46 protein-coding genes, 5 tRNA genes and 1 other RNA gene are annotated in these 47,058 nt (G+C 51.6%); 15 read left to right on the top strand and 37 right to left on the bottom strand.

The features are described 5' to 3' along the window. Positions 1–327: 327 nt before the first annotated feature. Positions 328–690 (bottom strand): helix-turn-helix domain-containing protein, encoded by a 363-nt coding sequence (locus ACFSO0_RS13325; protein ID WP_376881087.1) that lies wholly within the window; start codon positions 688–690, stop codon positions 328–330. Positions 691–859: 169 nt separating this feature from the next. Here ACFSO0_RS13325 and ACFSO0_RS13330 point away from each other — a divergent pair, with 169 nt between their 5' ends. From ACFSO0_RS13330 to ACFSO0_RS13345, 4 genes are all read left to right on the top strand, one after another. After that, on the top strand, positions 860–2,149 hold the full coding sequence (locus ACFSO0_RS13330; RefSeq protein WP_376881089.1) for a flagellin N-terminal helical domain-containing protein: 1,290 nt from the start codon (positions 860–862) through the stop codon (positions 2,147–2,149). Between the two features lie 27 nt (positions 2,150–2,176). Further along, complete coding sequence (locus ACFSO0_RS13335; RefSeq protein WP_376881092.1) at positions 2,177–2,836, top strand: zinc ribbon domain-containing protein; 660 nt, start codon at positions 2,177–2,179, stop codon at positions 2,834–2,836. Positions 2,837–2,904: 68 nt separating this feature from the next. Then, the gene (locus ACFSO0_RS13340; RefSeq protein ID WP_376881094.1) at positions 2,905–4,227 is read left to right on the top strand and encodes a hypothetical protein; all 1,323 of its coding nucleotides are present in this window, start codon (positions 2,905–2,907) and stop codon (positions 4,225–4,227) included. Continuing rightward, positions 4,224–5,075: a hypothetical protein gene (locus ACFSO0_RS13345; protein ID WP_376881096.1), complete on the top strand. Its 852-nt coding sequence runs from the start codon at positions 4,224–4,226 to the stop codon at positions 5,073–5,075. The genes ACFSO0_RS13340 and ACFSO0_RS13345 overlap by 4 nt, the downstream gene beginning before the upstream one ends. 272 nt (positions 5,076–5,347) lie before the next feature. Here ACFSO0_RS13345 and ACFSO0_RS13350 read toward each other — a convergent pair whose 3' ends face one another. The 5 genes from ACFSO0_RS13350 to secG form a co-directional block, all read right to left on the bottom strand. Next, complete coding sequence (locus ACFSO0_RS13350; protein ID WP_376881098.1) at positions 5,348–8,143, bottom strand: TrlF family AAA-like ATPase; 2,796 nt, start codon at positions 8,141–8,143, stop codon at positions 5,348–5,350. A 296-nt stretch (positions 8,144–8,439) separates the two neighbouring features. Continuing rightward, positions 8,440–8,795, bottom strand: a transfer-messenger RNA (tmRNA) gene (gene ssrA / locus ACFSO0_RS13355). A 302-nt stretch (positions 8,796–9,097) separates the two neighbouring features. Beyond that, the gene (smpB, locus tag ACFSO0_RS13360; RefSeq protein WP_376881100.1) at positions 9,098–9,571 is read right to left on the bottom strand and encodes an SsrA-binding protein SmpB; all 474 of its coding nucleotides are present in this window, start codon (positions 9,569–9,571) and stop codon (positions 9,098–9,100) included. A gap of 111 nt (positions 9,572–9,682) precedes the next feature. Continuing rightward, on the bottom strand, positions 9,683–12,190 hold the full coding sequence (gene rnr, locus ACFSO0_RS13365) for a ribonuclease R (RefSeq protein ID WP_376881103.1): 2,508 nt from the start codon (positions 12,188–12,190) through the stop codon (positions 9,683–9,685). Between the two features lie 141 nt (positions 12,191–12,331). Further along, positions 12,332–12,574: a preprotein translocase subunit SecG gene (gene secG / locus ACFSO0_RS13370; RefSeq protein WP_376881105.1), complete on the bottom strand. Its 243-nt coding sequence runs from the start codon at positions 12,572–12,574 to the stop codon at positions 12,332–12,334. A 291-nt stretch (positions 12,575–12,865) separates the two neighbouring features. Between secG and ACFSO0_RS13375 the strand changes: the two genes are divergently transcribed. From ACFSO0_RS13375 to ACFSO0_RS13390, 4 genes are all read left to right on the top strand, one after another. Further along, entirely contained in the window at positions 12,866–13,264 is a 399-nt protein-coding gene (locus ACFSO0_RS13375; protein WP_376881108.1) for a YqzM family protein, read from the top strand. Positions 13,265–13,350: 86 nt separating this feature from the next. Further along, positions 13,351–13,956: an ABC transporter permease gene (locus tag ACFSO0_RS13380; protein WP_376881110.1), complete on the top strand. Its 606-nt coding sequence runs from the start codon at positions 13,351–13,353 to the stop codon at positions 13,954–13,956. 109 nt (positions 13,957–14,065) lie between these two features. Continuing rightward, positions 14,066–14,590, top strand: a complete 525-nt coding sequence (locus tag ACFSO0_RS13385; protein WP_376881118.1) for an RNA polymerase sigma factor — start codon at positions 14,066–14,068, stop codon at positions 14,588–14,590. Then, positions 14,580–15,836, top strand: a complete 1,257-nt coding sequence (locus ACFSO0_RS13390) for a YjgB family protein (protein WP_376881120.1) — start codon at positions 14,580–14,582, stop codon at positions 15,834–15,836. The genes ACFSO0_RS13385 and ACFSO0_RS13390 overlap by 11 nt, the downstream gene beginning before the upstream one ends. A gap of 123 nt (positions 15,837–15,959) precedes the next feature. Here the strand turns inward: ACFSO0_RS13390 and ACFSO0_RS13395 are convergent, their stop codons facing one another. Next, positions 15,960–16,979, bottom strand: a complete 1,020-nt coding sequence (locus ACFSO0_RS13395; RefSeq protein ID WP_376881122.1) for an ABC transporter substrate-binding protein — start codon at positions 16,977–16,979, stop codon at positions 15,960–15,962. 216 nt (positions 16,980–17,195) lie between these two features. On the opposite strand from ACFSO0_RS13395, the gene ACFSO0_RS13400 reads away from it, so the two are divergent. Genes ACFSO0_RS13400 through ACFSO0_RS13410 form a run of 3 tightly spaced genes read left to right on the top strand, consistent with a single transcriptional unit; the run spans position 17,196 to position 20,088 of the window. Continuing rightward, positions 17,196–18,206, top strand: a complete 1,011-nt coding sequence (locus ACFSO0_RS13400; protein ID WP_376881125.1) for a FecCD family ABC transporter permease — start codon at positions 17,196–17,198, stop codon at positions 18,204–18,206. Continuing rightward, on the top strand, positions 18,203–19,240 hold the full coding sequence (locus ACFSO0_RS13405) for a FecCD family ABC transporter permease (RefSeq protein WP_376881128.1): 1,038 nt from the start codon (positions 18,203–18,205) through the stop codon (positions 19,238–19,240). Before ACFSO0_RS13400 ends, ACFSO0_RS13405 begins: the two co-directional genes overlap by 4 nt. A gap of 20 nt (positions 19,241–19,260) precedes the next feature. Then, on the top strand, positions 19,261–20,088 hold the full coding sequence (locus ACFSO0_RS13410; RefSeq protein WP_376881130.1) for an ABC transporter ATP-binding protein: 828 nt from the start codon (positions 19,261–19,263) through the stop codon (positions 20,086–20,088). Positions 20,089–20,222: 134 nt separating this feature from the next. Here ACFSO0_RS13410 and eno read toward each other — a convergent pair whose 3' ends face one another. From eno to rpoN, 9 genes are all read right to left on the bottom strand, one after another. Further along, positions 20,223–21,509 carry a phosphopyruvate hydratase gene (gene eno, locus ACFSO0_RS13415; RefSeq protein ID WP_376881132.1) on the bottom strand — a complete coding sequence of 429 codons (1,287 nt, stop codon included), beginning with the start codon at positions 21,507–21,509 and terminating at the stop codon, positions 20,223–20,225. Positions 21,510–21,607: 98 nt separating this feature from the next. Further along, positions 21,608–23,149 (bottom strand): 2,3-bisphosphoglycerate-independent phosphoglycerate mutase, encoded by a 1,542-nt coding sequence (gene gpmI, locus ACFSO0_RS13420; RefSeq protein ID WP_376881135.1) that lies wholly within the window; start codon positions 23,147–23,149, stop codon positions 21,608–21,610. A gap of 12 nt (positions 23,150–23,161) precedes the next feature. Beyond that, entirely contained in the window at positions 23,162–23,920 is a 759-nt protein-coding gene (tpiA, locus tag ACFSO0_RS13425) for a triose-phosphate isomerase (RefSeq protein ID WP_376881137.1), read from the bottom strand. A 12-nt stretch (positions 23,921–23,932) separates the two neighbouring features. Continuing rightward, complete coding sequence (locus ACFSO0_RS13430) at positions 23,933–25,117, bottom strand: phosphoglycerate kinase (protein WP_376881140.1); 1,185 nt, start codon at positions 25,115–25,117, stop codon at positions 23,933–23,935. A gap of 96 nt (positions 25,118–25,213) precedes the next feature. After that, positions 25,214–26,218: a type I glyceraldehyde-3-phosphate dehydrogenase gene (gene gap / locus ACFSO0_RS13435; protein WP_376881142.1), complete on the bottom strand. Its 1,005-nt coding sequence runs from the start codon at positions 26,216–26,218 to the stop codon at positions 25,214–25,216. Positions 26,219–26,233: 15 nt separating this feature from the next. Continuing rightward, on the bottom strand, positions 26,234–27,601 hold the full coding sequence (locus tag ACFSO0_RS13440; RefSeq protein ID WP_376881145.1) for a Na+/H+ antiporter NhaC family protein: 1,368 nt from the start codon (positions 27,599–27,601) through the stop codon (positions 26,234–26,236). Between the two features lie 21 nt (positions 27,602–27,622). Further along, positions 27,623–28,642 (bottom strand): sugar-binding transcriptional regulator, encoded by a 1,020-nt coding sequence (locus ACFSO0_RS13445; protein ID WP_376881147.1) that lies wholly within the window; start codon positions 28,640–28,642, stop codon positions 27,623–27,625. Positions 28,643–28,824: 182 nt separating this feature from the next. Next, entirely contained in the window at positions 28,825–29,097 is a 273-nt protein-coding gene (locus ACFSO0_RS13450; RefSeq protein ID WP_376881149.1) for a glutaredoxin family protein, read from the bottom strand. A gap of 3 nt (positions 29,098–29,100) precedes the next feature. Beyond that, positions 29,101–30,474, bottom strand: a complete 1,374-nt coding sequence (rpoN, locus tag ACFSO0_RS13455) for an RNA polymerase factor sigma-54 (RefSeq protein WP_376881151.1) — start codon at positions 30,472–30,474, stop codon at positions 29,101–29,103. A gap of 196 nt (positions 30,475–30,670) precedes the next feature. On the opposite strand from rpoN, the gene ACFSO0_RS13460 reads away from it, so the two are divergent. Then, a tRNA-Arg gene (locus tag ACFSO0_RS13460) sits at positions 30,671–30,745 on the top strand. A 91-nt stretch (positions 30,746–30,836) separates the two neighbouring features. Here ACFSO0_RS13460 and ACFSO0_RS13465 read toward each other — a convergent pair. The 7 genes from ACFSO0_RS13465 to ACFSO0_RS13495 form a co-directional block, all read right to left on the bottom strand. Beyond that, on the bottom strand, positions 30,837–31,502 hold the full coding sequence (locus ACFSO0_RS13465; protein WP_376881154.1) for a DUF2642 domain-containing protein: 666 nt from the start codon (positions 31,500–31,502) through the stop codon (positions 30,837–30,839). A 29-nt stretch (positions 31,503–31,531) separates the two neighbouring features. Beyond that, positions 31,532–32,902 carry an arsenic transporter gene (locus ACFSO0_RS13470; RefSeq protein ID WP_376881190.1) on the bottom strand — a complete coding sequence of 457 codons (1,371 nt, stop codon included), beginning with the start codon at positions 32,900–32,902 and terminating at the stop codon, positions 31,532–31,534. Further along, positions 32,898–33,137 carry a hypothetical protein gene (locus tag ACFSO0_RS13475; protein ID WP_376881157.1) on the bottom strand — a complete coding sequence of 80 codons (240 nt, stop codon included), beginning with the start codon at positions 33,135–33,137 and terminating at the stop codon, positions 32,898–32,900. The genes ACFSO0_RS13470 and ACFSO0_RS13475 overlap by 5 nt, the downstream gene beginning before the upstream one ends. Beyond that, positions 33,134–34,276 (bottom strand): hypothetical protein, encoded by a 1,143-nt coding sequence (locus tag ACFSO0_RS13480; RefSeq protein WP_376881159.1) that lies wholly within the window; start codon positions 34,274–34,276, stop codon positions 33,134–33,136. Before ACFSO0_RS13480 ends, ACFSO0_RS13475 begins: the two co-directional genes overlap by 4 nt. A gap of 167 nt (positions 34,277–34,443) precedes the next feature. Further along, positions 34,444–34,947, bottom strand: a complete 504-nt coding sequence (locus ACFSO0_RS13485; RefSeq protein ID WP_376881161.1) for a hypothetical protein — start codon at positions 34,945–34,947, stop codon at positions 34,444–34,446. A 44-nt stretch (positions 34,948–34,991) separates the two neighbouring features. Continuing rightward, positions 34,992–35,330 (bottom strand): hypothetical protein, encoded by a 339-nt coding sequence (locus tag ACFSO0_RS13490; RefSeq protein ID WP_376881162.1) that lies wholly within the window; start codon positions 35,328–35,330, stop codon positions 34,992–34,994. Positions 35,331–35,539: 209 nt separating this feature from the next. Further along, the gene (locus ACFSO0_RS13495) at positions 35,540–35,692 is read right to left on the bottom strand and encodes a hypothetical protein (protein ID WP_376881163.1); all 153 of its coding nucleotides are present in this window, start codon (positions 35,690–35,692) and stop codon (positions 35,540–35,542) included. A 221-nt stretch (positions 35,693–35,913) separates the two neighbouring features. On the opposite strand from ACFSO0_RS13495, the gene ACFSO0_RS13500 reads away from it, so the two are divergent. Then, the gene (locus ACFSO0_RS13500; protein ID WP_376881165.1) at positions 35,914–36,051 is read left to right on the top strand and encodes a DUF4023 domain-containing protein; all 138 of its coding nucleotides are present in this window, start codon (positions 35,914–35,916) and stop codon (positions 36,049–36,051) included. Between the two features lie 252 nt (positions 36,052–36,303). On the opposite strand, the gene ACFSO0_RS13505 is transcribed toward ACFSO0_RS13500, so the two are convergent. Both ACFSO0_RS13505 and ACFSO0_RS13510 read right to left on the bottom strand, forming a co-directional pair. After that, the gene (locus tag ACFSO0_RS13505; RefSeq protein ID WP_376881167.1) at positions 36,304–37,533 is read right to left on the bottom strand and encodes a branched-chain amino acid ABC transporter substrate-binding protein; all 1,230 of its coding nucleotides are present in this window, start codon (positions 37,531–37,533) and stop codon (positions 36,304–36,306) included. 365 nt (positions 37,534–37,898) lie between these two features. Next, complete coding sequence (locus tag ACFSO0_RS13510) at positions 37,899–38,360, bottom strand: copper amine oxidase N-terminal domain-containing protein (RefSeq protein ID WP_376881169.1); 462 nt, start codon at positions 38,358–38,360, stop codon at positions 37,899–37,901. A gap of 243 nt (positions 38,361–38,603) precedes the next feature. Here ACFSO0_RS13510 and ACFSO0_RS13515 point away from each other — a divergent pair, with 243 nt between their 5' ends. Both ACFSO0_RS13515 and clpP read left to right on the top strand, forming a co-directional pair. Beyond that, entirely contained in the window at positions 38,604–38,819 is a 216-nt protein-coding gene (locus ACFSO0_RS13515; RefSeq protein WP_376881172.1) for a hypothetical protein, read from the top strand. 131 nt (positions 38,820–38,950) lie between these two features. Continuing rightward, complete coding sequence (gene clpP, locus ACFSO0_RS13520; protein ID WP_376881175.1) at positions 38,951–39,553, top strand: ATP-dependent Clp endopeptidase proteolytic subunit ClpP; 603 nt, start codon at positions 38,951–38,953, stop codon at positions 39,551–39,553. Positions 39,554–39,608: 55 nt separating this feature from the next. On the opposite strand, the gene ACFSO0_RS13525 is transcribed toward clpP, so the two are convergent. From ACFSO0_RS13525 to ACFSO0_RS13580, 12 genes are all read right to left on the bottom strand, one after another. Next, complete coding sequence (locus ACFSO0_RS13525) at positions 39,609–39,797, bottom strand: H-type small acid-soluble spore protein (RefSeq protein ID WP_376881177.1); 189 nt, start codon at positions 39,795–39,797, stop codon at positions 39,609–39,611. Between the two features lie 14 nt (positions 39,798–39,811). Beyond that, a complete protein-coding gene (locus ACFSO0_RS13530) occupies positions 39,812–40,030 on the bottom strand; it encodes a hypothetical protein (RefSeq protein WP_376881178.1) in 219 nt (72 codons plus the stop codon). Between the two features lie 133 nt (positions 40,031–40,163). Beyond that, entirely contained in the window at positions 40,164–40,421 is a 258-nt protein-coding gene (locus ACFSO0_RS13535) for an HPr family phosphocarrier protein (RefSeq protein ID WP_376881180.1), read from the bottom strand. Positions 40,422–40,471: 50 nt separating this feature from the next. Continuing rightward, positions 40,472–41,419 carry a DNA-binding protein WhiA gene (whiA, locus tag ACFSO0_RS13540; RefSeq protein ID WP_376881181.1) on the bottom strand — a complete coding sequence of 316 codons (948 nt, stop codon included), beginning with the start codon at positions 41,417–41,419 and terminating at the stop codon, positions 40,472–40,474. 6 nt (positions 41,420–41,425) lie between these two features. Next, positions 41,426–42,436, bottom strand: a complete 1,011-nt coding sequence (locus ACFSO0_RS13545) for a gluconeogenesis factor YvcK family protein (RefSeq protein ID WP_376881183.1) — start codon at positions 42,434–42,436, stop codon at positions 41,426–41,428. 90 nt (positions 42,437–42,526) lie between these two features. Then, positions 42,527–43,408 carry an RNase adapter RapZ gene (gene rapZ / locus ACFSO0_RS13550; RefSeq protein ID WP_376881185.1) on the bottom strand — a complete coding sequence of 294 codons (882 nt, stop codon included), beginning with the start codon at positions 43,406–43,408 and terminating at the stop codon, positions 42,527–42,529. Between the two features lie 222 nt (positions 43,409–43,630). Continuing rightward, the gene (gene trxB / locus ACFSO0_RS13555; RefSeq protein WP_376881186.1) at positions 43,631–44,590 is read right to left on the bottom strand and encodes a thioredoxin-disulfide reductase; all 960 of its coding nucleotides are present in this window, start codon (positions 44,588–44,590) and stop codon (positions 43,631–43,633) included. Between the two features lie 113 nt (positions 44,591–44,703). Continuing rightward, positions 44,704–46,347, bottom strand: coding sequence for a tetratricopeptide repeat protein (locus ACFSO0_RS13560; protein ID WP_376881188.1), 1,644 nt, complete (start codon positions 46,345–46,347; stop codon positions 44,704–44,706). A 147-nt stretch (positions 46,348–46,494) separates the two neighbouring features. Beyond that, positions 46,495–46,570: transfer RNA gene (locus tag ACFSO0_RS13565), tRNA-Gly, on the bottom strand. Positions 46,571–46,611: 41 nt separating this feature from the next. Next, a tRNA-Lys gene (locus tag ACFSO0_RS13570) sits at positions 46,612–46,687 on the bottom strand. A 5-nt stretch (positions 46,688–46,692) separates the two neighbouring features. Next, a tRNA-Phe gene (locus ACFSO0_RS13575) sits at positions 46,693–46,768 on the bottom strand. Positions 46,769–46,851: 83 nt separating this feature from the next. Then, positions 46,852–46,928: transfer RNA gene (locus ACFSO0_RS13580), tRNA-Asp, on the bottom strand. Positions 46,929–47,058: the final 130 nt, after the last annotated feature.

A 47,058-nucleotide genomic window follows, 5' to 3' on the forward strand; every position in this document is an offset into this window, starting at 1 on the left:
GGGCGAAAGCTTCCGTTTCAAGCAGGCAATGGATAGAATTCCTCTGTAGTTACAAACGGCTGGCAAGTGCTTAGGCAATTTTGGCTGCAAAACTGAGCATTTTCTACTTGCAAAACACATGTGGGAAGCATCTCACCTTCCCTGTTCGCTGTCACGATCAGCAGAGCGACAAAAACAAAAAAGGACTGCGATCTACCAATGAATCAGTAGATCACAGTCCATATAGAACCCGGTAGGGCATGAAACGGCAGGCCCCCCTGTTCAAAAATACGGCATGGTGCCGAGAGAAAAAGTCTACATTTTTTGCTTATATAGGGCCGCGATTGTTTATCTGTTTTTAGCCTGATCGACGGTATTTATAAAGTCATTTGCAACCCGGTGAATGAATTTGACTTCACTAACATCTCGATCATGCAATAACGCTTGGAGTGATTCAATGACCAAACGCTTTTCAATGAGTTCATTGTCGGTATCGGCGTGCTTGAAGTTAAAAATCTCGACCGGCAAAATCCCTAATGCGTTGATAATCTTCTCTAGTGTCTCTAGTGATATGTTTCGCTCACCACGTTCAATGTCGGAGAGATACGAATATTGAAAACCACATTGATTAGCTAATGCCTCCTGTGTGAGTCCCTTCGATTTTCTGATGTACCGTATTTGCTCCCCGACAAGTTTCAAAAAATCTGACACGCCTATCACCTCTACCACTAGAGTAGAGATTTGATCAGAAACATATTATCTTATCAAAACATAAATTTATCTTTGTTTCTTACCGATTGAGTTAATATAATGAATTTGTATCTGTGAATTTTTGGTTTGTTTAATGTTGCCTGAAAGTGGCTTTGGAGGTGACTGTCAGTTGCGGATAAATCATAACGCTACAGCACTGACTTCATTAAATAAACTTCAAAGGAACAATAAAAGAAGTGCCATTTCAATTGAAAAACTATCCTCGGGACTCCGCATAAACAAAGCGGCAGATGACGCCGCAGGCCTGTCCATTTCACAAAGAATGAGAGCCCGGATCAGAGGATTGGAACAGGCTGAGAGAAATATACAGGACGGCATTTCTCTCGTACAAACGGCTGAATCGGGCCTCGGTGAAATACAGAATCCGAATCTTCAGAGATTACGAGAGCTTGCCTTGCAAGCGGCCAACGGCACTTTGTCTTCGGATGACAGACAACGCATTCAGGAAGAAATCGATCAAATCAAGAACACCATCAATGACATCGCAAATAACACCCACTTTAACGGAATCCATTTACTCAATGTGTCAGATAATCCACCGTCGGGACTTACCGTTGTCAATCTGGCCAATGCGGTCAGCATCACCATCTTTGAGCACTCCGGGATCAACACTATCTATGAAGAAACTTTTTCTATCGCCGATCTGGCGAATGGTGTCTACTGGTCTACTCCGGCCCCGCCTCCACAGTCGAGTGAGCCTTATCATTTTTCGGTTGATCTTGCCACCAACACCTTTAAGACACGAGCGGAGACATGGGGATTTGGCAACAATATCACCGCGGTCAGGGTAAACGGACTCACTGGATATCTGGAGACAGAGGTTTACGCAACTAAACTCGTTTCCTACTCCGGTACTCCCTATGTCGGAGTGCCGCCAGAGAACATTCTCGGGAATGACCTTTCCGACTCGCCCAACTTTTCGGATGGGGGCGGGATATGGACTGAAATCGTTGTTCAATTTGAAGCGACCATAGACCCTAACTCCACTACTCTGCCCAACCAATCCGGTGATGTGATTCTACAGGTTGGCCCTGATGCCGGTGATACATACAAGATCAAGTTAACGGATGCCCGCACCACAGCACTTGGCATCGACGATATTGCGGTTGATCCGCCCGAGAAAGCGATAGAAGCGATTGGAAAGATTGACGATGCTATCAATAAAGTGTCCGCAGAACGATCCAAGTTTGGCTCCTATCAAAACGCGTTGGAGCACATCCATAACAACGCATCGAATTACAGGGTCAATCTTGCGGCGGCTGAATCGAGAATTACAGATGTGGACATGGCCAAGGAAATGATGGAACTTACGAAGAGCCAAATTCTATCACAAGCATCGCAGGCCATGCTGGCACAAGCAATCCATACCCCGGAAACAGTCATAACCCTGCTTCGATAGTTTATGTAAGAAAGGACGGGCTTTCTCTTGCAACAATTTGTGAGAACCATTAATACCTCTGACGCCTTCAAGATGAAGTTGGAGCAACTGGAACGAGAGTACAGGATTAAACTGGAGAGCATCAACAACGATATCCGGTTAAAAGAGCAGGAACTGGATCGCTACCGAAAAGTGGGCATTGGAGGAGAATTGGGCGGAGGCTTTTTGCTCCTGCTTAGCTGGATCGGATTCATCATCGGGTCATTAGCCACCATGATCGGAATCATGATGGCTTCCGAAGAGTCCAGAAGTGATGTTTTAGCGGTTGGTATGATCATGTGCGTAGTAGGTGTGTTTTGTATAATCCTTGGTGCTATCTTTCGTGTCAAGGGGCTTTCCATTCGCAGAACCGCAATGGAGAAGCAGAAAGAAGCGGCAAAGCACTGTGAAGCCATTGAATCTGAGCTTGCCAAACTGCGAGAAGAATTGAAACACTTGGAGAATTACTACCAAGCCGAGATGTCTCATCAACGTCAGCTCTACGAACGCCATATGCTCAATCAGCAAGAACTGATTGAACAGGAAGTGTCGGCCATCCAACATCATTCGGCATCCACGGCAGACATGAAAGAATGCCCGAAATGTGCCGAGATTGTGAAGGCAAGGGCAAAGATTTGCCGTTTTTGCGGCCATGAATTCAATGAATAAGCAACTGTCACTGAGGGAGTTACTATAACTCCCGTCAATTGTTTGATGACCAGTTCTGGAGGGATTCGATGGATACAGGTTATTTCTGCAAGGAATGCAATGATTATCACGAGATCGAAAGCCGTGTTGGAATGAAACATCTGCCATACAACCTTTCCAAAAGTGATCTGACTGCCTTCATCAATGTGGCTACGACCATTCCAACCTACGAAGTTGTAACCAAGGGTATCCCGCATGTATTTGAAGGCACAATCGAATTCGTTCGAGAAGTGAAAATCGCGGAACTGCTACAGCAAAAGTTTCCGAACATGGAAGCCTACAGAACGGTTGAAGGTATGAGAGATTGGCTGGTTGATCGTTTGAACGGGAGTGATCAATCTGCGGCGAATGCGTTGAACCGCCTGCAAGGGGATATCGCGGGCGAAGTGGACTTCGTGCGTCAAATGCAAGGCGATCTTCGAAGTCTGTTCACGAAAACGGATTTTGTGCGGAATGTTGATGGTAGAGTTACCAGTAACAATCCCGGCATTGATGTCGTGGAGTTCAATCGTCTGACCGGCGATATCGTTAATGAATATCAGGTCAAAACACTACGTTCGGAGGATACCATCGACCAGACATTGAAAGAGTTTCTGCACAACGACCATTACCGCCCCGACATTACACTTGTCGGCCCCCAAGAATTGATCGATCGGGCCAAGGAGATGGGATTGCCGAATCCGACAAAGGTGATGGGCACTCTCGACAGCAACGCGGCTTCGGCGGAATTGTTAAAAGGGAAGATTCTGAACGGAGACCTTTCTGTAGGGTTTTCTCCCGTTGATGTTACGGAAAAACTTCTCGGAGGTGCTGCCATCGGAGCGGCTATCTCCGTTACGGTATCGGGACTCGTCCAGTTCATTCAGTACAAAAACGGGCGAATCTCATGGGAGCAACTGAAGGAGCGGCTAGGGAAAGATGCGTTGAAAGGGAGTATCGCTGGAGGCGTTCTGGCCGGATTGACGTTGTTCATTCCGGGCGGGCTTATTGGACACGGGGTTGGTTTCGTGGCCGGGATTACGCTTCGCAGACTGCTTGACAACGCCTTTGGAGAAGGCACTTTCGGAGAAGTTTTGAAGACGGCGAACTCGGTGAAAGCCAATGTAGAGTTATTGCATCATGGATCGGTCTACATCGTAAAGCTGTCCGAAGTGAACGCTGATGTGCTGGAGCGGGCCGTCTCCAACGTCAACGAGATGGAAGAAGATCGTTGGAAAGCGGATGAGAAATACACAAAACTGGAGCGGCAACATGGTACGATGACACGTATTGATTACAGCCAGTCCGCCGAAGATATTCTGGATCGGTGTGACGAACTGCGACTTCGCTTAATAGGAGGAAAACGTAAATGAACACCATTCACCCCCAATCTGCTTCCATCCGTCAACCGCAAGTATACGTAACCGTCGAAACGGAAGCTCCCGAGCACTCAACAGAAACGAATCCGATTCGTGTAGAATACATCAAACGTAGAGAAGCATTTTATCAAGCCAAGAGCGAGTTTGACTCTGCGGTGAAAACCGGTAATAGTGCGGCTGTACGTGCGGCCAGTTCCAAGTTTCAGAAAGCTGAACGTGACTTGTATGCAATGCAAAGTGATTTGAGTATTCGACATCACATCGCTGATTTCTTCCATCAAACACCCGACGTAGTATCTACACCCGGACATAATACAGTGAAGGACGTAAAACCTACTCTCCCAACACAACAGCAGGTGAATGCGGCGGTCAACCAGAACCCACGTATGATTGATCCAACGCAAGTGAGGGCTATTGTACGAAATTCCCTTAATCAACTACTCTCCATTGAACATAGGATTGACAAGATGGAGAATCAGGGGTTCCTTGGACGTTTATGGGGCGGATTGACCGGCTACAATCAGCGGGAGATGCTGGCTTTAATGCGAGATCTGATATACGCCCAACAGACGACAATCAAACTCGTACTGACGTTGGCTATGTACCACGCTCAAAAAGTTGAGGTCATGGACGAAATTCTCGATGAATTGGACAAGGCTAAGAATGTGCATACTCGGACAGCCTCGCACATTGAGTTTCTGTATGATCAAGTGGTACTCATCAAGGAAATGCAGAACAAGTCACCAGCGTCAAACAAGCTAATGATGGGGATTTTAATAGGTGGCGTTTTTTCAGCAACTGTGATCGTAGTAATCGGGTTCCTCTGTCTGAAACTTTTTTAGTATACGAATCATTTCCATGTGCCAAATCCTCAAAAAATTAGATATATGAAATGAGAAGGCGTCCGGCACATAGAGAATTATCACCGGAACGCCTTATCTTTATGTATTTTTTCAAGATCTATGCGGCCGATGGGAAGTTCAGACGAAGAATACGCTAAAAAATCAAATCTTACGCCCAATTGCTTACATGGATAAAGTATGCAAAGTGCAAGAGGGGAAATGGGTAGTTAGAATTAAGAAGGGACTCCGATAAAGAGTGCCCCTCTTATGAATCAAAATCCATATTTTTCTTGCCTTAATTTGAACGCTCTCTCTCCGCCTTCCATTACTTTTTTGATTGCTTCTTTTATTTCTGGTACATCAATGGAGCCTACAGTCTTTACATGACCGGTGGATTGATCGCCTTCATTTCTATATCCAAAATGAACAACCAGTTCTGCATCACCGTTAACGACCAAATTAGCATTGTGACTTGCGAAAATAACCTGCCTTTTCTTTTTGGCTTCCCATATATCGTTGGCAATTTCTGCGACAATTTCATTATCCAAATCATCTTCAGGCTGGTCGATTATCAATGGCGGCCCTTCACTTGAGAGTAGTACTTTTAATAAAGCACTTGCCTGTTGTCCAGCAGAGGCTTGCTCAAAATCAATAACATCCCCACCAGAAACACAATACTTGAAGATTGGCTTTTCTTTAAATCGATACAATAATAAGGTAATGAACTTCTCCGTATCGATTCTAGCCGCGAGCCTTCTAATCTCATTATCAATTAGGCCGCTATTTCTTAAACTCGGAACTTCAGGGATTAAAAAGTCGGCCCCGTTTTCCTCGAACGAGTCCCAAATTAATTGAATTTCCGATACAATCCGATGCCATTCTTCGAAAGGGGTAGAACTGTTTTCAATTCTTTCAAGTAGTCTACGAATTTTCTCAGTAGAGATGTTCGCACCTTGAATTGTTTTCGTAACCAAATTAAGATGCTCTTCGATATCCCCCGCAGTTGCTAATGAAGCTTGAATTTGTCCATTCGAGAGACTTGTTAAATGGGAACACTGATCGGAAAGTAACTGGCGTTGTTTGTAGTAAAGCTTTATTAATTCATCAATTCTTTTGGCTATATCTTCTTCAGGGTTTAATAATTCAATCAACTCATCAATGTATTTTGACAAAAGGGATTCTTTCTCCCGAATTTGCTCCTCTTTATCATTAAGGTTTTTCAATTGTTGCTGATATTGAGTATTTTGCTCTATTGCTTCTTGAAACTTTTCGTTATGGATCGAATATATTTTTTCCCACTGAATGATTGAATTACGCCACTCGGGAGTGTGGTCTTCATTCCCCAATAGAATATTTATCAAAGAATCTAGACTGTCATTAAATTGACTTACCGAATGAGAAATAGAGTCTTGAATTGATCCGATAAGTGTTCCGTTAGGTAAATTGTCAATCTTTATAGTCTCGTTCAAGGATGCAACAGATTCTTTTAAGGTATTTACATCTTTAATGATTTTCTCAAGTTTCTCATTAAAGCGATTAATGAAGCGTGCTTCTTGTTCAATTAATGGATGCTGATCAACTGTCAATTTGCTTTCTATTGGCAGTCCTTTTAATTGTTCTCTAATAGTGTTAGCTTGTTCCCTTAATGATGCCAAAGCCGTTCGTTCCCTAGAAACGTTCATTGACACCCTTTTTTTGTCCTTTAGCCTTATTACATCTTGCCTGATTTCTGTTGATAATGATTCAATCTGATCGGACAATGCCTTTAGTTGGGGCCTAACTGGAGTTTCTATAAATCGTCTAAGTTCCTTTATATCTACACCAACTGTACTTAGTTCTTTCTGGCTGTATGATTGAATGCCAATTAATGACCGTACATCCTGCATTGTAGCTTGACGCGGAGAATGAGAGCCGATTGTTAGTTCAATTGTGTTTGTTGATGAATCTCTTTTTACTGTATGTTTCACTCCATCAACTATCCAATCAACTGTCACACTCGCTCCAATACTTTCTAGTGTGGATGATATTAAATCAGAACGTTTTTTTTCAAATGACCGAACTCCACCATCAGTTGTTTGTTCTATCGTCGGATCACATAAACCCCATCTTAAATATTCAAGAAAACTGGATTTCCCAGTTCCCCTACCTCCGATAAGAGCATTGAACTGAGGATTCACTTTCAAATCAATCGGCCCTAAAAACTTACTGTCTGATATCATTACACGCTCAATGTAGACACTCGGAATTATCGGTTGTCGATGCGATATCCTGTTTGATTTCGAAAGGCACGCTTGTCGTAAAGCTTCTGCTGAAGGTTTTGACCATTTAACCCAAGTAGAATAGGTACCTAATGTATTTAAATCATCTTGTCTACAGTCTGAAGTCTGAAAAACACCATAAGCTCTCTTTGACCAAGCAGGAACCTTACCTTCTAGTATCCTTCTATCTCCTTCACCAAGGTCGTCATAAAAAACTCCTTCCACATATCCACCGACGCATGGAAGATTACAAAATACAGTATGATTACCTTTTCTCAAAAAAGTTTTGTATCCTTCTGGCTTAACATTAGGAAGAATAATGAATTTATTAACAAGGTCTGGGGATTCAGATAAACGTTTCTGAATATCTGCTATTGATAAATCAAGCTGTATTGTTTCACATGTTTTTGCCTCTGTTTCAGAAGAAGGGGTAATCCCAAGTTTGATAGGAACTTGATTATATTGGGTGATATCAATGTCAGGATCAAATAAGATAAGTACTTGTGCAGATGGTTGTGCAATAGAAACTTCGATACCTGGGAAAATTACTATTCTTTCTGATTCGTCGATAGGTTGGCCACTTTCTGTTACTTCGGATAATGCCGCATCTCTAATATATTTATAAAATACTGTATCGTGGTGATCTGTTATTGCAACTGCATTCAGACCTTTTTCCCTGCAAGTTTTAATAAAACGTTCAGCATACTCGATTCTCTCTTGTTCTGTAATATATGTTCTGCCATTCCAACTTAAGTCCCTTGGTGTGTGCACTTGAAAATCACAACGGTAATAATGAGCACCTTTGTCCATTTTCCCCTCCGATAAACCCCATTAATAATCAGTTGTTAGAAAAAATACGCCAAAAATCACCAATTACCTTCAGCATACGACAAGAATGGCAAATATAAAGGTAGATATTCTATACGAGCTTGTCTCTCATATCGGTTGCGGTAGTCAATGTACATCATGAGAGACAGTCTCGCTACTCATAATCAGCTCATCAAACAACCTCAGTGATATCAGGGCTTTATAACCTCCACGAACCCCACAAAACTCCCCTAAAAACGCAAAAAGAGTACCTCATGCGGTACTCTCTCTCATGATATTGGTGGAGGCGGGGGGATTCGAACCCCCGTCCGAAAACAGCGATACATGAGCATCTCCGAGCGCAGTCGCTTTATGAAGTTTCGGTAATCAACCTGCGAAACGACACGCCAGTTGAAAACCTAGCCTGATTGGTCTTCTTCCTTTGGCTCCAGGCGGAAGCCTCCGGCGTAGCCCGTTAAAGTTGAGCCCTATCCACGGCACACGGGCCGATGCAGTGGGAGAGCCTCACTGGTTATTAGGCAGCGAGAGAAAGTTGTTTGTTGCCAGTTAATGGCGTTTGCGTTGATGACGAGGTCCGCAACCCCCCGGCTCGCTTCTCATGCTCTACCATCCCCGTCGAATCCAGAACGCCCCCATGTGTAAGAAGTAAAGGTGACAAAAAGTCTAGGTGAAGAGACGACCGAGTGTTCCGCACCTAGACTGTAGTTGTTAACAGCGTTTACTGCTCTTTCACTATAGCACACCAAACAAGCAAAACTCAACGTCGATTCCTGCCAAGGATGCCAACATGCGGCAACCTGCAAAGCGAATGGGGAACCGATCTGCTGCATGTATGGGGCAAGGCGGGATTGTGCGTTGCAATTCGGGATTGTCCGTTGCAATTTCGGAATTGTGCATTGCAATACAGGCGGACCTTTGAGGCTCGTGCCGCTTCCCCTACGCCTTCTGCCGCTCCCGCAAGGCGCGCTCCACTTCACGCGCAGCGTCCTTTTTCTTGAGGTCCTCGCGCTTGTCGTAGTTCTTCTTCCCTTTGACCAGCGCCAGCTCGACTTTGGCCCAGCCGCCCTTCAGGTAAATGCTGAGGGGGACGAGCGAGTAGCCTCTCTCGCGGATCAGGCCGCTTAGCTTGAGGATTTCCAGGCGTCTCATCAGCAGCTTGCGCGTGCGCTCCGGCTCGTGGTTGAAGCGGTTGCCCTGCTCGTACGGGCTGATGTGCACGTTGTACAGCAGCAGTTCGCCGTTCTGGACGCGGGCGAAGCTGTCCTTGAGCTGGACGCGGGCAGCGCGCACGGACTTGATCTCCGTTCCGGTCAGTGCAATCCCCGCCTCGAACACTTGCTCGATGTGGTAATCGTGGCGTGCTTTTCGGTTTTGGGCGACTGTCTTGGTGCCGGCTTTGTCTTTGGACATGGAGATCACCTCACTTGCTTGCTCATTTGTAAAGGTAGTCTAGCAAATTTTGCGCACAGTGGCAAGGCATTTACCCGGCAATTTGCCGCATGAGCCGCCTTACACAACTGTTTAACGGCGTTTCCGTTTGGCGCTGCCTGCGACGTTTTTGCGGTTCTTCTTCTTGGAGCGGACGAGGTCCTCCCAGAAGCCTTTCTGGCGCTGAGAAGCAGCTTCTCCCGCACCTTCTCCCGTCCCGATCGACATGACATCCTCGTTTCCATCGGAAGCGAAGCGTGTCCCTGAACGGCGCGCAGACTTGGCACTCTCGTTTTTCCTGCGCTCCTTGTACTTTTGGCGGATGATCGCCGGATGCGGTTTGTCCTTTTGCCTGTCCGACCGGTCTGTGCGGGAGCGGTCCTGCTTGCCGCCGCGCGCACCGCCACGGCGCTCTCCTCCCCGTCCGTCGATGACCTTGGGGGTGCGCTCACGGCTTCCCCGGAAGCCTGCTGCCTTGGTCATGCCCACGATCTCAAAGTCGATGGTGCGCTCCTCGACGTTGACGTTCGCTACTCGCACCTGCACAACGTCACCAATGCGGTACTGCTTGCCGGTACGCTCGCCGATCAGGGCGTACATTTTTTCGTGGTAATGATAGTAGTCGTCCGTCAGGTAGCTGACGTGCACCAGGCCTTCAATCGTGTTAGGCAGCTCGACGAAAATCCCGAACGACGTCACGCTGGAGATCACGCCCTCGAACTCCTCGCCTACCCGCTCCTTCATGAACTCGGCTTTTTTCAGGTCGTCGGTCTCCCGTTCGGCGTCCACAGCCACTCGTTCGCGCTGGGAGGCGTGCTCGGCGATAATCGGCATGTTTTCCGTCCAGTACGCCAGCCGTTTTTCCGACAGCTGCTCTCCTGACTCGATCCATTCGCGGATGCGGCGGTGGACGATGAGGTCGGGGTAGCGGCGGATCGGCGAAGTGAAGTGCGTGTAGAACTCCGTAGAAAGGCCGTAGTGCCCGAGACTTTCCGCGTCGTAGCGCGCTTGCTTCATCGAGCGCAGCATCACGGTGCTGATGATAATCTCCTCCGGCTTGCCTTTGACCTCCTCCAGCAGCTGCTGCAGAGCGCGCGGGTGGACGGAATTGCCTTTTCCGCGGATAGCGTATCCGAAGTTGGTGATGAACTCCATGAAGGACTGGAGCTTTTCGGCATTAGGTTCTTCGTGAACCCGGTACATGAACGGCTGCTTCATCCAGTGGAAGTGCTCGGCCACCGTCTCGTTCGCTGCCAGCATGAATTCTTCAATGATTTGCTCCGCGATGGAGCGCGTGCGGAACCCGATGTCTGTCGGCGTCCCTTCCTCGTTTACGTAAATTTTCGCCTCGCGGAAGTCAAAGTCGATGGCCCCGCGTTTCATCCGCTGCTCGCGGAGTTTTCTCGCCAGCTTCTCCATCTCCCGGAACATCGGGACGAGCTCGCTGTACTTCTCGATCAGCGCTTCATCCTGATCCTCCAATATGCTGCGCACATCCGCATACGTCATCCGTTCGTTCGTGCGAATCACGCTCAGGTAAATATCGTAATTGACCACCTTCGCGTCTTTGTCCATCTCCATGTCGCAGGTCACGGTCAGGCGATCTACCTTTGGATTCAGGCTGCAGATGCCGTTGGACAGGCGATGCGGGATCATCGGGATGACCCGGTCGACCAGGTAGACGCTTGTACCCCGGCGATACGCTTCATTGTCCAGCGCCGATTTTTCCTTGACGTAGTAGCTTACGTCCGCGATGTGGACCCCAAGGCGCACGTTGCCGTTCGGGAGAGTCTCCAGCGATACGGCGTCGTCCAGGTCCTTGGCGTCCGCACCGTCGATCGTGACCATCAGCCGGTCGCGCAAGTCGCGGCGCCCCTTGATTTCCTCCTCGGAGATCGAATCCGGTGCGGCTTCTGCTTCCGCCAGCACGTCCTCCGGAAAGGCTTCCGGCAGGTTAAACTTGCGGATAATCGATAAAATATCGACGCCCGGATCGTTTTTGTGCCCCAGAATTTCGATGACTTCGCCTTCCGGGTTCACCCGGCCTTCCGGAAAGCGGACGATTTTCACCACGACTTTATGTCCGTCGCCCGCTCCGTTGTAGGCGTTTTTCGGGATGAAGATGTCCTTGCCAATCCGCTTTTCATCCGGAATGACAAACGCGTAATGCGTCTCATCCTTGAATGTCCCGACCACCTGCTGGATGCCACGCTCCACGACGCGGATGATCCGGCCCTCCAGACGGTTGCCGCCCGCCTCCTTCTCCGCCCGGACAAGTACGGTATCGCCGTGCAGCGCGCCATTCATGTCGTTCGCATGCACGTAGACGTCTTCCATGTCCGGCGTCTCCGGTATGACAAACCCGAAGCCTTTCGGGTGGCTGTGCAAACGCCCCCGCACCAGATTCATTTTCTCCGGCACCCCGTAGCGGTTTGCCCTCGTCCGTATCACTTCGCCCCTTGCTTCCAACGCATTGAGCGTTTTTACCAATTCCTTGAACGTCCCGGCATCCTCGATCCCGAACGCTTCCTCCAGCTCCTTCACGGTCATCGGGTGGTACGCCTGTTCCCGCATGAACGCAAGGATATCCTGTTCTTTCATCCACAAACCTCCTGTTCGCAAAGCTCTATTCGCGCTTCCTTTTCATCCATTACTATGTAGTATTCACCGAGCTTCCCTATCGCAATCGCACTAGAGAAAAAGGCAGCAAGTCGCACTTGCTGCCTTTTGGCCGTTCGTCTATTACGCTCCTGTTTTCAAGAAATAACCGAGCAAAATGGCAAAGAGCATGAAAGCGACCGCAAACACTACGGTCAGTTTCCCCAGAAGGGCGTCAATTCCGCGCGCTTTCTGTTTGCCCATGAGTTGCTCAGCACCGCCGCCAATCGCTCCAGAGAGGCCGGCACTTTTGCCAGATTGTAACAACACGACGATAATTAAGCCAATACTTGCAATCACAAGTAAAATTTTCGCAGCCAATGCCATCTTCATTCACCTCAAAACGTATTTCCAAGGCGGAAAAAACCAATACATCTACTGTATCATAATCGGCAGGGATCAGCAAGCGATCACCCCCCTGCGCGGACAGAGAAGTTCTGCCAGAATCGCGGTCGGCATGCAGGGAAATAATATATGGTAGAAACGGAGATATTGTTGGTTGGAATCTGGAAAATGTGTACTTTCTTTGTCGGTTTTTTCGTCACCTTGCAACTGTCAAGATTTTGCCGTAAAATTGCAGTTGAACCTTTATAACTTGCCTTGGGAGGTCTTTGTCAGATGGCTGGGTCCAACAAAAAAGACATGAATCAAAACGACGTAATTGATTCCGCGAAGGCCTTTTTCACTTCGTTTGGTATCTTGTTTCTAGTTTTTCTCATCGCACTTGTAGGATCGATTATTTTCCCTCCAAAGCACGGGGAGGAAGCCGCTGGCGGGGCTGGCGCGCCAACTGCCAACATTGACGCTGCTGCTATTTTCAAAGCAAACTGCTCTTCCTGTCACGGCCAAAACCTGGAAGGATTGGTTGGACCAAACTTGACCAAAGTGGGTGCAACTCACAGCGCTGCAGACATCGAGAAGATCATCAAAGAAGGTAAAGGCAACATGCCACCAGGAATGCTGAAAAAACAACCGGAAATTCAAGCGGTTGCAAAGTGGCTGTCTGAACACAAATAAGTACATAGATAGCCCGAACGATAAAACACCGGAGACTCGTCCTCTTCGGTGTTTTCGGCGTTCATAGGGAGGGGAAATCACCAGGCATGGCAACGACTCTGGAAATCGAAAACGTGGGAAAGCAAATCTCGGCCCTCCCCGATCAATGGTTGTTTCGAGAGGTGACGGCAAGTATTACGGAGCCGGACATCATCGGCATCATGATGATAGGAGTCGCCTCGTGGAACGCCGCCAGCCGCGGCGAACGGCTGCCCGGCATTTTCTGGCGCATTGTCGTCACGCCAACCCCGCAATACCTGTTTCCGATGAGCGACATGATCATCGGCAGTGCGATGGTCGTCTGCAGCCTGTATCTGTCGCATATGAACCGCGAAACGGAAAGCTCTCGCGGCGAGATCGAGGTCTTGCTCTGCCTTGGGGCGACGCCGCGCCAGGCAATCCACAGCTTCTTGAAGCGCGCCGTGAAAGCGAGCATGATCCCGACCTTCGATTCGATGAAGACGATCGGACTCGTCCAGCTGCCCGGGATGATGACCGGAATGATCGTCGCCGGCGCAAGTCCTGTAGAGGCCGTCCGCTATCAGATTCTCATCATGCTCACCTTCTCCTCTTCTGCCGCCATATCCGCCGTACTCATCAGCCTCTTCAGCTACCGCCTCTGGTTTACACGCGAATCGTTCCTCCGTGGCTGATCCGTCAACCTCCCGCTGCCGGGCATTCCGGCAGTTTTTTTTATGAACTGTAATGAAAAGCGGCATGAATCGTCAAATTACTAGGAGAAAGCAAAAAGGTGGTTCAGCTATGGACAAAAACGACTTGATCGAGCAATGGTTTCTGCGCTATGGGGATGATATTTACAAGTTTCTCGTCTACTACACCGGCAGCAGAGACGTAGAGGATCTGGTTCAGGACGTTTTTCTGAAAGCACTCGGTTCCGTAGCATCGTTTGCAGGCAGGGCGCAGCCGAAGACATGGCTTTTGACCATCGCCCGCAATACCGCCGTCGATCACGCCCGCAAACAGCGACTGCGGCGCTGGCTTCCCGACATGTGGCTGTCGCATCTTACCTCAGAGGAAAAGTCGCCGGAGGAGCTGATGGACATGCAGGAGGAGCAGCAAGCACTCTATCGCGCCATTCGGCAAATAAAGCCAGCCTATCGCGAAGTGCTCATCCTCCGGGGCATCAAAGGTCTGTCTGCCAAGGAAACCGCGCAGATTTTGGGCTGGTCGGAAAGCAAGGTCAATGTCACCTTGCACCGGGCCATGAAGGCGGTCAAAGACAGACTGGAGCTGGAGGGAAAGGAGCTGATCGGAAATGTCATATAAAACGGATGAACAACTGCTGGAAGAACTTGCCAAACTCCCCGATGTCGAGATGTCGCCCGAAGCCAAACAAAAAATCATTACTACGATACGATCCAAGGAGGCTCACAACATGGAACACATCATGCACACACGCCGATTTAACCGCCTGGGAAAAGGACTCGCTGTCTGCTCTATTCTGGTCGCAGTCTGCTGGATGGGGGCAACGCTCATCCAATCCAATCAGCCGGCAGCGCTGCCCGAAGCGTCCACCGGGGCAGCTAACGGAGGGACCCCTGCACCATCTGCTCCCCAGCACGAGCCTGGACCCGGCAAAGTCACGCACCCTGCTGCTCCGACTGCGCCCCAATCCGAAGCGCTGCTCAACCAGATTCGCAAGGAAGCGAAAAAAGGCGCAGTCATCAACGCGCCGTTCACCGTAGAGACGACCGTATTCGATGCCGTCGAAAAAGCATGGGGCGCTCCTGACAGCTCCCGGTATTCCAACGGCCTCACCTACGCCGCCTACGCCAAGCGCAACGTCGTCATCGGCTACAACAAAGGCATGCAGATCGCGGACATCCGTTCTCTCGATCCCCGGCTGCAAAAGATCACCTTGGCCGAGATTGAGCAAAAATGGGGCAAACCAAACCGCGTCGGCGAGTTTGCCGGCCAGCAAATTTACACCTACGATGTGACCGACAAATACCAGGTCAAATTCGCCTTCGAGCCGTCTTCCGGAAGCAACGCGATGACGCTCGTCAGCTACAGCGTGTACTATCCGCAAGGCAACCGCAACCTGATGGCGGATTTGAACACCACCGAGCTGTTGACCACCCTGCGCGACCTGGCGAAGAACGGACAGACACTGGGCAGCGAGTTCCATGTGGAAAAAGACGTGTTTGACACTGTCGAACAGCAATGGGGCAAACCGGATCTCGTCTCCTACGTGAACGGCATTACGTACAACACCTACCGCGATCGCGGCCTCGTCTTCGGCTTCAACAAAGGCATGCAGATCGTCGACATTCGCTCCTACAACTACCAGCTGCAATACGTTACCCTGGCCGACGTCGTGCAGACGCTGGGCAAACCGCAAAGCACAGCCAATGTGGCAGGGCAAACGATCTACACGTACAAAGTAAGCGACAGCTACGAACTGAAAATCGTCTTCTCCGGCATTGCCGATGGGACCAATGACACCAAGCTGTTCATCGATCACGTCAACGTTTTTTACCCGAGAGGCACGATCAACAACATGGCAGGCTAAGGCACGCGGAGCCACTGGTTTCCCGCTCTGCTGAACGCGGGCGGGGAAGGCGCATCGCAGCCTGCCCGCAAAGCAAAAGACGACCAGCGCAACAGTCGCATTGGTCGTCTTTTGCATGTGTATTTATTTGCCAAGGATGTAGCCTTCCAGCTCATCCAGTACTTTGTTCGCTGCGATTACGCCGCCGGATGTGTTCCAGATGGTGTCGTCCACTTTGTACGCTTTGCCTGCTTTCACCACGTTCAGGTTTTTCCAGAGAGGATCGTTGGTCCACTCTTGCTCCAGCTTGGACGCTTCGCCTTTGCCTGTCTCGTAGGTGAAGTAGAACATGATGTCGCCATCCATTTCCGGAATGCGCTCTTTCGTCACTTCTGCTGCGAAATCGTCTTTGTCTTGGGCAGCAGGGCGTGCGAGGCCAAGGTCTTGGAAGATTGCGCCGGTGAAGGTGTTTTTGTAGTAAATGCGCACTTTACCCGGCATGAAACGAACGACGGATACTTGCGTTTTCAGCTTGTCGCCAGCTTTTGCCTTGAAGTCTTCTACACGTTTGTTCCAGTCGGCGATGATTTTTTCGCCTTCTGCTTTTTTGTTGACAGCTTCTGCGTACAGCAGGAAGTTTTCTTTCCAGTCGCCGCGCGGTTCTTCTACGAATACGGTCGGCGCGATGGCAGACAGCTGTTGGTAAATTTTCTCATGACGGAATTTCATACCGAGAATCAGGTCCGGTTTCAGAGCAGCAATCGCTTCGAGGTTTGGCTGACTCTCGGTACCTACCAGTTTTGTGCCTTCCAGGTCTTTCGCTACGAAGTCAAAGAATTTCGTCGGGTCGATCGTGGAGCCTACTCCCCCAACCGGTTTGATCCCCAGAGCGATCAGTGTTTCTTCCCCTTGGTTGGTGAGCACCACTACGCGCTGCGGTGTACCTTTGATCGTAGTTTCACCCATTGCATGTTTGACGGTGTAGGATTGGTCAGAGGAACCGGTAGAAGTGCCGGCAGACTGCTCGGCCGGTTTTTGTTCAGCAGGCTTTTGCTCTGTCGCTTGCTGCCCTCCGCCGCCGCAACCGGTCACAATCAGCAGCAGAGCCATCAGAACTGCGAAAAATGCTTTTCCGCCCGTGGTCCGATATGTACGGGAAAACATGATGAGAAGACCCCTTTCTTTTGTGTCCATTGAGAATAAAACTCATTAACAATGACTATCCTACATGCCCGCCTGTGAGAAGTCAACAACAAATTGATAATGAATATCAACATCATTGACACATGGCGTTCCTGCCACTACACTTACATTGTGTAAGCTTTTTCGCGCCTATTAATGAAATCAAAAAGACCAAACCGAAAGATAGGATGTAGTCGAATGAACTCATTACTGTCAAGAAACTATCTTAAAATTATTGGAGTGGCTGCGGCGTTAATCCTGATCACGTACCTGAGCTACGCCAGCCTCGTGTTTGGCGTGATCGACACCAGTTGGCATACCGCCATCGATGCCTATACGCATTTCGACGGCTCGAATGAGCACATCGCGATCAAGGAGCTCCGCGTCCCTCGCGTGCTGAACGCCATCACGGTAGGCTTTTGCCTCGGGATTGCGGGGACGCTTCTGCAATCGCTCACGCGCAATCCGGTAGCGGATGTCGAACTGTTCGGTCTAAACGCCGGCGCCTCCCTCTTCGTCGTGTTCGCCGTTACCTTCGTAGGCATCAACTCCCTTGGCGAATTTACCTGGATCTCGTTTCTCGGCGCTGCCGTCGCCGGATTCATCGTCTACCTGCTCGGCTCGCTGGGCAGAGACGGGCTGACTCCGGTGAAGCTGGTCCTCGCCGGAGCTGCCATCACCGCACTCGCTTCGTCGATCCGCCACGGGATGATGGTGCTGAACGAAAAAGCGACAGATGAGATCCTGTTCTGGCTCTCCGGCTCCGTCGGGGGAAGAAAGCTGGAGTATCTTTCGACCGTCTTTCCGTATATGATCGTCGCCTGGGTCGCTGCCTTCATCCTGGCCCGGCCCATTCAGACGCTGCTCATGGGCGACGACGTAGCCAAAGGGCTCGGCCAGCGCACACTGCTGGTCAAGATCGCTACCGGTGCCGTCATCGTCCTGCTGTCCGGATGCTCCGTAGCCGTCGCCGGTCCAATCGGCTTCGTCGGTCTCGTCACTCCGCATCTGGCGCGTTATCTCGTGGGATTCGACACCCGCTGGATCTTGTTGTACAGCGGATTGCTTGGTGCCATTCTCCTGCTGATAGCGGACATCGCTGCTCGCTTCGTCGCGATGCCTGCTGAAGTGCCCATTGGCGTCATGACCGCCCTGATCGGCATCCCGTTCTTCATCTATGTCGCACGAAAGGGGCTGGATAAAGGATGAAAGACTATTGGTCGCTTCGCGTAGGCAAACGCCTGGCTTCCTTTCAGCTACATAAAAAAACGCTGCTGTTTAGCCTGATTGCGCTCCTGCTGACTTTTGCCGTGGCTGTCGTCAGTCTGGGGATGGGCGAAATGTCCATCAAGCCGCTCGACGTGCTCAAAGTGCTGCTTGGCACCGGAGATGAGCAGAATGCCCTGATTGTCCAGCAGTTCCGCATGCCGCGCATCCTCGTCGCCATTCTGGTCGGCGCCGCGCTCGCGGCGTCTGGGGCGATCATGCAAGGCATCGTCCGCAATCCGTTGGCCGCTCCCGACATCCTTGGCGTCTCTGGCGGCGCTTCGATCGCTGCGGTCGGCTTTTTGCTCCTGTTTGAAACAGCCAGCATCAAATGGCTGCCGCCTACCGCATTCGCGGGTGCCCTCCTCACCACGCTGCTTCTGTACGGGCTGGCCTGGAAAAAGGGCGTCACTCCGCTCCGGCTCGTGATGATCGGCGTCGGAATCAAGATTGCGGCAGGCGCGATCGTTACGATCCTGATCATGTTCAGCCCGTTTCTTTTGCAAAACAAGGCGCTGCTCTGGCTTACCGGAAGCATTTACGGCGTGGACTGGAACGATGTGTTCATGATCCTTCCGTGGGTCGTCATCCTGATTTTCATGGCAGCGCTGCTCTCCCGCCGGGTAAACATCCAGCAGCTCGGGGACGACCTCTCGACGAGTCTGGGAAGCATCCTGCAGCTCGACCGTTTCATCCTGCTGATGATCTGCGCAGCCCTGACCGGAACTGCCGTCTCTGTCGCCGGGGACATCAGCTTCGTCGCCCTGCTCGCGCCGCACATCGCCAAGCAGCTGGTCGGCCCGTCCTTTGGCGGAGCTTTGCCGCTCGCAGCTTCCATCGGCGCCCTGATCGTGCTCGCGGCCGACCTGATCGCCCGCATGGCCTTTACCCCTATCGAAGTTCCCGCAGGCGTCTTTACATCAGCAGTCGGCGCCCCGTTTTTCATTTATCTGCTTTATAAAAACCGAAATCGCTAATGGAAGGAGACGAGATGATCATGCACGCTTTGGAAACCCGTCAGCTCACGTTGTCCTATGGAGAGCGCAACATCATCGAAGGGCTCAATCTGCACATCCCTCGCGGCAAAATTACCGTCTTTATCGGCAGCAACGGCAGCGGGAAATCGACTCTGCTCCGCTCTCTCGCCCGCCTGCTCAAACCAAAGGAAGGCGCGATCCTGCTCGAAGGCGAATCCATCGCCAAGCGCTCGACCAAGGAAGTCGCGAAAAAGCTCGCAATTTTGCCGCAGGGACCTACTGCTCCTGAAGGCTTGACGGTGCTGCAACTGGTCAAACAAGGCCGCTATCCGTACCAAAACTGGCTCCAGCAATGGTCCGAGGAAGACGAGAAAATGGTCAACCGAGCGCTCGAAGCCACACAGCTGACCGCTCTCGCCAATCGGCCGGTCGACTCGCTCTCCGGCGGTCAGCGCCAGCGCGCCTGGATCGCCATGACGCTGGCCCAGGGCACCGAAACCATTTTGCTGGACGAACCGACGACCTATCTCGATATGTCGCACCAGATTGAGATTCTCGATCTGCTGTTCGAGCTGAACGCAGCGGAGCAGCGCACCATCGTCATGGTGCTGCACGATCTGAACCTGGCGTGCCGCTACGCCCACCACATCGTCGCGGTGCACGACACGACCGTCGTGGCAGAAGGCGCTCCCGCCGACGTGCTGACGACCGAACTCGTGCGTACCGTATTCGACATGGATTGCCAAATTACGCTCGATCCCCTGTACGGCACGCCGATGTGCATTCCGTACAGCAAGAGCAAGCTGGCAGCGGCTGTCCCGAAGCGCATATCCGCGCTTCTCTCCTGACAAGGACCCCCTGACTCCACTGCCTTCCCCATACCTAGCGAACCATAAGCGATGACGTTTTTCACAAAAGAAGGGCTGCAGCCACGGTAGAGTACCTCGTGGCTGCAGCCCTTGTCGCATTTGTATGGCCCAGCTTATTTTTTCAGGTTGTAGAAAGCAGCGCGGCCGCCGAAACGGGACGTATCGCCCAGCTCGTCCTCGATGCGCAGCAATTGGTTGTACTTCGCCACACGGTCAGTGCGGGAAGGCGCACCGGTCTTGATTTGACCCGCATTGGTCGCAACTGCGATGTCGGCGATGGTGGAGTCTTCGGTCTCGCCGGAGCGGTGGGAGATCACGGCAGTGTAGCCTGCGCGTTTCGCCATTTCGATCGCTTCAAAGGTCTCGGTCAGCGTACCGATCTGGTTCACTTTCACGAGAATGGAGTTGCCCGTAGCCGCTTCGATTCCGCGTGCCAGACGCTCTGTATTCGTCACGAACAGGTCGTCGCCTACGAGCTGCACTTTGCTGCCCAGTTTGTCCGTCAGCGCCTTCCAGCCATCCCAGTCGTCTTCGGACAAGCCGTCTTCGATGGAGATGATCGGGTATTTGCTCACCAGATCTTCATAGAACGCGATCATTTCTTCGGTCGTTTTGACGACGCCTTCACCCTCGAAGTGGTATTTGCCGTCTTTGAACATTTCTGTCGCCGCTACGTCAAGCGCCAGGAATACGTCTTTGCCTGGCTCGTAGCCGGCAGCCTTGATCGCATCCAGGATCGTAGTGATCGCTTCTTCGTTGGACTTGAGGTTTGGCGCAAAACCGCCCTCATCGCCCACTGCGGTGCTGAGTCCTTTTTGGGAGAGCACTTTTTTCAGGGAGTGGAAGATTTCCGCCCCTGTGCGCAGCGCTTCTTTGAAGGATTCTGCCCCGACAGGCATAACCATGAATTCCTGGATGTCGACGGTGTTGTCTGCGTGCTTGCCGCCGTTGAGGATGTTCATCATCGGAACCGGCAGTGTTCTCGCGTTGAAGCCGCCAAGGTAGTTGTACAGAGGCAGACCCAGGGAATCTGCAGCCGCGCGGGCTACCGCCATGGATACGCCAAGGATCGCATTTGCGCCCAGCTTGCTTTTGTTCGGCGTGCCGTCCAACTGGAGCATCGCCATGTCAACGCCTACTTGATCCAGCGCATCCATGCCGATCAGCTCCGGCGCGATGATTTCGTTTACGTTTTCGACTGCTTTCAGCACGCCTTTGCCCAGGTAGCGGGACTTGTCGCCGTCACGCAGCTCGACTGCCTCATAGGCACCGGTAGATGCACCCGATGGCACGGCAGCGCGGCCCATGGAGCCGTCTTCCAGATATACTTCCACTTCCACGGTAGGGTTGCCACGAGAGTCCATAATTTCGCGTGCGTAGATGTCTGTAATCATCGCCATTTCTCATCCATCTCCTTTTTTCCTGAGCGGGTTCGCCGCCATGATTGATTCATTGATAAAGCCACAGTAGGCACCATTTCAGTTTGTGCCACTGCGGGTTATTTTGCAAGTAATGATTTTCCAGACATTTCTGCAGGTTGCGTCACACCCAAAAGGTCGAGCAGCGTCGGCGAAAGGTCTGCCAAAATACCGTCTTCGCGCAAAGTAACGCCTTCCTTGGTCACGATGACAGGCACCGGATACGTGCTGTGCGACGTGATCGGGCGGCCCTCCGGATCGAGCATCAAATCGGCGTTGCCGTGGTCGGCTGTAATGACTGCCACTCCGCCCTTTTTCGTGATCGCTTCTACCACCCGGCCCAGGCAAGCGTCCACGGTCTCAACGGCTTTGATCGTCGGCTCCATTTTGCCGGAGTGGCCGACCATGTCGCAGTTGGCGAAGTTGAGGATGATCGCGTCGAAGTTGTCCGCTTCGATCTCGGCTACGACCGCATCGGTCACCTCGACCGCGCTCATCTCCGGTTTCAAATCGTAGGTGGCGACTTTCGGCGACGGGATGAGAATGCGCGTCTCGCCCGGAAACTCCTGCTCGCGTCCACCGCTGAAGAAGAACGTAACGTGCGGATACTTCTCCGTCTCGGCGATGCGCAGCTGTTTGAATCCTTGCTGGGACAGCACTTCGCCGAGCGTATTGTCCAGGTTGGCAGGCTTGTAGGCCACATAGCCGTCCACCGACTCGGAGAAATGCGTCAGGCAGACGAAGTGCAGATTGCGCGGATGCTTCTCTCCCCGGTCGAACCCGCGGAAGTCTTCGTTGGTGAACGCCTGCGAGATTTGAATCGCACGGTCCGGCCGGAAGTTGAAAAAGATGATGGCATCGCCGTCTGCAATCGTGGAAACGGGCTTGTCGTTCTCGTCGACCAGCACCGTCGGCATGACGAACTCGTCCATGATCGACTTCTCGTACGATTCCTTCACCGCTGTGATCGGATCGCGGTAAAACGGCGCGTCTGCATACACCATGGCGCGGTACGCCTTTTCGATCCGCTCCCAGCGCTTGTCGCGGTCCATCGCGTAGTAGCGACCCTGCAGAGTTGCGATCCTGCCTACACCGATTTCCGCGATTTTCGCTTGCAACTGCTCGATGTAGCCGACTGCGCTGTCCGGCGATACGTCGCGCCCGTCCAGGAAGCCGTGAATGTAGACGCGGTCAACGTTTTGCCTTTTCGCCATCTCGAGAATCGCGTACAGGTGGGCAATGTGGCTGTGCACGCCGCCGTCAGACAAAAGCCCGAACAGGTGCAGCTGCTTGTTGTTTTCCTTTACATGGCGGAACGCATTCAGCAAGGTCTCGTTTTCAAAAAACTCGCCTTCGCGGATCGCCTTCGTGATTCGGGTCAGGTCCTGATAGACGATGCGGCCTGCTCCGATGTTGAGATGGCCCACCTCGGAGTTGCCCATCTGCCCCTCCGGCAGTCCGACCGCGAGCCCGCTCGCCTCGAGAGTTGCGTGAGGATAGTGATTCCAGTAACGATCAAAGTTCGGTTTGTTCGCTTGCGCCACCGCGTTGCCGTACGTTTCATCGCGCAGGGCAAAGCCATCTACGATCAGCAGCGCAACCGGTTTCGGCCGATTTGCCATCTGTTTCTCCTCCTATTGCTGTGCAGCTCCGTTGACGAGCTGCAAGTAACTGTCTGCAATCAAACTGGCTCCTCCGACCAATGCGCCGTCGATATCCGGCTGGGCCATATAGCTGGCGATGTTCTCCGGCTTGACGCTGCCGCCGTACTGGATGCGGACTTTCGCTGCCGCCTCCTGGCCGAATCGCTCGGCGATGACCTGGCGGATGATCGCGATCGTCTCGTTGGCATCCTCCGCTGTAGACGATTTGCCTGTGCCAATCGCCCAGATCGGTTCGTAGGCGATGACCACATCCGCGAGCTGTGCCGCATCTACGCCTGTGAGAGCTGCCTCTGTCTGCGTGCGAACGACGTCTGCCGTCTCGCCCGCTTCCCGCTGCTCCAGGCTTTCCCCTACGCACACGATCGGCAGAAGTCCGTGCTTCAGAGCTGCCAGCACCTTTTTGTTGACGGTCTCGTCGGTTTCATTGAAATACTGGCGACGCTCGGAGTGGCCGAGGATGACGTACTTTACGCCGATTTCCTTCAGCATGCCCGGGCTGACCTCTCCGGTGAAAGCGCCCTGCTCCTCGTAGTGCATGTTTTGTGCGCCCAACGCGATGCCGCTGCCAGCGAGAAGCTGCCCCAGCGCCGGCAAAGCAGTAAACGGAGCGCACACCACTTTTTCTACCCCGGCAGCTGTGCTGGCCGCCTTGACCTCCTGCGCAAACGCCGTCGCCTCGGCGATCGTTTTGAACATCTTCCAGTTCCCCGCGATAATTGGCGTTCTCAAAAAAGTCTCCCCCTATTCGTGATCAGCGAGCACCGCTACGCCTGGCAGTTCTTTTCCTTCCATGAATTCCAGGGAAGCGCCGCCGCCTGTGGAAATGTGCGTCATTTGTTCGGCTACGCCTGCTTTCTCGACCGCTGCCACCGAGTCGCCGCCGCCGATGATGGTCGTGCCAGAGCATTCTGCCATCGCCTTTGCCACGCCGATCGTCCCTTGCGCAAAGGCGTCCATTTCAAACACGCCCATCGGCCCGTTCCATACGACGGTTTTGGAAGCGACGATTACCTGGTGGTATTGTTCCACGGTTTTCGGACCGATATCGAGTGCCATCCAGCCGTCCGGGATTGCGTCAATAGAGACGGTCTGTTTGTCCGCGTCGGCCGCAAACCGGTCTGCCACCACAACATCGACTGGCATGAGCAGCTGCACGCCACGCTCTTTTGCCTGCGCCATCAAGGTACGCGCGAGATCCAGCTTGTCATCCTCGCACAAGGAAGCACCGATGCCGTAGCCCTGTGCTTTGAGGAACGTATTCGCCATCCCGCCGCCGATGATCAAATGATCGACTTTGGTCAGCAGGTTTTCGATCACGGCGATTTTATCCTTCACCTTCGCGCCGCCGACGATCGCAGTAAACGGACGCTCCGGACGGGACAGAGCGCCGCCCAGGAAACGGATTTCCTTTTCCATCAAAAGGCCTGCGACAGCCGGTATGTACTCGGCAATTCCCGCTGTGGAGGCATGCGCGCGATGGGCTGCGCCAAAGGCATCGTTCACGAACAGATCCGCCAGCGCGGCAAAGCTCTTTGCAAGCTCCGGATCGTTCTTTTCTTCTCCCGCGTGGAAGCGCACGTTTTCCAGCAGGATAACGTCTCCTGCCTGCATTTGCTCCACGGCTGCCACAACTTCCGCTCCGACAGAATCATTCAGCTTTTTCACGTCCTTGCCCAGAAGAGCGGACAGATGAGCAGCGACCGGGGTCAGACGCATCTCTTCCACTACTTGCCCCTTCGGACGGCCAAAATGGCTCGCCAGGATTACTTTTGCCCCTGCTTCTGCCAGGTACTGAATGGTCGGCACGGCAGCGCGGATGCGCGTATCATCGGTAATCACCCCGTCCTGCATGGGCACGTTGAAGTCGACGCGGCAGAAGACGCGCTTGCCTGCCAGCTCAACATCGCGGATAGATTTCTTGTTCATGAACGATCCTCCCAAACAATGGCTTTTTTATTCGGAAACAAATATGGGAAAAGGGAGATCTCTCTCCCTTTATCCACAACAGTTCTATTTTACGTGTTACAGGCCGCGCTGCGCAACATAATGGCACAGGTCTACGACACGATTGGAGTAGCCCCACTCGTTATCGTACCAGGAGACTACTTTCACCATGTTGCCTTCCAGGACCATAGTCGAGAGCGCATCGATGGTGGAGGATGCCGGGTTGCCGTTGTAGTCGGAGGAGACCAATGGAGCTTCGGAGTAGCCAAGGATGCCTTTGAGCGGGCCCTCTGCTGCTTCTTTGAGCGCCTGGTTCACGTCTTCCACGGTTACATCGGTTTTCAGTTCTGCCACCAGGTCGACTACCGATACGTTCGGAGTCGGCACGCGCATGGCAAATCCGTTCAGTTTGCCTTTCAGCTCAGGCAGCACGAGCGCTACTGCTTTCGCTGCTCCTGTGGAGGTCGGAATGATGTTCTCGGCAGCTGCACGGGCACGGCGCAAGTCTTTGTGCGGCAGGTCGAGAATTTGCTGGTCGTTGGTGTAGGAGTGAACCGTCGTCATCAAACCGCGCACGATGCCGAACTTGTCGTGCAGTACTTTCGCGAACGGAGCCAGGCAGTTCGTGGTGCAGGAAGCGTTGGAAATAACGGTGTGTGCCGCAGGATCGTATTTGTCCTCGTTCACGCCCATGACCACAGTGATGTCTTCGTTGGTAGCCGGTGCGGAAATGATGACTTTTTTCGCTCCGCCTTCCAGGTGTTTCGCCGCATCTTCGCGTTTGGTGAAGCGGCCGGTGGATTCCACGACGATCTCAACGCCGTATTCCGCCCATTTCAGTTGAGCCGGGTCGCGCTCCGCGAGCACCTTGATTTCTTTGCCGCCGACGATCAGCGTATTTTCGCCTGCTTGCACATCGAGATCGAGCACGCCGTGAACGGAATCGTATTTCAGCAGGTGCGCCAGCGTTTGTGCATCTGTTAGGTCATTGACAGCGACGATTTCCACATCCGGATTGTTCAGCGCTGCGCGAAACACATTGCGTCCAATGCGACCAAAACCGTTAATTCCAACCTTTACCATAAGAATACCTCCTGCTTATATCGCTTTTTTATTGGAAAGAATTCCTCCTTCCGTCGAAAAGGTACGGGAGGAGAAAATCGTAACAATCGGCAACAGTAAGGAAAAGAACAGAAAGGGCAGCGTCTCCGCCGTCGACACGCCCAGCGTAATCGAGATCACCATCGCCAGCCCGTTCCACGGAATGAGAACAGGCATGACCAGCGTCGAGTCCAGCATCGTCTTGCCCAGCAGCTCGCGTCCTCCCTCCCGCTGCGTAAAGCGGTGGAGCAAGGTCGAGCCAAGGACGAGAATCGGAATCGTCTGATTACAGCTGATGATGACGACCAGCAAGGACAAGGCCGCAGCCTTGGCTACCAGAATCATGCTGTTTTTCGTCGAGCCCATCATTTTATCCACGATGGGAGTCACAAGTTTGGCCTTGTCTAAAATGCCGTTCAAAAAACCTGCCAGGGAGATCAGCAGCAGCACACTCAGAATCGACACCATTCCGCCGCCGTGCACCAGCTCATCCAGGGATGTGCCGGAATGCAGCTCGTAGCCGGTGAAGAGCGAGGTGAAGAACGTGCCCGCATCCAGCGACGTCGTCAAAAGCAAGAGAATCGCACTGGCCGCGATCCCGTAGAGCAAGGCCACGACCGCCTTCACCCGCAAGGAAAAGGAGGCGATGAGGACGAGCAGCGGCAGCATGAGCAGCCAGCTGATCTCGTAGTGGCTCGCCAGAAGCTCCTGATACGCCTGGATCGTATGGCCCGACCCGCCCTCCGTCCGGAAGAGGTCGAAGGCGAGGTACAAGAGCGCGCAAATCCCGACCGTCAGCCAGGCTGGGCGGCGCGTTTTCCTGTCCTGAGCTTCGGTCAACCCGACATTGGACAGGACGAGCAAGCGGCTGCTGGAAATCGGCGAGAATCGTTCGCCGACCATCGCTCCAGAGATCAGCGCTCCTGCGACCATTCCCCCCGGGATGCCGGCCGCATGGGCAATCCCCATCAGCGACAGGCCGATCGTGCTCAAGGTGCCGACAGACGTCCCGAGCAGGTAGCTGACGACAGAGGTCATGAGAAACGCCAGCACGAGCAAATAGTGGACGTTCACGATGGACAACCCGTAGTAGATGATGGCAGGAATCGTTCCGCCCATCATCAAGAGCGGGATCAACAGTCCCACCAAAAACAGGATCATCAGCACCGGCTTCGTCTGCTTGACACCTTCCCAGCCGAATACAAACTGCTGTCTCCAGGAATAGCCAATCCTTTGTACACTAAGCAGTGTGACCAGGATCGCGAAAACAATCCCCAGCGCGAGCGGAAATCCGATCGTCAAGCTGAGCGCGATACCGGCGATCAGCGAGAGAATCGGGAGCATCGCCGCCATAGGCATTACCATCAACTTCCTTCCTTCGTGCAGTCATGTGGACAACAGCGACTTGGCAGCCCCTTCGTCCGTGATAAGTACATTCTGACATGACTGCTTGGCAAAGGAAAGAATTGCTTTTGCCTTGCTTTCGCCTCCTGCGATGGAGAGCACCGTCTCCGCCTTGTGGACTTCTTCCAGCTGCAGCCCGATGGTCGGCATGCGCTGGACGATTTCTCCCGCTTCATTAAAGTAATACCCGAAGGCTTCCGAAACCGCTCCCGCTGCTTCCAGCTCCTGCAGCTCCTCCGGCGAGTAATTTCGCCTTCTTGCCATCGTCAGTGCATCGCCGATCCCATGCAGGACGATCCGGGTATCGCGCAGCAGGGTGAGGACATCCTGCACCTGCGGCTCTTTCACCAACGTCTGCAAGGCTTCCGGATGCAGGCGGTCCGGCACGTGCAACAGGCGGTAGGTGCCGCCAGTCCTGGCTGCCATGGCGGAGGCCAGCGTGTTGGCCTGCAGTTCTACCCGCTCTCCCAATCCGCCGCGGGCCGGGACAAACTGAACGTTGCGAAAAGCTGGGGATGGCGACAGATGTTTGGCAACACTGGCAATGGAGGTGCCGCCTGTGACAGCGACGATATCGCCCTCCTGTACCACCTGCTTGAGCACGCGTGCTCCCACGCGACCCAGCTCTTCCTTCACCCAAGGCGATTGGTCCGCATTGCCCGAAACGACGATGACTTCGGAGATTCCGAGCTTTTGCTGCAGGCGTTCGGCCAGCTCCTTCAAACCGAACAGTTCGCCAAATAGCGGCTCCATCTCATCGAGCACCTGCAAGCCCTCGGCGCTCAGGCTCATGCCCGCCGCCGTCACGTGAAGCAGCCCGTTTTCCTTCAGCAGCTCCACCTCTGCCCGCAAGATCCGCTCCGTCGTGTCCATGGCCTGGGCCAGGCCCCTTCTGCCGATCGGCTGCAGATGATAGATCGAGCGCAGCAGCATGTAGCGCTCGCGCAACACGTGAATCAGGTCAGGAAGCAGCTTTTGTTGCAACTCAATTAGTCGGCGCATGTACCTTCTTCCTCATTTGATATGAATGGCTTTGTTTTTTTCGGGACGTTTTCTGTCCCTCTATATACATTTTTTGTCCCGCTTGGTGCAAAAAAAAGAAAAACTTGTTACAACTCGAATGTAACATATCCGTCAAAAAGTTGCAAGGCCTCCCCACGCCCCTTTTGACGCGGGTAGCCTGTTTACCTGCCGATGCGTCTGCTCAGCTCCTGCCGCAGCTCCTCGTAGGTCACGACATGGGTGACCGAACGAAACACGATCTCGCCGTCGATCGCCACTACGGGGATGACCAGCATCATTTCCTCGTGCAGCACCGGATCGCTCTCGATATCGACGAGCTGCAAACAAAGAAGGAACTCCTCCGCCAAGGCGCGGATGACGAGCTCCACCTCTTCGCACAGATGGCATTTCTTTCGCCCGTACAGGACGATCTCCAAAACTGGCTTCGTCTCCAATCATTAAAACCTCTTTCGCTTCGCCGAGGACGGGATCATCATCTCTTCCCGGTACTTCGCAACCGTCCGGCGGGAAATTTCGATGCCTTCCGCCTGCAGCATTTCTCCAATCTTCTGGTCAGACAGAGGGGCTTTGCGGTCCTCCTGCTCAATCAACGCCTTGATCCGGCGCTTTACGCTCTCCGACGATGTTGCCGCGCCGTTTGCCGTTGACAAGGCAGAGGTAAAGAAATACTTCAGTTCAAAGATGCCCCTTGGCGTCTGGACATACTTGTTGCTCGTCGCCCGGCTGATCGTGGACTCGTGCAGGTTCACCCGTTCCGCGATCTCCTTTTGCGTCATCGGTTTGAGGTAGTGGATGCCGCGCTCGAAAAAGTCTCGCTGCAGCTCCACGATGGCCTGCGTTACCCGCATCAGCGTCAGACGGCGCTGCTCCAGGCTTTTCGCCAGCCACATCGCCGCATTCAGCTTCTCGTGGATGAATTGCCTTGCCTCCTCCTGACTCTTCTGCTGGCTCAGCATTTTCTCGTAAAAGCTGTTGATTTTCAGACGCGGTGTAGCGACGTCGTTGACCAGAACGACGTACTCGTCGCCGACCTTTTCCACGGCCACGTCAGGGACGACGTAACGCGTCTCGGCGCGGGAATAGGCCGCTCCCGGGCGCGGGTTGAGCGTACGGACCAGATCTGCCATGGCCTGCACATTCTGCGGCGTGCAACCGACCTTTTCGGCGATGCGCTGATAGCGGTTGTCCGCCAGGTCCTGCAGGTGGTAGCGGACGACCTGTACGATCTTCTCATCGTCCAGCGCCAGATGCTCCAGCTGCAGTAGCAAACATTCCTCCAGGTTGCGCGCCGCGACGCCGACCGGATCAAAATGCTGCAAGATCGTCAGCACGTCTTCGATTTCCGCAAGCTCCGCCCCCAGCCTGGCGCTCGCCTCCTCCAGCGTGACCTCCAGATACCCTTTTTCGTCCAGGTTGCCGATGAGGAACAGCGCGATTTTCTTTTGCAAAGGAGTGAAGCCTTTGACGTAGCCGAGCTGACGCTCCAGATGTTCGTACAGCGTATCCGACCCTTTATGGACAAAATCAAGCGGATTGTAAGTGCTTTCATTTTTGGACGCAGTATATTCACCTGTAGCCCGGTTCCCTACAATTTCTTTCCAGTCAATTTCCGGCGTCGGCTTTTCCACTTTGGCTGTGGCAATTTCCTTCGGCGCTTCGAGGTCAATGACCGGATTTTCGGTTGCCTGCTCCTGCAAATAAGAGATCAGGTCGACGGCCGAATACTGCAATATGGTAATCGCCTGACGCAACTCCGGCGTCATCACCAGCTTCAGCGTCTGCTCTTGAAACAACCCCAGTCCCATGTTCATGAAGCTCGCCCCTTTCCTCTCCCGTACTTACTCCTGCTGTTCTCTCTCTTCCTATTATCATTATATTCGTTCTTCCTTGCAATTTTCCTGCCAATAAATGAATGACGGGCGGAAAAAATGAACCACAAACATTTTTTTGTTTGCATTTTCCCCGCCGAATGGCTTATAATATGAAAGTGTCACCATTCTATATCATACGCCTGTAGCTCAGTGGATAGAGCAATGGTCTCCGGAACCATGTGCGGGGGTTCGATTCCCTTCAGGCGTACCATACTTTACAAGCAAAGCAGCGATCCCTCTTGTCATCCAGGGATCGCTGCTTTGCTTTTGCGTATAGCGTCCATAGCTTGAATTGCTCGATTTTATACATTTGGAAAATTCACCATTTTTAAGTGGTGCAGATTCCAGTAGATCGGCTTTTGATCGGCGGTAATCAGCTCAACAATGTTATTTTCGATGCCTCGTAACAAGCCAATTTTTTCAGGATTGCTTCCCAGGTCAAAGACGACGATTTTTCCCTCCATTTTCTTGAGTTGTTCTTCAAATGTACGAGCCAATTTTACTGAGGAGGGATTCAAGGGAAGAGTTGCTTTGTCGAGGGTATAAGGCGTTTTGTTTTCGGGATAAGGAATGAGCCATTTTAGATGAAACAAAGGCACGTATTGGGTTTTATGAACCGGGGAATAGAAGCTGAAATAGTCAGACAGTACACTTGTGACATAGCCATGGATTGACTGGTTGCCAGCCACAAATATTTGCACAAGCATCCCTTTTGATTCCATTAATACTTTTCGGTAAGACAAATCATTATCCAAATTCGTTTGCTCATACATCGCATTCGAGATTTGAGCTTCCGGCGAAACCAGCCGGATATTTTGAACATGGCCGGCCGGGATATAGACATAGTCAACACCATCGTGGATCACAAGCACGTCGAGTCCGTAATCGATCAAAATTCCCAGGCGGTCAATCGGACCTGATATTTTTAGCTGTACCGTTTTTCCCACTAATGAATCCAAATAACTCACAACTGGTCAATCCCCCTTTTCATCCATGATTAAAACACTACATATTTCGTCCACAAGTACAGCATTTGCAGACTCAAAATTAGACTGACTGGTATAACAGACAGCGTCACTCGCAAATATTTACCCCAATTCATCGGAATCTTGTACTGTCGCAGTGTATGGAGCCATAGCAGGGAAGCCAGTGTACCCATAGGCAGGATTAAGGAACCGATGTCCGCTCCAATTACATTTGCCAAATAGGCAACTTGCATCGTTTGCAGGCCAAGGCCCATCTCTTTTATGGAGATTGTGCCGATCATGACGGAAGGAAGGTTATTGCATATATTGGACAGGATGGTGAGCAAAAGGCCCATGATGAATATGGCATACAATGGATCTTGGGCTGCCGTATCTCCGAGTGTGTTTACGATGACGGACGTCATGCCGATATTGTGCAGACCAAAAATGATCACGTACATGCTGAATGCGAACAACAAGATATGCCATGGACTTTTTTTGAGGATATCCATGGGACCGATTTTTTTCTGATGCCAGCGAATCACAATTAACAAAACGGCACCTATGACGGCAGGCCATTCAGTGGAAATTCCAAAGGGGGCCAGGGCAAAGAAGCTGATGCGTGTCAGCACGACCACCCCGATGCACAGGCGAAACATTTTCCAGTCTATAGCCGCTTGTCCCATCGCTTTTGTACCCAACGGATGCGGCATCCGTTTCGTTGACATTTGGAATGCCAGGGACTTTGCATCGCCTCTTTCCAATATATTGCCGAAATCGGCCGGGATATCTTTTCTGAAATACAGGAACAACCCTGCTGCGATACATACGATTCCAGCCATGGAAGGTACGAACATCATACTGGCGTAAGCGTTCAAATCCAGGCCCACGATCTTCAGAGCAATCAGGTTAGCCAGGTTGCTAACACCAATCGGAGCGCTAGCGGCAGTCGCTACTAGCGCTCCCGAGATCAGGAAAGGGATTTGCTGATGGGGTTTCAGTCGCAGGAATGACAGCGTTTGTATAATGATCGGTGTTGTAATGAGTATGCTCCCATCGTTGTTGAAAAAAAGAGTCATGAGAAAACAAAGCAGATTAATGTACCAAAACAGCAAAATCCCAGAGCCTTTGGATTTGATCGCCAAATTTATTGCTGCCCACCGGAAGAATCCAACACTTTCCAGTACGATCGACATCACAATCGTCGAAAGAATCGTTATAGATGCTCCGGTCACTGTTTCAAATATGGTGAATACGTCAGCAAGTGGCACAAGCCCCATCAACAAAATGGTACCAGCCGCTATAGTCGTCGGGATGGACTCATTGATTCCAAATGGTCTCCACAGGATGCAAAGAACTGTAACGACGAAGATCGAGATCATGATGACTGCCGGTACGCTAATCATTGGTATTCGCCATACTTTTCGCTGTATTCATCATGATGTGGTGGCGAAGAAAAACGGCTTCATTTTGCTTGGGGATTGTCATATAGATTACAGATTGAGGAGTGTAAGTCTGGATTGGTTTTGGCTTGGAAACTTGTGCGAAATCCTCTTGCGCATCCAGTGAGGTTGGGGGCTTTAAAAGCATATACATCAAAATACCGCTTGCCATGACGATGATGAAGCTGATGATCACTTACTTGCCCTCCCTTCCAATGTTCTGTGCGAATAGCCACAACGTATGAATGGGGCCAGCCATATCCTTCCATTAAGATTTTTGGTAGTAAAGTACCATCGCTTCGTAATCAATTTTCTGGCCGCTGCAGTCTTTCGCGGTTTTACCGTGGCCCATTGTCTTTTCGTTGTGAAAGTTGGTTTGTTCATTTGCAGTCTGTTTTTCGTTTTGATAAAACGGATGCGCTTTGATTTCCGGTAAGTTTTCCTGAATTTGGGAACAAAGGTCGCAGTCCTATTTCTTGCTTGTTTAGCCGGCGGCAGTTTTTGGGGAGTAGAGTTGGCAGCAGCTGATGCGGCATCCGTTGGTTGAGAATCCTGGTCTTCTGTGTTGGATGCCGATTGCCAGGTGTTGAGTGGCTGTTCTGTCGGATTTGACTTTGCAGGGATAGTTACTTGATCCGGTACCGTTGTTGGAGCTGGTACGGCAATTGGTGAAGGTATTACAGTTTGTTCGGGGGTTGTTGTATGCGGCGGTGAGGTCACGTGATCAGATGCTGTTATTTGTGCTGCAGGGGGAGGCACCAGCTCTGGTCCCGTCAGAAGATGGGCAGAATTCACAGGCTCCGTTACTGATTCTGATGTTTTGCCTTCCGATTCGTCCAACTTGACATGCTTTTCCGAAGGCTGACTTTTTTCTTCAGACTTTGAAACGGCTGCTGTCTTTTGCTCCTTCTTGCTGCGATCATGGCAAATGTCTTTGATATGAAAAACGGGGACCCTTATAAATTCATGTCCGTTAACAAGATCAACATGGTTGTCGAGACACCTGGTCAAAATGCCTCTGATCCTTTCAGGTCCGTTCTGGTTGATGAGTACGAAGCGGTACTTCATTTTTTCGAGGAGGTCTGCGAAGTTTTCCGCATCCATATAAGCATCGAGAGGGGAACAGGACGTATGGATCGGTAAGTTGCGGGTGGTATCAATTGCTATACTTTTCACCTGGTGCGTCTGAAGATACAGGCATTGATCGTCAGATTGCAGTGCGAGGTAATCATCCTTCACAGCCAATAATCTGCCTTGATGTGATGATCCGGCAGAATGTATGCGAACCATTCTTCCCGTCATCCCTTTAAAGGAATCGGGATCGGTAACTTTCATGCTGTCTCCCTCCAATCATCACGAATGGACAGTACTACCACATACATATGCAATGAGATAAACGAAGTATAGGAAAAGCGCCGTTCCTACCAAAAAATCCGCAAAGGTTTAAGCTGCTTGCAGAAGTAACAAAAATAGCCGTATAAACGGCGATTTTTGTTCGATAACTACTTGTTATCTTCGTTCTTGTTGTTCTCTTTGTTGTTATCTTTGTTCTTGTCCTTTTCCTGTTCGTTGTTCTTTTTCAAGCCATAGCTAATGTTGCGGATATGGTAAGTCAATACTTTGACTACTTCATTACCTGAAATTACAGTCACATGAGTATCTGTGGCATCAATCAACACGCCTTCTACTTTTTCAGGGCCGCCACGGTTAATTTGAACCCAATGAAGCCGCATTTCTTTTAAGACAGAGTTAAAATTATCAGCCTCAATATGCTTGGGGATATATGTTTGTACCTCGTTCGGATCTTCGGCATCAGCCAAATTACGGGTGTCCAGGGTCAAGCTTTTCACATGTTCAATTCTGTAGTAGAGCATCCCATCGTTTTCATTATAGACGACGAAGTGATCGTCCTTTGTTGCGATGAGCTTGCCGGTTCTTGATTCAGGTCCGCCCCTATCCACTCGAATAGATCTGCCTAAAAGTGCATCCAGAATAGCTTTATCCATGTTTTCTCCCTTCCTTTATTAAAGGTATATGCTTCTTACAAGATTCACTTTTTCTTGTGGCCGTGCTTCTCTTTACCACCAGAGCTTTGCTTCTTTTCGTTAGATTCAGCTTTTTTCGGTGGCTCATGGTTTGGCTCGGCGGCCTCGGCTTTTTTCTTGTCATGGCCGCGATCGTCTTTGCCGTCGGAATCTTGTTTCTTTTTATCATGTTCGCCTTTTTCCGGTTTCAGGTGTTGCGGTTCCTTGTCCTCAGCTTTTTTCTTGTCATGCCCTTGAGCGTCTTTACCCTCTGCATCCTGTGGCTTTTTCTCAGATTTCGCTTCTTCTTGCAAGTGTTTTTCTTTATTTTTGGGGTCCTCGTGTTTCTTGTCTTTCCCTGGCATCTAACATCACCTCCCACTTGCCTTGCTAATCCAATGTATGACCTCGAATAAGACAAAGTATAAGCAAATGCCATAAGAAATAAGACTATTTTTACCCGAGAAGGCATGCAAGGCGGCGAACAGGAAGGGCGCGAATCTACTTGTCGCCACGACAAAAAAGCCTGCAGCTCCGTCATTTCGTACGGCTGCAGGCTTCGCTAACGTTTCCGTTATTGATCCAGTTCTTTTTGCATCCATTCTTGTTGCGGCATCGGATCGATCGGATCAGGTTTACGGGAGTACGCCTTATTCGTAACCCAAATGGTGCTCCCGATAATAATGACGAATGTAATGGCAAGCGCAATGATAAAACCCGTTGACATCCTGAAACCCCCTGTCTCTCCACATCTCCATTCATTATAACTGATTTGGCCCGCTCTGTGAGAAAATCATTTTGCCAAACCCGGGAAATTCCCAAGCGACGACACGGCTCCTGCGGCAAGAAAAACAAGGCAACGGTCGTCCCAATCAAGCTGCCGATTGCCAAAGAGCAAAATGGGTCATCCTAATAGGGCAAGATGCTACAGGCTATAGGAGGTGTCACATGGATTTCACCCGAATGAGCACAAGCGAATTCGTCGCCAAGATTCACGAGGCCCAGGCGAAGGATCGCAAAAACAGGCAGCATCAGGGATATAATCATCCCGAAAAGCGATTGCCGAGCAAGCAGGGCATCTCGTAACAAGCTGAAGCCCACCCGGGAGTCATGCTCCAGCGGGTGGGCTTCTCATGTGAATACCGTTATTGCGGGTCCTGCCTGTTCAAATTGCGGTCTCGCTCGGACTTTTGACTCTGGCTTTTTTGCGACTTGCTGCTCTGGCCTTTGTTGTTGCCATATTGGGTATCGCGATTGTTTGACATGCAGATCCCTTCCTTTTGTTCAGGATGTTATGCCAAACATAGTATGTCCCAAATGGCCGCTCCTTACTGCCGCTTACTTCACTTCGCCGATGAATACTTTTTGGCCGTTCTCGTACTTGTACACGTACACGGAAGCGAATGTGTTGTCGCCTTTGTCGTCGAACGTCACGTTTACGAATTTCCCTTTGTAATCTTTGGTATTGTGTACAGCATTCAGCACTTGTTCACGAGTAGGCTTTTTGCCGCCGTTTGCCTTGATCGCTTCTTCCAGGCCATGCAGCATGACGCCCATGGAATCATAGCCGAAGGAAGTGAAGATCCCTACTTTATTGCCGGTAGCAGCTTCAAAATCAGAAATCCATTTTTTGCCTTCCTCCGTAGCCCCCACGTCACCTACCGTGGAAGTGAATACGACGTTGTTGGCATTTTCCGTACCGGCGATTTTCACCAGGTCAGCAGAGTCGTAGCCGTCTCCGCCCATAAAGACGCCTTTGAAGCCTTTTTCGCGGGCTTGTTTCACAATGATGCCGGCGTCCGAATAGTATCCGCCGAAGTATACCATTTCCGGGTTGGCCGCGACGATCTGGTTGATGACGGCGCTGTAGTCTTTCTCGCCAGCGGTTACGCCCTCGAAGCCCAGAATTTTCACGCCGTCTTTTTCAAATTGCTTTTTCACTTCTTCAGCCAAGCCTTGTCCATAGGCTTGCTTGTCATGCATCAGAAAAGCGGTCTTGATGCCCAACTGGTTTTTCGCGTAAATGGCCGCCTTGGAGCCTTGCTGGTCGTCACGCGCGCAAATGCGGTGTACGATCTTTTTGCCTTGCTCGGTCAGGTCGGAGCCTGTCGCGGATGGAGAAACCATCACCAGGTTTTCCTGCTCGTATTGGGCAGCTGCCGTGATCGAAGCACCTGTAGTCGCATGTCCCACTACCCCTACTACGTCAGGGTTGGAGATCAGCATTTGCGCTACTGCTACCCCTTGTTTCGGGTCAGCCTGGTCATCCTGTGCGGAGAGCTCTACATCGAAGCCCAGCTTTTTGAAGTCTTCCAGTTTTTCTTTCAGAGCGTATTCAGCACCGGCTTTTGCCGTGCTTCCGTAGTCCGAGTATTGACCAGACATCGGGCCGACTACCCCAATGACGAGCTTTTCCAATTTTCCGTTAGCAGCTCCACCGTTGCCGCCGCTTTGTTCCGAAGTTCCGCCTTGCTGCGGAGCGGCGTTCTGTCCGCCCCCACATCCTGCGAGAAGCGACCCCAGTGCAAACGTAGCCGCGAGAATTGACAGTGTCTTCTGTTTTTTCATAACATGCATCCCCTTTTTATTTATGAGCAAACTGTGGCCTACTCCTATCATTCTAAAATAAATTAGAAAATTTGCAACAGAAATAATAATATTTACTTTCCGTATAAATATTCACGATATAGAAACCAGGGAAAAAAGCCGCTCCCAATGCGGTTGCGGCTTTTTTCCGGAAAATACATCTATTCTTTGTATTTACGCGAATACGCTTTGCAAATAACATAAATCGCTGCTGCCACAAAGGCAATGATCATCCCTGCAGTGGCAACCGAGCTTCCTGGCATGTTTGATCTCCTCTCCGTTGCGCTAACTTTGCCCCTATTATACGGGAAGCAAAGAGGCGGTTACAACGGACAATCCGCGCCAGTCTAAGACTTGACTTCGATCTGCAGGTTGTAGGTCAGATGCTTGGCGTCGTAGGTAACTTTGGCTCCCAGCTCGGATGCGATGTACGCGAGCGGAACCAGCACAGCGCCAGTCGTCACGCGCGGAGGGTAGGGCACGCGGGTCTCCTTGCCATTTTTGTAGGCAAAGGTGCTGTTTGGGTACATCCGCAGCGCGTATTTGTTGTCTTTGGCGACCAACAGAGATTTGCTCATCGAATCCCAGGCAGCAGTGCCTCCCAGTGCGATTGCCAGCGTGCTTGCATTCACATACGCCACACCATTTTCCGTCACGATGTCTTGCGGAAATGGAAGCTCCTTGCCATTCAGATTCACTTTGATTTTCTGCTGCTGAACAGGCGCCGATTGGGCAAATGCGGCAGTCGCCGCCGCGCTTCCCGTCAGGAGAGTCGCTGTCAACAACAGAGCAGAAAACTTGCGAAGCATAAAAACACCCCTTGTTTGCTAGTGAATAATTACCAAATTTGCAAATTCGACACTCATGATTGTATTCCTTCTCTTTCTTCCACTCTTTTCCTAGTCAGAAGAAACGCCGTTTAAGCCCAAACTATAACTAATGAAAGCAGCTGAAGAAAACTTTTTTCAGGCAAGTAACATATCCCGCGAACAAATGTTTTTGTGCACAATCTGTTGATAATTCTGTGGATAATTCCTGCAAGCGAGGGACTTATGGCAAAAGAACGATTTTTTCTCATTTATCAGGAAGCGAGTGACGAAGAATGTCTGCTGACCATTCAGCCTTACACAGACGAACAGGCGCTTGCGGAAGCGATTAATCAGTTGCAGGGCAGGCAGGTCGAGGAATATACAATTATTCGGGGGAAAAAGATGTCGGCAAAGCTCCGGCTCGCAGTCGAGCTGACCGAAGCGGAAGATCCGGAATAATTGTTTTCTTTGCCGAGTAGTTTTAAGTGGAGGGTTGTTGGTAACCATGGAAGTGAGGGCGTGCAGTTATGTGTTTGACCTTCATTGACCTTTTGTGTATGATATTCTTACAAAGAGAGGAGGAAGACTAGATGCACATGAATTTGATCCCGACTGTCATTGAACAGACCAACCGCGGTGAACGTGCTTACGATATTTACTCGCGACTGCTCAAGGACCGCATCATCTTTCTGGGGACTCCCATCAACGATACCGTAGCGAATATTGTGGTGGCACAGTTGTTGTTCCTTCAGGCGGAAGATCCGGACAAAGACATTTATCTGTACATAAATAGCCCGGGTGGGTCCATTACAGCCGGTATGGCCATTTACGATACGATGAATTTCATCAAGCCTGACGTTTCCACAATTTGCATTGGCATGGCAGCGTCCATGGGTGCCTTCTTGCTGGCAGCCGGTGCAAAAGGCAAACGCTTTGCGCTTCCGAACAGCGAAGTGATGATTCACCAGCCATTGGGCGGCGCACAAGGCCAGGCGAGCGACATCGAAATCGCCGCCAAGCGCATCCTGAAAATGCGCGACCACCTGAACCGGATTCTCTCCGAGCGCACCGGCCAGCCTTTGGAGCGCATCGAGAAAGACACGGATCGCGACAACTTCCTCACAGCGGCACAAGCTGTCGAGTACGGATTGATCGACAAAGTGATTACATCCGAGCCGTCCTCCAAAAAGTAAACGATGCCTGACGAAGCAAACACCCGACCACTGCGGCCGGGTGTTTTGTCGTCTTCTACAGCTCTCGCTTTTCCTCCAGCTGCCCTACTTGCACCCGCAAGCTGCTGGCAGGATTTCGTTCCGTATGGATACGAGCTGTCTGCGTCGACTCGTCCAGCTCGTCGATCCACACATTGTCCCCTTTATAGTGGACGATGAATTTTTCATCAGAGCTCACAATTTCCTTTGCGCGTGCCAAATCCATGCTGCCCCTCCTCCTTACCTTTCATCATCCACGTTTGCTTCATCTGCACCCGCATTGGCCTGTGCAGCGTTGCTCGCGCCCATCATCGTGTGGACGGTCGTTTCCTCAATCAGCCCGTTTTGATCTGACACTTGCCCTCCACCCAGGCCTTCGTTTACCATGCGGTCGATATCCATGTCGTACACATCGCGGCCTTCGTGGCAACTGTCGCAGTTCGTCTCGCGATTGCTCATGTGTGCATTTTCCTCCTCTCGGGTTTTACATCGATTAGCATTTCCCATCGAAGGAGAAACATGATGGCTTTCGGAAAGCGGACAGTGCCAAAAAAAGACACCTTCCACCGGGAAAGTGTCTTTGGTCTTGCTCCTATTCTTCCTTGCTCACCAGATTGGCAAGGCTGGTTACTGCCTGGGAGGCATCCGGCCCTTCTGCCAAAATGGTTATTTCCGTTCCAGAGCTGATCGCGAGGCTCATGATGCCCATGATGCTTTTCGCATTGACTTTTTTGGTATCCTTTTCCACGAACACTTCTGAAACAAAACGGTTGGCTTCTTGTACGAAAAAGGCTGCCGGACGAGCCTGCAAACCAGTCTTCAATTGAACCACAACCTGCTGTTGAACCATGACTGAACCTCCTTGCGCCAATGACTATTATCCTTAAGTATATCATGCATCTACATCGAAATATTTTGTTTTTCTCGTATTTTGTCAGCGATTTCATTAATTTTTCGCAGGCGGTGATTGACTCCCGATTTGCTGACAACTCCGCTCGGCAGCATCTCTCCCAATTCCTTCAGGTTCATATCGGGGTGAGCCACCCTTAGTTCAGCCACTTCCCGCAAACGTCTGGGCAAGTTTTCCAGGCCGATTTCCTGATCGATGAGCTGAATATTTTCCAGTTGCTGCGTGGCTGCATTCACCGTCTTGTTGATGTTGGCGATCTCGCAGTTGTGCAGACGGTTCACCGAGTTGCGCATATCTTTGACGATGCGTACGTCCTCAAAATAGAGCAAGGCCTGGTGAGCCCCGATCAGACTGAGGAACTCTGTGATCTTTTCGCCTTCTTTAATGTAGAACACATACCCTTTTTTCCGCTCGATGCACTTGGCATTTAGTTTATACCGATTGGCGATCTTGGTCAATGCTTCGCAAAAATCCTGGTAGGACGTAAAAATCTCCAGATGGTAGCTGGACGCTTCGGGGTGATTGACAGAGCCCCCGGCCAAAAAGGCGCCGCGCAAATACGCTGCGCGGCAGCATGACTTTTTCACGAGGTCTGGCGCGATTCCCGCCACGAACGAGAGGCTCTGGTCCATGATCCCGAGCTCCTGCAGAATTTCATTCGCCTTGTTGGGGATTCTCACGATGTAGACGTTGTTTTTCTTCAGGCGCATCTTTTTCCGGACGAGCAACTCGGCGTGAATCTGGAACAACCTTTTGATCAAGGTGTAAATCCGTCTGGCAATCGCCGCATTCTCCGTAGTGACATCGAGCACCAACCGTCCGGCGCCGAACTGGAGGCTGCCGTTCATGCGCAGCAAGGCAGACAGCTCCGCCCTGCTGCAGCAGTCAGCCCCCTCCTGCATCGTTAATTCTTTTTTGGTCTGCGCGGCGAATGACATCGGTCCTCACTCCTTCTCTAACTTCAGCACCTTTCGCCTGCGCTTGACGAGTGCAACTACCTGTTTGCTGACCGCGCGTGCATCGTGCCGCAGGTAACCGTCCTCGAATGTGACCAAGGGCTTCGCGACGATCTGCAGCCCCAGTTGTCGCAGCTTTTTCAGATCACATGGGACAGGAGCTGCTCCCTTTTCCGCGTACTTCTCTAATACATGGTGGGGCAGCTCTGCTGAATTGACAATGATCGTATCCAAAAATGGTTCATGGACGTGCTCATACATCACATTCACATGCCTGGAAGCGGTGAATCCGTCCGTTTCTCCCGGCTGTGTCATGACATTGCAGATGTAAATTTTCGGAGCTGTCGAGCGTTTGATGGCGTCGAACAGTCCGCGCACCAGCAGATTCGGCAGAATGCTGGTGTACAAGCTTCCCGGTCCGATCAAGATGGCATCCGCCTCTGCGATCGCGGCCAAGGCGTCATCCAGCGGAACAGCGTCTTCCGGATCGAGAAAGACGCGCTTGATTTCCTTGCCGGTCAGCGGAATTTGCGACTCTCCCATGACGAGGGAGCCGTCCTTCATCTCCGCTACCAGCCGAATGGACTGGGTAGACGCCGGCAGCACATCGCCGCGAACGGCCAGTACGCCGCTCAACGTCTTGACGGCCGTGACGAAATCACCTGTTATTTCATTCATCGCTGCAAGTAGTAGATTTCCCAGATTATGCCCGGCTAATCCAGTTCCTTGCGAAAAGCGGTACTGCATCACCTTTTCCATCAATGGCTCCGTATCCGCCAGCGCAGTCAGTACGTTACGAATATCTCCCGGAGGAAGCATATCCATTTCTTCACGCAGCCGACCAGAGCTTCCCCCGTCATCAGCTACGGTCACAATTGCGGTAATATGCACAGGCTCGTGTTTCAATCCTCGTAACAAAACGGACAGACCCGTTCCTCCGCCGATTACGACAATACGCAACTGCCTTGCTTGCAGCCTCCCCATTCCCTTAGTCGGCATATGTCACCTCATTATCCCTATTACCCAAAAACACGCTGCCTGGCCTTTGCAGGGAATCCATCCCCTTATTCTTTTCCTGCCATCCTATGCTCACTTGTTCTTTTCCATGTCTCGGTGGCTGACGCGCACCGTAAAATCTTTGCCGAACGTCGCGCCCAAATGCTCGGCAATGGCGACGGAGCGGTGTTTTCCGCCCGTACAACCCACTCCGATCACGAGCTGGCTTTTGCCCTCCCGCTGGTAATGCGGCAGCGTGTATGCCAAAAAGTCCGTCAGCTTTTCCACAAACTCCTGGGTCTCCTTGTGCTTCATGACGTACTCCGCCACCTCCGGGTCACAACCGGTTTTCGGACGCAGCTCATCCACGTAATGCGGATTGGGCAGGAAGCGGACGTCAAACATCAAGTCGGCGTCGATCGGAGTCCCGTATTTGAAGCCGAAAGAAAGGACGTTAATCGTAAGGGGCGACCCTTGCTGTCCGTATTGGCTGATGATTTTTTCCCGCAGCTGGGCCGGTTTCATCTGACTCGTATCGATAATCTGATGCGCCCACCCTTTTATCTCCTGCAGCAGGCGGCGTTCAGCGTGTATCCCTTCCAGGGGTGAACCGTTTGGCGACAAAGGATGACGACGGCGCGTTTCCTTGTAACGGGACACCAGCGTCGTATCATTCGCATCGAGATAAAGAATATGGTACGAAAGCCCGTTCATCTGGTTCAACGTCTCGATCGTCGCAGACAGGCTCTCAAAAAACTCGCGCCCGCGCAAATCGATCACCAGTGCAACCCGCTCAATACTGCCACCGGACTGTTTGATCAGCTCGGCAAACTTCGGAATCAGTACAGGCGGCAGGTTGTCTACACAAAAGTAGCCCAAATCCTCCAAGCTTTGTACAGCCACCGTCTTTCCGGCACCTGACATCCCCGTAATGATCAGCAGATTAATGGCCTTATCGTTTCCCAATTCTGTCACACAACTCGCCTCCTACGATTCTGACAATAGCATACCATATTGCCCGGCATATTCGCACCCTTTTACATGCAACCCCTGTTTTCCCGAGCCGAGGTACAAGCCCTGAACAAAAAAAGATGCGTGACTGAATGCCAGTCACGCAACAACTGTCTATATGGATAAGGGGGTCAATTCATTGTCTTTATCTTACATCCCAAATATTTCACTTATGTTACAACCAGGTTAAGAGATTGTGACATTTTGTTCCTTTAATGCTTCGTTCAGCTCTTCCACGTAATGTTGAGCAGATTGGGCAGCGATGGAACCGTCACCGGTAGCGGTCACCACTTGACGCAGCATTTTTTCGCGGACGTCACCAGCGGCGAATACGCCTTTGACTTTGGTGTGCATTTTTTCATCGGTCAGCACGTAGCCTGCTTCATTCGTAATTCCCAGCGAGCGCACGCTCTCGGTCAACGGGTCCATGCCAACGTATATAAACACGCCGTCGGTCGCAAATTCGCGCTGCTCGCCTGTTTTGATGTTTTCCAGCAGGACCGATTGGACTTTGCCTTCGCCGCGGATTTCTTTGACGGTTGTATCCCAGATGACTTCGATCTTTTCATTTTCAAACGCGCGTTTTTGCAAGATTTTTTGGGCGCGGAACTGATCGCGGCGGTGAATGATCGTCACTTTGGACGCAAAGCGTGTCAGGAATACCGCTTCTTCTACTGCAGAGTCGCCTCCGCCTACGACCACGAGCTCTTTGTTGCGGAAGAAGGCGCCGTCACACACTGCGCAATACGATACGCCGCGGCCGGACAGCTCTTTCTCGCCGGGTACGCCCAGGAGGCGGTGTTCTGCCCCTGTCGCGATGATGACGGATTTGGCCAGGTATTCCTTGTCGCCTGTGATCACACGTTTGTACGGTGCCTCGTCGCGAACTTCCTTGATTTCGCCGTACTCGTATTCCGCGCCGAACTGCTGCGCATGCTCAAACATTTTGGTGGACAGGTCTGGACCGAGAATGGACGTGAACCCCGGGTAGTTCTCGATTTCTTCGGTATTCGCCATTTGGCCGCCAGGAATCCCTCTCTCCAGCATCAAGGTACTCATGTTCGCACGGGAAGTGTATACGGCAGCCGTCATACCAGCGGGACCGGCACCGGCGATAATGACATCGTAAATTTTTTGCTCACTCATATGGAAAGCCTCCTTCACTCCAGCAGGATTGTCCTCGTAAAACGGCCGCTCCGCGAATGCGTTGGGAGCAACCAGCCAAGCCCTCTTGTTTAGATTAATTATAATGTAATAATCTATTTAAAATCAAGCATCAGCAGCACTTTTACGCATTTGGCGACGGTAGAGACTGACACCCCGTACTTTTGCGCCAGAGAAGCCTGTGATTGCTTCTCGCCGGTAACGGTTCCGTATACATATTCTAATGCGGCAACCCATGCGAATGTTTTCCGCACCTGTACTTGGCTTTTGGCAAACTCCTGGTGCTCCTGCCAGAACTGCAGGCACCAATTTCCGGCTGCTGCGCGCCCGTCCTGGATCATGAAGAGGCGAATGGCTTCTTCTACACTTTCCGCCCCCTGCTGGTGAGCGATGGAACTGGCTGCAGACTTCTGCGCATTATCCGGCATGGCGGCCCCCATGTCTGCCAGCGCGAGCAAGGCCAGCTTTTGCAGCTGCTGGTTGTCGGTCGAATGGTAAAACTGGCGGACCGCTGTCTCCGCTTCGTCATCGCCGATCAGCGACAGCGTCTGCAGCACGGCAAACTTCACTTCGTCCCGGCCATGCTGCAGCGCCCACAGCAAGGAGGCCCGGATCATCGGATCGTTCTTGAAATCCTCCACGCCACTAAACGATGCCTTTTCCCAGGAGACCTCTTTTTGCGGCGGGTTGTATTGGTAAGGGATCGGTTTTATAGTCTCCCCTTCTCGTTCGTTTTTTACCATCTGGATGTACTGGTCGGCTACGCCGGCTTCCGGGTCCATTTGCTTCGCTTTTTGCCACCAGCGCAGTGCCTGGTCTTTACGCCCGCTCAAGTACGCCGAGATGGCTGCGTAATGGTAGGTGCACGCCTCGTGGGGTCGGCCGGATTTCAGCATCCGTTGGTAGTGGGCGTAAGCCTCGTCGTGCTGGCCGAGCACGCCCATCGTCGTCGCCAGCTTGTAGGTGTTCTCCGGATGGAACGGAACGACTTTTTTCAGCATGTCCATCAGCACAATCAGCTCAGACGTACGGTTGTGATGCGACAGCAGCACCGCCAGATTGCAGAGCGCATGCAGGTTGCCCTGTTCCTTCTCCAGCGTCTGTTCGATCGTGCTCATGGCTTTCTGGAAGTCCCCTACGTAATAGTAGGCGAGCGACAGATTGTTCCAGGCTGGCAGAAAAGACGGATCGGTCTCCACGATCTCTTTCAGAATATCCAACGCTTCCAGGAAGCGTCCTTCCTCCAGGCTGCGTCGTGCGCGCTCGTGCTTGCTATAGACATCTTCCTTTTCACCGGGGAGGAAATGGCGGGGAGGCATATCCAGTTCAAAATAGATGTAGTCCAGCAGTTCCTCGGCGTCCGCCCGATATATCCCCTTGCTGTCTTCCTGGAGATAGCGAATCGCCATTTCTTCTGCCATCTGGTAGTCTTCCAGGTTGGCGTAGTTGTTGGCCATGTAATAATACACTTCGTACATGGATGTATCCCATTTTTCTATTACCTCATAGAGGACATCATTCGATGCTTCAAACTGACCCGTCTCTGCCAGCGCACTTGCCAGATGGCAGTAGCACTCTGCATTGGTAGGTTCGAGCTCGATCGCCCGACGGAAGGAGCGCAACGCTTTTTCGTAGTCGTACCGATTCAAAAAGCGCGTGCCACGATCCACAAAAAAAGCGGCATCTTGCTTGAAATCAACGACAGTCGTTTTCTTCAGAATACTTTTGTTATGTTTCATAGAACCTCCAACATCGTAGGAGCAGCACTCCAAGTATCGTACCAGATGCGCTCGCGCCCTACAAGCTGACTCGTCTTGTAAATGTTCTGTGTGCAGAAGCAGGAAAACACCACTGGCTACATAGCAAGTGGTGTTTACGGACAATAATGGAGCGGACGACGGGTCTCGAACCCGCGACCTTCGCCTTGGCAAGGCGACGCTCTACCAATTGAGCTACGTCCGCACATCTTAACATGTTTTCAGCTGTTTTGGTTTTGTAAAAACTGGTGAGCCATGAAGGACTCGAACCTTCGACCCTCTGATTAAAAGTCAGATGCTCTACCAACTGAGCTAATGGCTCGCACATGGTGGCTCGGGACGGAATCGAACCGCCGACACGAGGATTTTCAGTCCTCTGCTCTACCGACTGAGCTACCGAGCCATGATTTGCGTGCTTATTTTCCCTCTCTGATTCCCGCCTTGGGTAAACCTGTTACAGGTGAGAGGCCTGCGCTATTTTAGAAATGGCGGAGCTGACGGGACTCGAACCCGCGACCTCCGGTGTGACAGACCGGCGTGAACTCCAACTTCACCACAGCTCCATGTGAAAAAATTCATTCCTTGAAAACTGGATCTGCATGCTTGCCAAGGGTGTGTGGATAAGTCCTCGACCGATTAGTATTCGTCAGCTCCACGCGTTGCCGCGCTTCCACACCGAACCTATCAACCTCA

The organism is Brevibacillus sp. GCM10020057, from assembly GCF_042683565.1.
Taxonomy (GTDB): Bacteria; Bacillota; Bacilli; order Brevibacillales; family Brevibacillaceae; genus Brevibacillus.

Excerpts from the sequence above, each read along its gene's own strand:
- ACFSO0_RS13545 (WP_376881183.1), bottom strand. The coding sequence starts at position 42,436 with ATGCCGACTAAGGGAATGGGGAGGCTGCAAGCAAGGCAGTTGCGTATT.
- rnr (WP_376881103.1), bottom strand. The coding sequence starts at position 12,190 with ATGAAAGAACAGGATATCCTTGCGTTCATGCGGGAACAGGCGTACCAC.
- ACFSO0_RS13340 (WP_376881094.1), top strand. The coding sequence starts at position 2,905 with ATGGATACAGGTTATTTCTGCAAGGAATGCAATGATTATCACGAGATC.
- ACFSO0_RS13385 (WP_376881118.1), top strand. The coding sequence starts at position 14,066 with ATGGACAAAAACGACTTGATCGAGCAATGGTTTCTGCGCTATGGGGAT.
- ACFSO0_RS13510 (WP_376881169.1), bottom strand. The coding sequence starts at position 38,360 with ATGCTTCGCAAGTTTTCTGCTCTGTTGTTGACAGCGACTCTCCTGACG.
- ACFSO0_RS13440 (WP_376881145.1), bottom strand. The coding sequence starts at position 27,601 with ATGGTAATGCCTATGGCGGCGATGCTCCCGATTCTCTCGCTGATCGCC.
- ACFSO0_RS13350 (WP_376881098.1), bottom strand. The coding sequence starts at position 8,143 with ATGGACAAAGGTGCTCATTATTACCGTTGTGATTTTCAAGTGCACACA.
- gpmI (WP_376881135.1), bottom strand. The coding sequence starts at position 23,149 with ATGGCAAATCGGCCGAAACCGGTTGCGCTGCTGATCGTAGATGGCTTT.
- ACFSO0_RS13410 (WP_376881130.1), top strand. The coding sequence starts at position 19,261 with ATGCACGCTTTGGAAACCCGTCAGCTCACGTTGTCCTATGGAGAGCGC.
- ACFSO0_RS13400 (WP_376881125.1), top strand. The coding sequence starts at position 17,196 with ATGAACTCATTACTGTCAAGAAACTATCTTAAAATTATTGGAGTGGCT.
- ACFSO0_RS13505 (WP_376881167.1), bottom strand. The coding sequence starts at position 37,533 with ATGAAAAAACAGAAGACACTGTCAATTCTCGCGGCTACGTTTGCACTG.
- ACFSO0_RS13490 (WP_376881162.1), bottom strand. The coding sequence starts at position 35,330 with ATGCCAGGGAAAGACAAGAAACACGAGGACCCCAAAAATAAAGAAAAA.
- ACFSO0_RS13430 (WP_376881140.1), bottom strand. The coding sequence starts at position 25,117 with ATGAACAAGAAATCTATCCGCGATGTTGAGCTGGCAGGCAAGCGCGTC.
- ACFSO0_RS13480 (WP_376881159.1), bottom strand. The coding sequence starts at position 34,276 with ATGAAAGTTACCGATCCCGATTCCTTTAAAGGGATGACGGGAAGAATG.
- ACFSO0_RS13375 (WP_376881108.1), top strand. The coding sequence starts at position 12,866 with ATGGCTGGGTCCAACAAAAAAGACATGAATCAAAACGACGTAATTGAT.
- ACFSO0_RS13495 (WP_376881163.1), bottom strand. The coding sequence starts at position 35,692 with ATGTCAACGGGTTTTATCATTGCGCTTGCCATTACATTCGTCATTATT.
- ACFSO0_RS13530 (WP_376881178.1), bottom strand. The coding sequence starts at position 40,030 with ATGAGCAATCGCGAGACGAACTGCGACAGTTGCCACGAAGGCCGCGAT.
- whiA (WP_376881181.1), bottom strand. The coding sequence starts at position 41,419 with ATGTCATTCGCCGCGCAGACCAAAAAAGAATTAACGATGCAGGAGGGG.
- ACFSO0_RS13515 (WP_376881172.1), top strand. The coding sequence starts at position 38,604 with ATGGCAAAAGAACGATTTTTTCTCATTTATCAGGAAGCGAGTGACGAA.
- ACFSO0_RS13560 (WP_376881188.1), bottom strand. The coding sequence starts at position 46,347 with ATGAAACATAACAAAAGTATTCTGAAGAAAACGACTGTCGTTGATTTC.
- ACFSO0_RS13445 (WP_376881147.1), bottom strand. The coding sequence starts at position 28,642 with ATGCGCCGACTAATTGAGTTGCAACAAAAGCTGCTTCCTGACCTGATT.
- secG (WP_376881105.1), bottom strand. The coding sequence starts at position 12,574 with ATGGCATTGGCTGCGAAAATTTTACTTGTGATTGCAAGTATTGGCTTA.
- ACFSO0_RS13535 (WP_376881180.1), bottom strand. The coding sequence starts at position 40,421 with ATGGTTCAACAGCAGGTTGTGGTTCAATTGAAGACTGGTTTGCAGGCT.
- ACFSO0_RS13525 (WP_376881177.1), bottom strand. The coding sequence starts at position 39,797 with ATGGATTTGGCACGCGCAAAGGAAATTGTGAGCTCTGATGAAAAATTC.
- trxB (WP_376881186.1), bottom strand. The coding sequence starts at position 44,590 with ATGAGTGAGCAAAAAATTTACGATGTCATTATCGCCGGTGCCGGTCCC.
- ACFSO0_RS13380 (WP_376881110.1), top strand. The coding sequence starts at position 13,351 with ATGGCAACGACTCTGGAAATCGAAAACGTGGGAAAGCAAATCTCGGCC.
- eno (WP_376881132.1), bottom strand. The coding sequence starts at position 21,509 with ATGGCGATGATTACAGACATCTACGCACGCGAAATTATGGACTCTCGT.
- ACFSO0_RS13395 (WP_376881122.1), bottom strand. The coding sequence starts at position 16,979 with ATGTTTTCCCGTACATATCGGACCACGGGCGGAAAAGCATTTTTCGCA.
- ACFSO0_RS13485 (WP_376881161.1), bottom strand. The coding sequence starts at position 34,947 with ATGGATAAAGCTATTCTGGATGCACTTTTAGGCAGATCTATTCGAGTG.
- ACFSO0_RS13500 (WP_376881165.1), top strand. The coding sequence starts at position 35,914 with ATGGATTTCACCCGAATGAGCACAAGCGAATTCGTCGCCAAGATTCAC.
- ACFSO0_RS13345 (WP_376881096.1), top strand. The coding sequence starts at position 4,224 with ATGAACACCATTCACCCCCAATCTGCTTCCATCCGTCAACCGCAAGTA.
- ACFSO0_RS13405 (WP_376881128.1), top strand. The coding sequence starts at position 18,203 with ATGAAAGACTATTGGTCGCTTCGCGTAGGCAAACGCCTGGCTTCCTTT.
- rpoN (WP_376881151.1), bottom strand. The coding sequence starts at position 30,474 with ATGAACATGGGACTGGGGTTGTTTCAAGAGCAGACGCTGAAGCTGGTG.
- ACFSO0_RS13390 (WP_376881120.1), top strand. The coding sequence starts at position 14,580 with ATGTCATATAAAACGGATGAACAACTGCTGGAAGAACTTGCCAAACTC.
- gap (WP_376881142.1), bottom strand. The coding sequence starts at position 26,218 with ATGGTAAAGGTTGGAATTAACGGTTTTGGTCGCATTGGACGCAATGTG.
- smpB (WP_376881100.1), bottom strand. The coding sequence starts at position 9,571 with ATGTCCAAAGACAAAGCCGGCACCAAGACAGTCGCCCAAAACCGAAAA.
- clpP (WP_376881175.1), top strand. The coding sequence starts at position 38,951 with ATGCACATGAATTTGATCCCGACTGTCATTGAACAGACCAACCGCGGT.